At 71.3% G+C, this 54,003-nt stretch carries 59 protein-coding genes and 2 pseudogenes (2 of these 61 cut by a window edge); 22 read left to right on the top strand and 39 right to left on the bottom strand.

What is annotated here, in order from left to right:
* Nucleotides 1–252: the beginning of a glycosyltransferase family 2 protein gene (locus ABTX18_RS22130; RefSeq protein WP_352124419.1), read on the bottom strand. The gene continues 780 nt to the left of window position 1, outside the view; only the first 252 of its 1,032 coding nucleotides appear in the window; the start codon lies at nt 250–252; the stop codon falls past the left edge of the window.
* Between the two features lie 182 nt (nt 253–434).
* Between ABTX18_RS22130 and ABTX18_RS22125 the strand changes: the two genes are divergently transcribed.
* Entirely contained in the window at nt 435–1,898 is a 1,464-nt protein-coding gene (locus tag ABTX18_RS22125; protein ID WP_503061185.1) for an LCP family protein, read from the top strand.
* Nucleotides 1,899–1,974: 76 nt separating this feature from the next.
* On the opposite strand, the gene ABTX18_RS22120 is transcribed toward ABTX18_RS22125, so the two are convergent.
* Nucleotides 1,975–2,523 carry an acyl-CoA thioesterase gene (locus ABTX18_RS22120; protein WP_352124418.1) on the bottom strand — a complete coding sequence of 183 codons (549 nt, stop codon included), beginning with the start codon at nt 2,521–2,523 and terminating at the stop codon, nt 1,975–1,977.
* 119 nt (nt 2,524–2,642) lie between these two features.
* Here ABTX18_RS22120 and ABTX18_RS22115 point away from each other — a divergent pair, with 119 nt between their 5' ends.
* Nucleotides 2,643–3,929, top strand: a complete 1,287-nt coding sequence (locus ABTX18_RS22115; RefSeq protein WP_352124417.1) for an LCP family protein — start codon at nt 2,643–2,645, stop codon at nt 3,927–3,929.
* A gap of 152 nt (nt 3,930–4,081) precedes the next feature.
* Here ABTX18_RS22115 and ABTX18_RS22110 read toward each other — a convergent pair whose 3' ends face one another.
* From ABTX18_RS22110 to ABTX18_RS22090, 5 genes and pseudogenes are all read right to left on the bottom strand, one after another.
* A complete protein-coding gene (locus ABTX18_RS22110) occupies nt 4,082–4,558 on the bottom strand; it encodes a hypothetical protein (protein WP_352124416.1) in 477 nt (158 codons plus the stop codon).
* Nucleotides 4,559–4,602: 44 nt separating this feature from the next.
* Nucleotides 4,603–5,058 (bottom strand): hypothetical protein, encoded by a 456-nt coding sequence (locus ABTX18_RS22105; RefSeq protein WP_352124415.1) that lies wholly within the window; start codon nt 5,056–5,058, stop codon nt 4,603–4,605.
* A gap of 214 nt (nt 5,059–5,272) precedes the next feature.
* Nucleotides 5,273–5,728: a hypothetical protein gene (locus ABTX18_RS22100; protein WP_352124414.1), complete on the bottom strand. Its 456-nt coding sequence runs from the start codon at nt 5,726–5,728 to the stop codon at nt 5,273–5,275.
* A pseudogene (locus ABTX18_RS22095) lies at nt 5,676–5,919 on the bottom strand (hypothetical protein); the annotation flags it as partial. The gene ABTX18_RS22100 and the pseudogene ABTX18_RS22095, both read right to left, overlap by 53 nt.
* Nucleotides 5,920–5,949: 30 nt before the next feature.
* On the bottom strand, nt 5,950–6,387 hold the full coding sequence (locus ABTX18_RS22090; RefSeq protein ID WP_352124413.1) for a hypothetical protein: 438 nt from the start codon (nt 6,385–6,387) through the stop codon (nt 5,950–5,952).
* 146 nt (nt 6,388–6,533) lie between these two features.
* On the opposite strand from ABTX18_RS22090, the pseudogene ABTX18_RS22085 reads away from it, so the two are divergent.
* Nucleotides 6,534–7,193 (top strand): annotated as a pseudogene (locus tag ABTX18_RS22085) (DNA alkylation repair protein); the annotation flags it as partial.
* Nucleotides 7,194–7,282: 89 nt separating this feature from the next.
* Here the strand turns inward: ABTX18_RS22085 and ABTX18_RS22080 are convergent.
* On the bottom strand, nt 7,283–8,440 hold the full coding sequence (locus ABTX18_RS22080; RefSeq protein WP_352124468.1) for an acyl-CoA dehydrogenase family protein: 1,158 nt from the start codon (nt 8,438–8,440) through the stop codon (nt 7,283–7,285).
* A 174-nt stretch (nt 8,441–8,614) separates the two neighbouring features.
* Here ABTX18_RS22080 and ABTX18_RS22075 point away from each other — a divergent pair, with 174 nt between their 5' ends.
* Entirely contained in the window at nt 8,615–9,958 is a 1,344-nt protein-coding gene (locus tag ABTX18_RS22075; RefSeq protein WP_352124412.1) for a UDP-glucose dehydrogenase family protein, read from the top strand.
* 76 nt (nt 9,959–10,034) lie between these two features.
* Here ABTX18_RS22075 and ABTX18_RS22070 read toward each other — a convergent pair whose 3' ends face one another.
* Nucleotides 10,035–10,547, bottom strand: a complete 513-nt coding sequence (locus ABTX18_RS22070; RefSeq protein WP_352124411.1) for a CGNR zinc finger domain-containing protein — start codon at nt 10,545–10,547, stop codon at nt 10,035–10,037.
* A gap of 114 nt (nt 10,548–10,661) precedes the next feature.
* Between ABTX18_RS22070 and ABTX18_RS22065 the strand changes: the two genes are divergently transcribed.
* Nucleotides 10,662–11,021, top strand: coding sequence for a VOC family protein (locus tag ABTX18_RS22065; protein WP_352124410.1), 360 nt, complete (start codon nt 10,662–10,664; stop codon nt 11,019–11,021).
* Nucleotides 11,022–11,039: 18 nt separating this feature from the next.
* On the opposite strand, the gene ABTX18_RS22060 is transcribed toward ABTX18_RS22065, so the two are convergent.
* From ABTX18_RS22060 to ABTX18_RS22050, 3 genes are read right to left on the bottom strand one after another with little or no spacing between them, the layout of a single operon-like run.
* Nucleotides 11,040–12,236 (bottom strand): dipeptidase, encoded by a 1,197-nt coding sequence (locus ABTX18_RS22060; RefSeq protein ID WP_352124409.1) that lies wholly within the window; start codon nt 12,234–12,236, stop codon nt 11,040–11,042.
* A 5-nt stretch (nt 12,237–12,241) separates the two neighbouring features.
* The gene (gene purE, locus ABTX18_RS22055; RefSeq protein WP_352124408.1) at nt 12,242–12,778 is read right to left on the bottom strand and encodes a 5-(carboxyamino)imidazole ribonucleotide mutase; all 537 of its coding nucleotides are present in this window, start codon (nt 12,776–12,778) and stop codon (nt 12,242–12,244) included.
* Nucleotides 12,775–13,989 carry a 5-(carboxyamino)imidazole ribonucleotide synthase gene (locus ABTX18_RS22050; RefSeq protein WP_503061184.1) on the bottom strand — a complete coding sequence of 405 codons (1,215 nt, stop codon included), beginning with the start codon at nt 13,987–13,989 and terminating at the stop codon, nt 12,775–12,777. The genes purE and ABTX18_RS22050 overlap by 4 nt, the downstream gene beginning before the upstream one ends.
* 111 nt (nt 13,990–14,100) lie before the next feature.
* Between ABTX18_RS22050 and ABTX18_RS22045 the strand changes: the two genes are divergently transcribed.
* Entirely contained in the window at nt 14,101–14,697 is a 597-nt protein-coding gene (locus tag ABTX18_RS22045) for a GtrA family protein (RefSeq protein ID WP_352124406.1), read from the top strand.
* A gap of 4 nt (nt 14,698–14,701) precedes the next feature.
* On the opposite strand, the gene ABTX18_RS22040 is transcribed toward ABTX18_RS22045, so the two are convergent.
* Together ABTX18_RS22040 and ABTX18_RS22035 are read right to left on the bottom strand one after the other, a co-directional pair.
* Nucleotides 14,702–15,967: a sensor histidine kinase gene (locus ABTX18_RS22040; RefSeq protein ID WP_352124405.1), complete on the bottom strand. Its 1,266-nt coding sequence runs from the start codon at nt 15,965–15,967 to the stop codon at nt 14,702–14,704.
* Nucleotides 15,968–15,982: 15 nt separating this feature from the next.
* Complete coding sequence (locus ABTX18_RS22035; RefSeq protein ID WP_018524728.1) at nt 15,983–16,660, bottom strand: response regulator transcription factor; 678 nt, start codon at nt 16,658–16,660, stop codon at nt 15,983–15,985.
* A gap of 421 nt (nt 16,661–17,081) precedes the next feature.
* On the opposite strand from ABTX18_RS22035, the gene ABTX18_RS22030 reads away from it, so the two are divergent.
* On the top strand, nt 17,082–18,578 hold the full coding sequence (locus ABTX18_RS22030; protein WP_352124404.1) for a peptide MFS transporter: 1,497 nt from the start codon (nt 17,082–17,084) through the stop codon (nt 18,576–18,578).
* A gap of 118 nt (nt 18,579–18,696) precedes the next feature.
* Here ABTX18_RS22030 and ABTX18_RS22025 read toward each other — a convergent pair whose 3' ends face one another.
* The 6 genes from ABTX18_RS22025 to ABTX18_RS22000 form a co-directional block, all read right to left on the bottom strand.
* Complete coding sequence (locus ABTX18_RS22025; protein ID WP_352124467.1) at nt 18,697–20,055, bottom strand: hypothetical protein; 1,359 nt, start codon at nt 20,053–20,055, stop codon at nt 18,697–18,699.
* A gap of 38 nt (nt 20,056–20,093) precedes the next feature.
* A complete protein-coding gene (locus ABTX18_RS22020; RefSeq protein WP_503061183.1) occupies nt 20,094–21,209 on the bottom strand; it encodes a hypothetical protein in 1,116 nt (371 codons plus the stop codon).
* Entirely contained in the window at nt 21,206–22,282 is a 1,077-nt protein-coding gene (locus ABTX18_RS22015; RefSeq protein WP_352124403.1) for a COG1470 family protein, read from the bottom strand. Before ABTX18_RS22015 ends, ABTX18_RS22020 begins: the two co-directional genes overlap by 4 nt.
* Before the next feature lie 101 nt (nt 22,283–22,383).
* Nucleotides 22,384–23,049 (bottom strand): peptidase, encoded by a 666-nt coding sequence (locus ABTX18_RS22010; RefSeq protein ID WP_352124402.1) that lies wholly within the window; start codon nt 23,047–23,049, stop codon nt 22,384–22,386.
* A 206-nt stretch (nt 23,050–23,255) separates the two neighbouring features.
* On the bottom strand, nt 23,256–23,804 hold the full coding sequence (locus tag ABTX18_RS22005) for an ATP-binding protein (protein WP_352124401.1): 549 nt from the start codon (nt 23,802–23,804) through the stop codon (nt 23,256–23,258).
* A gap of 221 nt (nt 23,805–24,025) precedes the next feature.
* Nucleotides 24,026–24,394 carry an STAS domain-containing protein gene (locus ABTX18_RS22000; RefSeq protein WP_352124400.1) on the bottom strand — a complete coding sequence of 123 codons (369 nt, stop codon included), beginning with the start codon at nt 24,392–24,394 and terminating at the stop codon, nt 24,026–24,028.
* A gap of 280 nt (nt 24,395–24,674) precedes the next feature.
* On the opposite strand from ABTX18_RS22000, the gene ABTX18_RS21995 reads away from it, so the two are divergent.
* The gene (locus ABTX18_RS21995; RefSeq protein WP_352124465.1) at nt 24,675–25,658 is read left to right on the top strand and encodes an RNA polymerase sigma factor SigF; all 984 of its coding nucleotides are present in this window, start codon (nt 24,675–24,677) and stop codon (nt 25,656–25,658) included.
* A gap of 93 nt (nt 25,659–25,751) precedes the next feature.
* On the opposite strand, the gene hutI is transcribed toward ABTX18_RS21995, so the two are convergent.
* Genes hutI through hutU form a run of 4 tightly spaced genes read right to left on the bottom strand, consistent with a single transcriptional unit; the run spans nt 25,752 to nt 31,295 of the window.
* The gene (gene hutI, locus ABTX18_RS21990) at nt 25,752–26,939 is read right to left on the bottom strand and encodes an imidazolonepropionase (protein ID WP_352124399.1); all 1,188 of its coding nucleotides are present in this window, start codon (nt 26,937–26,939) and stop codon (nt 25,752–25,754) included.
* Between the two features lie 53 nt (nt 26,940–26,992).
* Nucleotides 26,993–28,372: a formimidoylglutamate deiminase gene (locus ABTX18_RS21985; RefSeq protein WP_352124398.1), complete on the bottom strand. Its 1,380-nt coding sequence runs from the start codon at nt 28,370–28,372 to the stop codon at nt 26,993–26,995.
* On the bottom strand, nt 28,369–29,583 hold the full coding sequence (locus tag ABTX18_RS21980; RefSeq protein ID WP_352124464.1) for an allantoate amidohydrolase: 1,215 nt from the start codon (nt 29,581–29,583) through the stop codon (nt 28,369–28,371). Before ABTX18_RS21980 ends, ABTX18_RS21985 begins: the two co-directional genes overlap by 4 nt.
* Before the next feature lie 17 nt (nt 29,584–29,600).
* Nucleotides 29,601–31,295 (bottom strand): urocanate hydratase, encoded by a 1,695-nt coding sequence (hutU, locus tag ABTX18_RS21975; RefSeq protein ID WP_352124397.1) that lies wholly within the window; start codon nt 31,293–31,295, stop codon nt 29,601–29,603.
* 233 nt (nt 31,296–31,528) lie between these two features.
* Between hutU and ABTX18_RS21970 the strand changes: the two genes are divergently transcribed.
* The 4 genes from ABTX18_RS21970 to ABTX18_RS21955 all read left to right on the top strand — a co-directional run bounded on the left by ABTX18_RS21970 (nt 31,529) and on the right by ABTX18_RS21955 (nt 33,685).
* Entirely contained in the window at nt 31,529–31,951 is a 423-nt protein-coding gene (locus tag ABTX18_RS21970) for a hypothetical protein (RefSeq protein WP_352124396.1), read from the top strand.
* Entirely contained in the window at nt 31,948–32,730 is a 783-nt protein-coding gene (locus ABTX18_RS21965; protein ID WP_352124395.1) for a transcriptional regulator, read from the top strand. The genes ABTX18_RS21970 and ABTX18_RS21965 overlap by 4 nt, the downstream gene beginning before the upstream one ends.
* Before the next feature lie 38 nt (nt 32,731–32,768).
* Nucleotides 32,769–33,236, top strand: a complete 468-nt coding sequence (locus tag ABTX18_RS21960) for a roadblock/LC7 domain-containing protein (RefSeq protein ID WP_352124394.1) — start codon at nt 32,769–32,771, stop codon at nt 33,234–33,236.
* 74 nt (nt 33,237–33,310) lie between these two features.
* Nucleotides 33,311–33,685: a hypothetical protein gene (locus ABTX18_RS21955; RefSeq protein WP_352124393.1), complete on the top strand. Its 375-nt coding sequence runs from the start codon at nt 33,311–33,313 to the stop codon at nt 33,683–33,685.
* Between the two features lie 189 nt (nt 33,686–33,874).
* Here the strand turns inward: ABTX18_RS21955 and ABTX18_RS21950 are convergent, their stop codons facing one another.
* Nucleotides 33,875–34,720, bottom strand: a complete 846-nt coding sequence (locus tag ABTX18_RS21950) for a MurR/RpiR family transcriptional regulator (RefSeq protein WP_352124392.1) — start codon at nt 34,718–34,720, stop codon at nt 33,875–33,877.
* Nucleotides 34,721–34,872: 152 nt separating this feature from the next.
* Here ABTX18_RS21950 and ABTX18_RS21945 point away from each other — a divergent pair, with 152 nt between their 5' ends.
* Nucleotides 34,873–35,301 carry a hypothetical protein gene (locus tag ABTX18_RS21945; protein WP_352124391.1) on the top strand — a complete coding sequence of 143 codons (429 nt, stop codon included), beginning with the start codon at nt 34,873–34,875 and terminating at the stop codon, nt 35,299–35,301.
* A 7-nt stretch (nt 35,302–35,308) separates the two neighbouring features.
* On the opposite strand, the gene ABTX18_RS21940 is transcribed toward ABTX18_RS21945, so the two are convergent.
* Complete coding sequence (locus ABTX18_RS21940; protein ID WP_352124390.1) at nt 35,309–36,070, bottom strand: SDR family oxidoreductase; 762 nt, start codon at nt 36,068–36,070, stop codon at nt 35,309–35,311.
* Between the two features lie 147 nt (nt 36,071–36,217).
* Here ABTX18_RS21940 and ABTX18_RS21935 point away from each other — a divergent pair, with 147 nt between their 5' ends.
* Nucleotides 36,218–37,189, top strand: coding sequence for a helix-turn-helix transcriptional regulator (locus ABTX18_RS21935; protein ID WP_503061182.1), 972 nt, complete (start codon nt 36,218–36,220; stop codon nt 37,187–37,189).
* A 125-nt stretch (nt 37,190–37,314) separates the two neighbouring features.
* On the opposite strand, the gene ABTX18_RS21930 is transcribed toward ABTX18_RS21935, so the two are convergent.
* On the bottom strand, nt 37,315–38,727 hold the full coding sequence (locus tag ABTX18_RS21930) for a cystathionine beta-synthase (protein WP_352124389.1): 1,413 nt from the start codon (nt 38,725–38,727) through the stop codon (nt 37,315–37,317).
* A gap of 178 nt (nt 38,728–38,905) precedes the next feature.
* Here ABTX18_RS21930 and ABTX18_RS21925 point away from each other — a divergent pair, with 178 nt between their 5' ends.
* The 3 genes from ABTX18_RS21925 (at nt 38,906) to ABTX18_RS21915 (ending at nt 42,551) form a co-directional block, all read left to right on the top strand.
* A complete protein-coding gene (locus ABTX18_RS21925; RefSeq protein ID WP_352124463.1) occupies nt 38,906–39,961 on the top strand; it encodes an SGNH/GDSL hydrolase family protein in 1,056 nt (351 codons plus the stop codon).
* 164 nt (nt 39,962–40,125) lie between these two features.
* A complete protein-coding gene (locus ABTX18_RS21920) occupies nt 40,126–41,346 on the top strand; it encodes an acetyl-CoA C-acetyltransferase (protein WP_352124388.1) in 1,221 nt (406 codons plus the stop codon).
* Nucleotides 41,347–41,684: 338 nt separating this feature from the next.
* Nucleotides 41,685–42,551: a hypothetical protein gene (locus ABTX18_RS21915; protein ID WP_352124387.1), complete on the top strand. Its 867-nt coding sequence runs from the start codon at nt 41,685–41,687 to the stop codon at nt 42,549–42,551.
* Nucleotides 42,552–42,644: 93 nt separating this feature from the next.
* On the opposite strand, the gene ABTX18_RS21910 is transcribed toward ABTX18_RS21915, so the two are convergent.
* The gene (locus ABTX18_RS21910) at nt 42,645–42,962 is read right to left on the bottom strand and encodes a hypothetical protein (protein WP_352124386.1); all 318 of its coding nucleotides are present in this window, start codon (nt 42,960–42,962) and stop codon (nt 42,645–42,647) included.
* A 101-nt stretch (nt 42,963–43,063) separates the two neighbouring features.
* On the opposite strand from ABTX18_RS21910, the gene ABTX18_RS21905 reads away from it, so the two are divergent.
* Nucleotides 43,064–43,291 carry a DUF4287 domain-containing protein gene (locus ABTX18_RS21905; protein WP_123527779.1) on the top strand — a complete coding sequence of 76 codons (228 nt, stop codon included), beginning with the start codon at nt 43,064–43,066 and terminating at the stop codon, nt 43,289–43,291.
* Nucleotides 43,292–43,375: 84 nt separating this feature from the next.
* Here ABTX18_RS21905 and ABTX18_RS21900 read toward each other — a convergent pair whose 3' ends face one another.
* Both ABTX18_RS21900 and ABTX18_RS21895 read right to left on the bottom strand, forming a co-directional pair.
* Nucleotides 43,376–44,263 carry a Bax inhibitor-1/YccA family protein gene (locus ABTX18_RS21900; RefSeq protein ID WP_352124385.1) on the bottom strand — a complete coding sequence of 296 codons (888 nt, stop codon included), beginning with the start codon at nt 44,261–44,263 and terminating at the stop codon, nt 43,376–43,378.
* A gap of 66 nt (nt 44,264–44,329) precedes the next feature.
* The gene (locus ABTX18_RS21895) at nt 44,330–45,235 is read right to left on the bottom strand and encodes a helix-turn-helix transcriptional regulator (protein ID WP_352124384.1); all 906 of its coding nucleotides are present in this window, start codon (nt 45,233–45,235) and stop codon (nt 44,330–44,332) included.
* Nucleotides 45,236–45,493: 258 nt separating this feature from the next.
* Between ABTX18_RS21895 and ABTX18_RS21890 the strand changes: the two genes are divergently transcribed.
* Together ABTX18_RS21890 and ABTX18_RS21885 are read left to right on the top strand one after the other, a co-directional pair.
* Nucleotides 45,494–46,510: a zinc-dependent alcohol dehydrogenase family protein gene (locus ABTX18_RS21890; protein ID WP_352124383.1), complete on the top strand. Its 1,017-nt coding sequence runs from the start codon at nt 45,494–45,496 to the stop codon at nt 46,508–46,510.
* A gap of 38 nt (nt 46,511–46,548) precedes the next feature.
* Entirely contained in the window at nt 46,549–46,959 is a 411-nt protein-coding gene (locus tag ABTX18_RS21885; protein WP_352124382.1) for a (R)-mandelonitrile lyase, read from the top strand.
* Nucleotides 46,960–46,983: 24 nt separating this feature from the next.
* On the opposite strand, the gene ABTX18_RS21880 is transcribed toward ABTX18_RS21885, so the two are convergent.
* Complete coding sequence (locus tag ABTX18_RS21880) at nt 46,984–47,418, bottom strand: VOC family protein (protein WP_352124381.1); 435 nt, start codon at nt 47,416–47,418, stop codon at nt 46,984–46,986.
* A 137-nt stretch (nt 47,419–47,555) separates the two neighbouring features.
* On the opposite strand from ABTX18_RS21880, the gene ABTX18_RS21875 reads away from it, so the two are divergent.
* Nucleotides 47,556–48,491, top strand: a complete 936-nt coding sequence (locus ABTX18_RS21875) for an aldo/keto reductase (protein WP_352124380.1) — start codon at nt 47,556–47,558, stop codon at nt 48,489–48,491.
* 42 nt (nt 48,492–48,533) lie between these two features.
* Nucleotides 48,534–48,881, top strand: a complete 348-nt coding sequence (locus ABTX18_RS21870) for a MerR family transcriptional regulator (protein WP_352124379.1) — start codon at nt 48,534–48,536, stop codon at nt 48,879–48,881.
* 37 nt (nt 48,882–48,918) lie between these two features.
* Here ABTX18_RS21870 and ABTX18_RS21865 read toward each other — a convergent pair whose 3' ends face one another.
* The 8 genes from ABTX18_RS21865 to ABTX18_RS21830 all read right to left on the bottom strand — a co-directional run.
* Nucleotides 48,919–49,572: a GNAT family N-acetyltransferase gene (locus ABTX18_RS21865; protein WP_352124378.1), complete on the bottom strand. Its 654-nt coding sequence runs from the start codon at nt 49,570–49,572 to the stop codon at nt 48,919–48,921.
* 44 nt (nt 49,573–49,616) lie between these two features.
* On the bottom strand, nt 49,617–50,243 hold the full coding sequence (locus ABTX18_RS21860; RefSeq protein WP_352124377.1) for a DinB family protein: 627 nt from the start codon (nt 50,241–50,243) through the stop codon (nt 49,617–49,619).
* An 87-nt stretch (nt 50,244–50,330) separates the two neighbouring features.
* The gene (locus tag ABTX18_RS21855) at nt 50,331–50,813 is read right to left on the bottom strand and encodes a GNAT family N-acetyltransferase (RefSeq protein WP_352124376.1); all 483 of its coding nucleotides are present in this window, start codon (nt 50,811–50,813) and stop codon (nt 50,331–50,333) included.
* A 3-nt stretch (nt 50,814–50,816) separates the two neighbouring features.
* Nucleotides 50,817–51,191, bottom strand: coding sequence for a DUF4259 domain-containing protein (locus tag ABTX18_RS21850; protein ID WP_352124375.1), 375 nt, complete (start codon nt 51,189–51,191; stop codon nt 50,817–50,819).
* Between the two features lie 89 nt (nt 51,192–51,280).
* Entirely contained in the window at nt 51,281–51,694 is a 414-nt protein-coding gene (locus ABTX18_RS21845) for a DUF3592 domain-containing protein (RefSeq protein WP_352124374.1), read from the bottom strand.
* Between the two features lie 14 nt (nt 51,695–51,708).
* Nucleotides 51,709–52,170, bottom strand: coding sequence for a hypothetical protein (locus tag ABTX18_RS21840; RefSeq protein ID WP_352124373.1), 462 nt, complete (start codon nt 52,168–52,170; stop codon nt 51,709–51,711).
* Between the two features lie 36 nt (nt 52,171–52,206).
* Entirely contained in the window at nt 52,207–52,797 is a 591-nt protein-coding gene (locus tag ABTX18_RS21835; RefSeq protein ID WP_352124372.1) for a hypothetical protein, read from the bottom strand.
* A gap of 26 nt (nt 52,798–52,823) precedes the next feature.
* On the bottom strand, nt 52,824–54,003 hold the 3' portion of the coding sequence (locus ABTX18_RS21830; RefSeq protein ID WP_352124371.1) for a hypothetical protein. The gene runs 404 nt beyond the window's last position; 1,180 of the gene's 1,584 nt are visible here — the last part of the coding sequence; its start codon lies beyond the right edge, outside the window — the gene reads right to left on this strand; the stop codon is at nt 52,824–52,826.

Below are 54,003 nucleotides of genomic sequence, written 5' to 3'. Positions count from 1 at the left end.
CTTGATCGCGGCGTTGAGCGCGGCGGGGGTGCGGCCGGTGGGGTTCGGCACGGTGTGGACCCGGGGGTCCTCGGCGACCAGCTCGGCGGCGATCTCGTCCGTACGGTCCGTGGACGGGCCGAGCGCGATCACCACCTCCATCTCACCGTCGTACTCCTGTTCCAGGATGTGCCGGACGGAGTTCCGGAGATGCCGCTCCTCGTTGAGTACCGGCATGATCACGGAGACGGCGGTGGGCTGCGCGGCAGACATGTGGTCCTCGGGGAGTCCTCGGGAGCGCCGGGGGTCTCGCACCCCACCAGGCGGCGTTATTCGGCCGCCACGTTACCGCGAACGGGGGACAGCGGCGCGCGCCGCCCACGTGCTTACCGGGATGCAGATCGTATGGGCCTACCGTGCGAACGGTCCCCCTCGCACCGCGGAGGTGTCCCCCCGTGCCCACACCGCATCGCTCCCCCCGTCCGCCGAGGCCCCGCGCCGCTCCCCCGCGGCGCGTACGACCCACGAAGAAGGACGAGAGACCGCGCTGGGGCATGCGGATGGCGACCACGCTCTCCGTGCTGGTGCTCGGCGCGGGCGGCATCGGCCATGCCGTCGTCACGGATCTGGAGTCCGGGATCGACCGGATCGACCCGTTCAAGGACATGAAGAACCGGCCCACGGGGGGCCGCGGCATGAATCTGCTGCTGGTCGGCACCGACGGCCGCGACAAGATCACCAAGGACGAGAAGAGCACGTACCGGCTGGGCGGCGCACCCTGTCACTGCACCGACACGATCATGCTGGTGCATCTGTCCGCGGACAAGAAGCGCGCCAGCGTCGTGAGCCTGCCGCGCGACAGCTATGCCGAGATCCCCGAGCACCGGGACGGGACGACGGGCAAGGAGCACGCGGCCCACCCGGTGAAGCTGAACGCCGCCTACGCCGAGGGCGGGCCGAATCTGACCGTCCGGACCGTCGAGCACATGACGGGCGTCAAGATCGACCACTATCTGGAGGTCGACTTCACCAGCTTCATGACGACGGTCGACACCCTTGGCGGGGTGAAGATCTGCACGGCCCGGCCGATGAAGGACTCGTACACCGGCCTCGACCTCGCGGCCGGCACCCACGAGCTGAACGGCGGGCAGGCGCTCCAGTACGTGCGCTCCCGGCACATCGACGGCGCCGCCGACCTGGGCCGCATGCAGCGCCAGCAGAAGTTCATGGCCTCGCTGATCAAGCAGGCGACGAGCAGCGGGGTGCTGCTGAACCCGGTGAAGTTCCGTGACGTCGCCTCGACGATGCTGAGGTCGGTGCGCGCCGACAGGGGCTTCGGTACGGACCGGATGCTGGAGCTCGGCCAGGCGATGCGGGGCTTCTCCGCCGCCTCGTCCGAATTCACGTCCGTGCCGATGGGCGACGTCGCGTACCAGGTCAAGGGCATCGGCTCGACCGTCAAATGGGATCCGCGGAAGTCGAAGCAGCTGTTCCAGGCGCTGCGCGACGACAAACCGCTCACCGCGGCCCGGCCCCAGGAGGCCCCGGCGAAGAAGGTCGACATCCCGCCGAAGCAGATCCGGATCCAGGTCTACAACGGAACCCCGAGGGACGGGCTCGGCACCATGGTCGACACCGCGCTGCACGCCACGGGCTTCGACACCACCCGCGCCCCGCTGACCGCACCGCAGCGCGACGTGAAGCGCACCCTGGTCACGTACGACCCGCGCTGGGACCGGTCCGCGAGGACCCTGGCGGCGGCGCTCCCTGGGGCGGAGCTGCGGGCCGTGACCGGGCAGGGCAGCACGATGAACGTGACCGCGGGGGCGGACTACCGGAAGGTCGAGCGGGTCCGGGCCGCGGAGCCGGATCCGGGCAGGTTCGGCGCGGTGAAGGGCGACGAGGTGGTCTGCCCGTAGCTGCGCGTGGCCGGCCGTGGCGGCTCGTAGCTGCGCGTGGCCAGCCGTGGCGGCTCGTGGCTGGCCGTGGCGGCTCTCAGTCCTCGATGCCCTCGGCCGCGCGCTTCTCGCGCAGTTCCTTGATCGCGCGGCGCCGGGCCAGCCGGTGGGTGCGCCGGATCTGCGCCTCCTGGTAGCGCCGGTTGTCGCGCTCCGTCTCCGGGATCACGGGCGGCACCCGGCGCGGCTTTCCGTCCCCGTCGACCGCCGCGAAGACCAGATACGCGCTGCCGACCTGGGAGGCGGGGGTCGATTCGTTCCAGCGCTCGGCCATGACCCGGACCCCGACCTCCATGGAGGAGCGGCCGGTCCAGTTCACCTGGGCACGGACGTGAACAAGGTCACCGACGCGGACCGGCTCCAGGAAGACCATCTCGTCCATCGAGGCCGTCACCGCGGGCCCACCGGAGTGCCGGCCGGCCACCGCGCCCGCCGCGTCGTCGACCAGTTTCATGATCACGCCACCGTGCACCGTACCCAGCAGATTCGTGTCGCTGCCGGTCATGATGTGGCTGAGGGTGGTCCGGGAGGCCGCGGTCGGCTTGCCCGGAATGTCGCCCTCCGGGCGCGGGGCCTGATCTGTCATGCCCTCCACCTTATGCGGGGGCCCGAAGCCCGTCGCAATGCATCAGCTTCGCAACAGCCCTGGTCCGATTTCCCTCACCCCCTGTAAGAGCGGTGGCCCGGACCTGCACACTGGATCGCATGAACGATTGGCCCGAGGGCTGGACCGACGACAACCGCAGCGGAAACCGCTACGGGCAGGGCAGCGGGAGCGACCGGCCCGAAGGCGCCCGCTCGATGCCGCATGTCCAGCGCCGCCCCGCCCCGCCCCAGCAGCGCCCCGCGCCGCCGAGGCCGCCGCAGGTGCCGCAGCAGCCCGGCGGCTACGGCGACCCCCCTCAGTGCGACAGCGGCTACAACACGGGAGAGGTCTACGGCGGCGGTCGCGGCGGTGGCGGTCACGGCGGCGGACCCGGCGACGGCGGATACGTCCAGGGCCGCCCGGCGGCAGCGCCCGACTGGCGCCGCCGGATCAAGATCGGCGCGCTGAGCCTCGTGGTCGTGGTGCTCGCCGTCTCCGTGGGCACGTACTTCTGGGCCGACTCCAAGCTGAAGCGCGAGGTCGACCTCTCCAAGGTCATCGAGCGTCCGGAGGCGGGCGACGGCACGAACTACCTGATCGTCGGCTCCGACAGCCGCGCGGGCATGACGTCCGAGGACAAGAAGAGGCTCCACACCGGTTCCGCCGAGGGCAAGCGGACCGACTCGATGATGATCCTGCACGACGGCTCGAACGGCCCGACGCTGGTCTCGCTGCCCCGTGACTCGAACGTCGAGATCCCCTCGTTCGTCGGTTCCGAGTCCGGCAAGAAGTACGAGGGCAAGGGCCGTACGACGAAGCTGAACGCCGCGTACGCCGAGGACGGCCCCGAGCTCCTCGTCCGTACCGTCGAGTTCAACACCGGGCTGCACATCGACCACTACGTCGAGATCGGCTTCGGCGGCTTCGCCAAGATCGTGGACGCGATCGGCGGCGTGGAGCTGGACATCCCCAAGGCGTTCAAGGACAAGTACTCCGGCGCCGACTTCCCGGCCGGCAAGCAGACCCTGAACGGCCAGGAGGCCCTGGCCTTCGTCCGCACCCGCCACGCGTTCACGTCCGACCTGGACCGTACGAAGAACCAGCAGAAGTTCCTCGCGGCGCTGGCGAGCCAGACGGCGACCTTCTCGACGATCATCAACCCGTTCAAGCTGTACCCGACGATGGGCGCGGGCCTGGACACCCTCATCGTCGACAAGGACATGTCCCTCTGGGACCTGGGCCAGATGTTCTTCGCGATGAAGGGTGTCACGGGCGGCGACGGCGCGTCGCTGAACATCCCGATCTCCGGCTCCTCGGGCGGCAACCTCCTCTGGGACAAGGCCAAGGTCAAGCAGTTGGTCGAGCAGCTCAACAACGACGAGAAGGTCACGGTCAGCGGGAACTGACCGCGGACCCCACCCGGAGCCCGGACGGTTCAGCCGTCCGGGCTCTGTGCGTCCGTACGGCTACGCCTTCCCATGAGCGAGCACCGCGAAGGTGCGGGCACCGCTTTCTGCCCGCCCGTCCCGGATCCGCCGCTCACTCGCGTCGAACGCGGTCACCGGGCACCTCCGGACGGGCCCTGCGGCTCCGCTTCGTCCAGGTCTTCGTGGAGCGCGCCCAGAATCCGCCCGGTCGGCTCGCCCTCCGGCGACAGTTCCGCCAGACACCAGCCGGGCAACTGCGCCACGGTCCCGGGCGGAAGATCGCCGTCCGCGGGATCGTCCAGCCCGTGGAGGAGGCCGAACGCGGTCTCCTTCGCCACCTCCCGGGCTATCTCGCCCAGTTCCGCGGGTGTCAGTCCGAGCCGCAGCGCGCGCTCGACGGCCCCGCTCGCCGCGCTGCTCTTCCGGTATGCCTCGACCCAGTCGGGAGCGGCTGAACTCCACGCGTCGATGTCCTGCCACGCCATGCGCAGGAACCTGAACCGGGCCAGCTGAGGGATGTTCTCCTCGGCCTCCGACTCGGCCCAGCCCAATGCGTCGTCGGCCCCCAGCGTCTCGAACAGGCCGGTGAGCGCGTCGATGTCCGTCATGGACAGGGAACGTACGCCACTGGCCACGCCTCCCGTCACTCGGTTCAGCCGAACACGGAGACGGCGATCAGCCCGACGACGACAGCCGCGGCCCACACCAGGACGGTCGCGCCCCGCCTGCGCCTGCCCTGCCGGGAATCCGGCCGCGGCCGGGTGGTCCGTGTCGGTGAGGCCGCACGCGCCTCGGCCTCCCTCGCGCCGGCCGTCTCGGCCAGCAGACCCCGGCAGCAGGCCGCGAGGCGGGCGAGGTCGCCGTCGAGGGGGACGGTGGTCTCGGCGCGGGCCGGTGCGGTGGTGCCGCCGTCCAGGATGCGGCCGGCCCGGAGCCTCACCCGGCCGGACCCGTGCGGGGCGAGACTGATCCACCGGCCGGCGTCCTCGCCCCGGATCACCACGGTGCCGCCGCGTTCGCGGTAGACGGTGTGCTGCCGCCAGAGCAGTTTCGCCAGCGGCCCGGGGAGGTCGGCCACGGTCGCCGCCTGCCGTCTGTCATCGCTCAACGACACGCTGCCACCCGCCAGTTCGTGGCGCCGGCGTTCGGCCGGGGTCTGTGCCCCGGTATGTACGTGGTCAACTCGCCCATCCTCTCGGGCACGCCGGTCGGCGTGATCACCGCAGGATTGTAGGGGGTACGTCAACTCCTCGCGCACGCGAGGAAGCTGACGGCCCGTGACTTCCTGCCGCTTCGCCACGCCTTCCAGCGGAGCGCCACGCTCAGCCGCGGAAGTTGCGGGCCAGCCAGGGGCTGAGCATCGTGCGCGGAACGAGTTCCTTGTACGTCTCGTCACCGGGCAGCGGAACGACGAGCCACTGGCCGGGCGGGAAGAACCTCCCCTTCACGTACGCGATGCCGCCGTACACGGAGCGGAGGAACGCGGGCACGGAGTCGCGGGGGACGTCCTCGAACTCCACTCCGTCGACGGTGATCTTCGCGTCGTCCTCGGGAAAGACCTGGACGGTGACGGCGGGCGCCCCGCCCAGCTCGATGAACGCCTCGTGCGGAAGCGAGCCGTCCGTGTCGAGCACGGCGAACGCCCCGGCGGAGGTGCGGCGGGAGGTCTGGTCGGCACCGATGTCGTCGGTGACGGTCATCTCCAGGTTGAGCGAGCTCGCCACCTCACGGACTGCGGCGACGGCGGCCTCGGTGCTCGGCAGATGAGGCTGTCCCATGTGTCTCTCCCCGTACTTGCTCGATGGCGGCCATCGACTCCCGAGGACTGAGAGCCCGGGCCCGGATCATGCCATACCGCAGCTCGGGTTCGGAGCTGCTGCTTCGGTTCGGAGACCGGCCGACCGCTGAAGGCTCTCTCTGAGCGCCCCACCGTCCGGATCTCCCCGTCGATTCCCGCACGCGCCTCGCGAACCGATCTCCGGCAGCAAGCCGACAGTCGTCAAGCGGCCTGGCGGGCTCCGGATGCGGAATCCCGTAGGGACGGGGCGCGTACCGCGCCTGCCCCGGCGACGCCCATACCCAGAACGCCCGCCGCCACCAGGAGGGCAGGCAGCGACGGCCGGATCAGGAGCAGCATCGCGATCGGACTGACCGTGCCGGCGGAGATCGCCGCGGTGAGTGAGACCGCCCAGCGCAGGACGCGCGGGACAGGGCGGGTGAGCACGATGAAGCCGCCCGCGACGGCGGCGACCACGATCGCCGCCACGAGGAGCGCCCCCCAGGACGCACCGGGGATCTCGGGCCCGAACCGGTCCTCACGTGTCGCGCCACTGCTGACGGCCCACATCCACAAGGCGGCGGCCAGAGCTGACGCACCGACCACCCCATAGGCGAGGTAGAACTTCTTCGTGTGGGGCACGGCGGTGGTTTTGCCCATGGGTGGTCAGTCCTAGGTTCGGGTGCGCAACGGGCCCACGCTACGGCTTCCCGTCCTCCCGCTCGACGCGATTCACCGGCACGAGCAGGCTGGAGAATGCCTCCGCCCGTAGGCTGAATCCCGTAGGCGAGGAACGGGAGGTTCCGGTGACCGGGACGACAGTGGCCCAGGTGAGGGCCGAGCTCGCCACGCTCGACGACCCCAAGGCGCGCGCGGTCAACGAGAAGCACGGCGACGATCACGGGGTGAACCTGGGCAAGCTGCGGGCGCTCGCGAAGCGGCTGAAGACGCAGCAGGAACTCGCGGGCGAGCTCTGGGAGACAGGGGACACCGCGGCAAGGCTGCTGGCGCTCCTGATCTGCCGCCCGAAGGCGTTCGGGCGCGAGAAGCTGGACGCCATGCTCCGCGAGGCCCGCGCGCCCAAGGTGCACGACTGGCTCGTGAACTACGTGGTGAAGAAGAGCCCGCACGCCGAGGAGCTGCGCGTCGCCTGGACCGCCGATCCGGACCCTGTGGTCGCCAGTGCCGGCTGGGCGCTGACCACCGAACGCGTGGCGAAGAAGCCCGAGGGACTCGACCTCGCGGCGCTGCTCGACGTCATCGAGGCGGAGATGAAGGACGCCCCGGACCGCCTGCAGTGGGCCATGAACCACTGCCTGGCCCAGATCGGCATCGAACACCCCGGGCACCGCGCCCGCGCGATCGCCATCGGTGAGCGCCTGGAAGTGCTCAAGGACTACCCGACGCCCCCGGGCTGCACGTCTCCGTACGCACCCGCCTGGATCACCGAGCTGGTGGGGCGGCAGGGCGGAAGAACCCACGGTAGGCAGCAGGGCCACAGGACTGCGCCCGCACCCGGAAGGTTCCGGGTGCGGGCGCAGGGGGCCGCTTGCCGTTACGGCAGGTTGCGGGCCATCACGATGCGCTGGACCTGGTTCGTGCCTTCGTAGATCTGGGTGATCTTCGCGTCGCGCATCATCCGCTCCACCGGGTAGTCCCGCGTGTAGCCGTAGCCGCCGAGCAGTTGGACGGCGTCCGTGGTGATCTCCATCGCGACGTCGGAGGCGAAGCACTTGGCCGCGGCGCCGAAGAACGTGAGGTCGGCGTCGAGGCGCTCGGACTTGGCGGCGGCCGAGTAGGTGAGCTGGCGGGCCGCCTCCAGCTTCATGGCCATGTCGGCGAGCATGAACTGGACGCCCTGGAAGTCGCCGATCGGCTTGCCGAACTGCTTGCGCTCCTGGACGTAGCCCTTGGCGTAGTCCAGCGCGCCCTGGGCGACGCCGAGCGCCTGGGCCGCGATCGTGATGCGGGTGTGGTCCAGGGTCTTCATCGCGGTGGCGAAGCCGGTGCCCTCCTCGCCGATCATGCGGTCGGCGGGGATGCGGACGTTGTCGAAGTAGACCTCGCGGGTCGGGGAGCCCTTGATGCCGAGCTTCTTCTCCGGGGCGCCGAAGGACACGCCCTCGTCCGACTTCTCGACGACGAAGGCCGAGATGCCCTTGGAGCGCTTCGTCGGGTCGGTGACCGCCATGACCGTGTAGTACTCGGAGACGCCCGCGTTGGTGATCCAGCGCTTCACGCCGTTGAGCACCCAGAAGTCACCGTCGCGCACGGCCCGGGTCTTCATGCCGGCGGCGTCGGAACCCGCGTCCGGCTCGGAGAGCGCGTACGAGAACATCGCGTCGCCCCTGGCGAGCGGGCCCAGGTACTTCTTCTTCAGGTCCTCGGAACCGGACAGGATCACCGGGAGCGAGCCGAGCTTGTTCACCGCGGGGATGAGGGAGGAGGAGACGCAGGCACGGGCCACCTCCTCGATCACGATGACCGTGGCCAGCGCGTCGGCGCCGGCGCCGCCGTACTCCTCGGGGACGTGGACCGCGTGCAGGTCGGCGGCGGTGAGGGCGTCCCGGGCCTCCTGCGGGAAGCGGGCCTCCTCGTCGACCGCGGCGGCGAACGGGGCGATCTTCGCCTCGGCGAGCGCGCGCACCGTCTCACGGAGCATGTCGTGCTCCTCGGCCGGACGGTACAGGTCGAAATCGGTCGAACCCGCCAAGACGCTCACTCCCCAAGATGCTAACTACCGTTAAGTAACCCAATTTTAGGCGTGTTCCCCGGCGCAGGCATACGGGCTGGGGCCGTGAGCTTCACGACAGCCGGAATGGGACGTTTCAAGGGCAGGACTATGCTCGTTCACCGCACGTCTGTCCGCACCTCACAGGAGCACTACATGGCCCTCAGGATCACTGTGATCGGCACCGGCTACCTCGGCGCCACCCACGCCGCGGCCATGGCGGAACTGGGCTTCGAGGTCCTGGGCCTCGACATCGTGCCCGAGAAGATCGAGCTGCTGTCCGCCGGCAAGGTGCCCATGTACGAGCCGGGGCTGGAAGAGATCCTGAAGAGGCATGTCGCGGGCATCGACGGGTCCACCGGGCGGCTGCGGTTCACCACCTCGTGGGAAGAGGTGGCGGAATTCGGCGATGTGCATTTCGTCTGCACCAATACGCCGCAGAAGCACGGCGAATACGCGTGCGACATGAGCTACGTGGAGAGCGCCTTCGATTCCCTCGCCCCGCTGCTGACGCGGCCCGCCCTGGTCGTCGGCAAGTCCACCGTGCCGGTCGGCTCCGCGGCCCGGCTCGCGGCGCGGCTCGTCGAGCTCGCCCCCGTGGGCGAGGGCGCCGAGCTGGCCTGGAACCCTGAGTTCCTGCGCGAGGGCTTCGCCGTCAACGACACCCTGCACCCGGACCGGATCGTCGTCGGCGTGGAGAGCGAGCGCGCCGAGAAGACGCTGCGCGAGGTGTACGCCGGGCCGGTCGCGGAGGGCTCCCCGTTCGTGGTGACGGACTTCCCGACCGCCGAACTGGTGAAGACCTCCGCCAACTCCTTCCTCGCCACCAAGATCTCGTTCATCAACGCCATGGCGGAGGTCTGCGAGGCCGCCGACGGCGACGTGGTGAAGCTCGCCGAGGCGATCGGCCACGACGAGCGCATCGGGAAGAAGTTCCTGCGGGCCGGAATCGGCTTCGGCGGCGGCTGCCTCCCCAAGGACATCCGTGCCTTCATGGCGCGCGCCGGTGAGCTGGGCGCCGACCAGGCGCTGACCTTCCTCCGCGAGGTCGACTCCATCAACATGCGCCGCCGCGGCCACATGGTGGAGCTGGCCCGGGAGGCCGTCGGCGGCGACTCCTTCCTCGGCAAGCGGGTCGCCGTGCTGGGTGCGACGTTCAAGCCGGACTCGGACGACGTACGCGACTCCCCGGCCCTGAACGTCGCCGGGCAGATCCATCTCCAGGGCGCCCAGGTCACGGTGTTCGACCCGAAGGGCATGGACAACGCCCGGCGGCTCTTCCCCACCCTCGGTTACGCCGACACCGCTCTGGACGCGGTGCGCGGCGCGGACGTGGTGCTGCACCTCACCGAGTGGCGCGAGTTCCGCGAGCTGGACCCGGAGGCGCTGGGCGAGGTCGCCGGCCGCCGCATCATCCTGGACGGGCGCAACGCCCTGGACCCGGTGGTGTGGCGCGAGGCCGGGTGGACGTACCGGGCGATGGGGCGGCCGAAGGCCTGAGTCCGAGCGGGCGCCGGGGCCGGCACGGCCCCGCGCTCAGCCGCGTCCTTCGCGCGGTACGTGCACGGCCCCGCGCTCAGCCCCGCTTCGCGCGGTACGTGCGCATCTTCGCGCGGGCCCCGCACACCGACATGGAGCACCACCGGCGGCGTCCGCCCGGGCTGCGGTCGTAGTACACCCAGCGGCAGTCCGCCGCCTCGCACGCCTTGAGCCGGGCCCAGGTGCCGTCGGCCGACGCGGCGGCGATCGCCGCGGCGACGCGGGCGGTCAGCCCGGGCGGCTCCTCCACGGGGCGCAGTGAGGCCGCGCCGTCCTCGTCCACCATGACGCGCAGCGGCGCACCGGCCAGCAGCCGGTCGAGCACGGACACCGGGCGGGCCTCGGGCGGGTGGTGGCCGGCATGGGCGAGGCAGGCGGCGCGCAGGGCCTCGCGCAGGACGCGGGCCGCCGGGAGGTCCGGCTCGGCGACGTCGAGTGCGGCGCGCGCGGCGGCCGTGTCGAGGGCGTCCGCACCGGTGTCGACGCTCAGGGTGTTGACCAGGGCTTCGATCAGCGCGAGTCCGCCGGGCGCGGAATCCCTCTCATTCATGGTTGCGACGTTACCTCCATTGCGGGAGTATGCAGTAACGGTGACCGGTTGGAGCGTCTTACCGGTAACCACCTGTCTCCACGTATGCCCGCATCTGCCCGAGGAGAGAACGTCATGGCCGTAGCCAAGCTGGGTGCCGTCGTCCTGGACTGCCCCGACCCCGTCGCCCTGGCCGGTTTCTACGCCGGGCTGCTCGGCGGCGAGGCCGAGCAGCACGAGGACTGGGTGGACCTCACCGGAGTCACCGGCGCTCCGCTCGCCTTCCAGGCCGCGCCCGGTTTCGTACCGCCGAGGTGGCCGCGTCCGGATGCCTCGCAGCAGTTCCATCTGGATCTGACCGTGCCGGATCTCGACGCGGCCGAGAAGGAGGTGCTGGCGCTGGGCGCGACCGTGCTCGACGCGGAGGACCGCGAGCGGACCTTCCGGGTGTACGCCGATCCGGCGGGGCACCCGTTCTGTCTCTGCGCCGGCTGACACGCACGCCCCGGGGGCTCAGGCCCCCGGGGCGTCCAGCTGCTCGATCGTGGCGTGGGACGGGGCGCGGCGGGTCCGCAGGTCCCGGGCCACGTCCTCGGCTGCGCGCAGCACGCGTACGGCGTTCTGCCAGGTGAGCTTGGCGAGGTCGGCGGTGGACCAGCCGCGGCCCAGGAGCTCCGCGATCAGGTTCGGGTAGCCGGAGACGTCCTCGAGGCCCTGCGGGAGGAACGCGGTGCCGTCGTAGTCGCCGCCGATGCCGATGTGGTCGACGCCCGCGACCTCGCGCATGTGGTCGAGGTGGTCGGCGATCGTGGCCACGGTCGCCATCGGGCGCGGGTTCGCCGCCTCGAACGCGGCGTGGATCTTCATCGCCCGCTCGGTGGTGTCCAGGTGGTGCAGCCCCTGGGCGCGCATGTTCTCGTCCGCGGCCTTCGTCCAGGCGACGGCCTCCGGCAGGACGAACTTCGGTACGAAGGTCGCCATGGCGATGCCCCCGTTGGCCGGGAGCTGTGCGAGGACGTCGTCGGGGATGTTGCGCGGGTGGTCGCAGATCGCCCGCGCCGAGGAGTGCGAGAACATCACCGGCGCGGCCGAGGTGGCGAGCGCGTCGCGCATCGTCGTCGCCGCGACGTGCGAGAGGTCGACCAGCATGCCGGTGCGGTTCATCTCCCGCACGACCTCGTGGCCGAACGGGGAGAGGCCGCCGACGCCCGGGACGTCCGTCGCCGAGTCCGCCCAGGCGATGTTGTCGTTGTGCGTGAGCGTCATGTAGCGGACGCCCAGGGTGTGCAGGGCGCGCAGGGTGCCCAGCGAGTTGTGGATGGAGTGGCCGCCCTCGGCCCCCATCAGGGAGGCGATCCGGCCCTCGGAGCGGGCCGCCTCCATGTCGTCGGCCGTCAGGGCCCGGCGCAGGTCGGCGGGGTGGCGCTCCAGCAGCTCGGCGACCGCGTCGATCTGTTCCAGGGTGGCGGCGACGGCGGTGCCGCCCGCCATGTCGGACCGTACGTACACGGACCAGAACTGGGCTCCGACTCCCCCGGCGCGCAGCCGGGGGATGTCGGTGTGCAGGTGGGCCGACTGGTCGGTGGCGATGTCGCGGGCGTCCAGGTCGTAGTTGACCTGCTCGCGCAGGGCCCACGGCAGGTCGTTGTGGCCGTCGACGACGGGGTACTCCGCGAGGAGTTCCCGTGCCTGGTCCAGTCGGTCCGTCACGGTTCCTACTTTCCGAAGCCGAAGGTGTCGGGGTTCCCGGCCCTGCTGCGCAGGCGCTTGCCCTTCTCGGTGGCCTGGTCGTTCAGGTCGGAGAGGAATTCCGTCATACGGGTCTGCAGCTCGGCGTCGTGCGCGGCGAGCATGCGGACGGCCAGCAGGCCCGCGTTGCGCGCACCGGCGATGGAGACGGTGGCGACGGGGATACCGGCGGGCATCTGCACGATCGACATGAGGCTGTCCATGCCGTCCAGGTACTTCAGCGGGACCGGCACCCCGATGACGGGCAGCGGGGTCACGGAGGCCAGCATCCCTGGCAGGTGGGCGGCGCCGCCCGCACCGGCGATGATCGCCCGGAGGCCGCGGCCCGCGGCGTTCTCGCCGTACGCGATCATTTCGCGCGGCATGCGGTGGGCGGAGACGACGTCGACCTCGTACGGGATCTCGAACTCGTCCAGCGCCTTGGCCGCCGCTTCCATGACGGGCCAGTCGGAGTCCGAGCCCATGACGATGCCGACGACGGGGGCGGAGCCTTGTGCGGTCATTCGGTGATCGTTCCTCGCAGGTAGTCGGCCGCGTGCCGGGCGCGCTCCCGCACGTCCGCCAGATCGTCGCCGTAGGTGTTGACGTGGCCGACCTTGCGGCCGGGCTTCACGTCCTTGCCGTACATGTGGATCTTGAGCTGCGGGTCGCGGGCCATGCAGTGCAGGTACGCCTGGTACATGTCCGGGAAGTCGCCGCCCAGCACGTTGGACATGACCGTCCAGGTGGCGCGCGGGCGGGGATCGCCGAGCGGGAGGTCCAGGACGGCCCGGACGTGGTTGGCGAACTGCGAGGTGATCGCGCCGTCCTGGGTCCAGTGCCCGGAGTTGTGCGGGCGCATCGCCAGTTCGTTGACGAGGATGTGCCCGTCGCGGGTCTCGAAGAGTTCGACGGCGAGGTGGCCGACGACGCCGAGCTCGGCGGCGATCCGCAGGGCGAGCTGCTGGGCCCGGCCGGCGAGGTGCTCGCTCAGGCCGGGGGCCGGGGCGATGACCGTGTCGCAGACGCCGTCGACCTGGATGGACTCGACGACCGGGTAGGCGACGGCCTGGCCGTGCGGCGAGCGGACGATGTTGGCCGCCAGCTCCCGTACGAAGTCGACCTTCTCCTCGGCGAGGACGGGGACGCCCGCCCGGAAGGGGTCGGCCGCGTCCGCCTCGGAGCGGACCACCCAGACGCCCTTGCCGTCGTAGCCGCCGCGCACGGTCTTGAGGATGACCGGGAAGCCTCCCACCTCCTCGGCGAAGGCCGCGGCGTCGGCCCGGTCCTTCACGATGCGGTGGCGGGGGCAGGGCGCGCCGATCTCGGTGAGCTTCGCGCGCATCACCCCCTTGTCCTGGGCGTGCACCAGCGCGTCGGGGCCGGGGCGCACGGGGATGCCGTCCGCCTCCAGGGCCCGCAGGTGCTCGGTGGGCACGTGCTCGTGATCGAAGGTGATCACGTCGCAGCCGCGCGCGAAGGCGCGCAGCGTCTCCAGGTCGCGATAGTCGCCGACGACGACTTCGCTCACCACCTGGGCCGCCGAGTCCTGAGCGGTGTCACTGAGGAGCTTGAACTTGATGCCGAGGGGGATGCCCGCCTCGTGGGTCATACGGGCGAGCTGACCGCCACCGACCATGCCGACTACCGGGAACGTCACTCCTCCAGGGTATCCGCACCCTTCGGGGTCGCCGGACGATGCCCCGGGCGGGCCCCGGGACGAGGGGCTCGCCACACCCGTCCCCGTACTCACAGGCAGCCGACGGGCCGCCTGGTTAGCATGGCTGGGTTGACGGAACCGAACCTGAACCTGAAGCAGAACCGACAGACGGGCTGAGCGATCACCATGAGCGAACGGGGCGCATTGCGGGTCCGGCTGGATCTGCTGGCCCGGGAGGTGGCCAAGTTCGGCGTGGTCGGCGCGGTCGGCCTGGTCGTCAATATCGCCGTTTCCAACCTGCTGTGGCGCTACACCGACATCCCTACGGTGCGGGCGGGTCTGCTGGCGACGTTCGTCGCGATCCTCTGCAACTACGTCGGCTTCCGCTACTGGACGTACCGGGACCGCGACAAGAGCGGCCGGACCCGGGAACTGACGCTGTTCCTGCTGTTCAGCGTGGTGGGTGCGGTCATCGAGACGGGTGTGCTGTACGCGGCGACGTACGGATTCGGCTGGGACACCCCGGTCCAGAGCAACGTCTTCAAGATCGTCGGAATCGGCATCGCGACGATGTTCCGCTTCTGGTCCTACCGCACGTGGGTCTTCCGGGCGCTGCCCGTCGAGGAGGCGCCCGTCGAGGCTGCCCCGGCCGACGAGGACGCGCTGCCCGGCAAAGGCGTCGCCGTGAACACGCAGGACCCCGCGCAGGGGCCTGCCGTCTCCGTCCCCGCCCCCGCGCCGGCCGCGGCCGTGCGGGTCGACGCGGACCCGGCTCGGCGGTAACGGCTCACCTCACCGGGCGTTCCGGTTCGTCCCTGTTCAGGGCCACCTGGCTGAGGAAGAGCGCGAAGACCGGGGGCTGCTGCTGGAGCAGTTCGAGCCGGCCCCCGTCCGCTTCCGCGAGGTCGCGGGCCACCGCGAGGCCGATGCCCGTGGAGTTGCGGCCGCTGATGGTCCGCTCGAAGATCCGTGCTCCCAGGTCGGCGGGGACGCCCGGTCCCTCGTCCGTCACCTCGATGACCGCCTGGTTGCCGGTGACGCGGGTGCGCAGCGCGACCGTACCGCCGCCGTGCATGAGGGCGTTCTCGATCAGGGCGGCGAGCACCTGGGCGACCGCCCCCGGCGTGCCGACGGCGCGCAGCCTGGTTTTGCCGGAGCAGACGACGGCCCTGCCCTCACTGCGATAGGCCGGGCGCCACTCCTCGATCTGCTGCTTGATGATCTCGTCGAGGTCGAAGACGACGGCGGAGCCGGTCCGCGGGTCCCGGGCGTTCGTCAGCAGCCGCTGGACGACGTCCGTGAGCCGCTCGACCTGGGTGAGGGCGATGTTCGCCTCCTCCTTCACGGTCTCGGGGTCGTCCGTGACGGAGATCTCCTCGATCCGCATGGAGAGCGCGGTGAGCGGCGTACGGAGCTGGTGGGAGGCGTCGGCGGCGAGCCGGCGCTCCGCGGTGAGCATCCGGGCGATGCGTTCCGCCGAGGAGTCGAGGACGTCGGCGACCCGGTCGAGCTCCGGCACCCCGTACCGCTTGTGGCGCGGGCGCGGGTCGCCGGACCCGAGGCGTTCCGCGGTCTCGGCGAGATCGGTGAGCGGCGAGGCCAGTTTGTTGGCCTGGCGTACGGCCAGGAGCACGGCGGAGACGATGGCCAGCAGCGCCACCGCGCCGATGATCATGAGGGTGCGGCCGACCTCGCGGGTGACGGAGGAGCGGGACTCCTCGACGGTGACCTTCTCGCCGTGTTCGCCCTCCTCGGTGGCGCTGATCACGCTGCCGCTGGGGCGGTCGCCGACCTCGATGGGGGCGCGGCCGGGCATCTTGATCAGGGCGTATCGCGTGTCGTCGATCTGCTCGGCCAGCACGGCGGGGTTGATCCGCTCGGCGCCCAGGAGCCGGCTCTCGATCACGCTGATCAGCCGCAGCGCCTCGGAGTCGACGCTCTCCTGGGCGCTGCTGCTGATGGTGCGGGTCTCGACGATGACGAGGGAGACGCCGAAGACGGCGATCACCACGAGCACCACGGCGAGGGTGGAGTTGATCAGGCGTCGGCGCATGACTGCTTCTGTACGTCAGCTCTTCTCGAAGCGGAAGCCGACGCCCCGGACGGTGGCGATGTAGCGGGGATTGGCGGCGTCGTCGCCGAGCTTCTTGCGGAGCCAGGAGATGTGCATGTCGAGGGTCTTGGTGGACGACCACCAGGTGGTGTCCCAGACCTCGCGCATCAGCTGGTCGCGTGTGACGACACGGCCCGCGTCGCGGACGAGGACCCGCAGCAGGTCGAACTCCTTGGCGGTGAGCTGGAGTTCCTCGTCGCCCATCCAGGCCCGGTGCGATTCGACGTCGATCCTGACGCCGTGGGTGGCGGGCTGCGGGGCGGGCTCGGTGGCGCCGCGGCGCAGCAGGGCCCGGACGCGGGCCAGGAGCTCGGCGAGCCGGAACGGCTTGGTGACGTAGTCGTCGGCGCCGGCGTCGAGGCCGACGACCGTGTCCACCTCGTCGGCGCGGGCGGTGAGCACCAGGACCGGCACGGTGTGGCCCTCGGCGCGGAGCCTGCGGGCGACTTCCAGGCCGTCCATCCCGGGCAGTCCCAGGTCGAGCACGACCAGATCGATACCGCCCTGGAGGCCGGCGTCGAGCGCGGTCGGGCCGTCTTCGCGGACCTCGACCTCGTAGCCCTCCCGACGCAGGGCGCGGGCCAGCGGCTCCGAGATGGATGCGTCGTCCTCGGCGAGCAGTACACGGGTCATGGGGTGATGGTAGTCCGCGCGGACGACAACGAGTGAGGTGATCCGGAAGCCCTGCGGGTCTGCGGCCGGTTCATGACCAGGCCTTCGAATATGGGAGTGTGGTTGCGCTTGAACCTGTGATCCATGTCTCAAGTCCTTCCATATGCCGCTCTGTCGTGTCGTATGGTGTTTCAACGCCTGTTGCACTACTCAAGGACCTTTGGGCAGCTCTGAGCGCCTGGGGTCCTTCTTCCTGTGCAGGACTGGTACCCGCCAGTCCGGATTTTTCAGTGAATGACCTGTGGGCCGGGCCCGGTACGCCGATGAAGGCGCTCCGGGCGTGGATCCCGACGCGGTGGCGTTCCCGTGCCGGTGCCGGCCTCCCCCCACCGGGCGCGTACGGCTCACGAGGCGACGCGTCCCGAGCAAGCAAGGATCGATCATGGCGTCCAGCCTGACGAAGGACCCCGCGAGCACCGCGGTCGCCGAGAAGACCTTCTTCGGCCACCCCCGCGGCCTGGCGACGCTCTTCATGACCGAGATGTGGGAGCGCTACAGCTTCTACGGCATGAAGGCACTGCTCCCGCTGTACCTGATCGCGCCCGGCGGCATGCACATGAATGCCACCACGGCGACGGCCATCTACTCCGTCTACATGGCGATGGTCTACCTGCTGGCCATGCCCGGCGGCTGGGTGGCCGACCGCTTCTGGGGGCCGCGCAAGACGGTCGCCATCGGCGGCGGTGTCGTCATCCTCGGCCACATCACGCTTGCCGTACCCAACTCGGCGTCCTTCTTCCTGGGTCTCGCCCTCGTCGCGCTCGGCTCCGGGCTGCTGAAGGCGAACATCTCCACGATGGTCGGCCACCTCTACAAGGGCCCGGACGATCCGCGCCGTGACGGTGGCTTCACGCTCTTCTACATCGGCATCAACCTCGGCGCCTTCCTCGCCCCGCTGACCATCGGCAGCATCGGCGAGAACGTCAACTGGCACTTCGGCTTCGCGCTCGCCGCGGTCGGCATGGCCCTGGGTCTCGCCCAGTTCCTGCTCGGCACCCGCCACCTGAGCCCGGAGAGCGACGTCGTCTCCACTCCGGCGACGGAGCAGGAGAAGCGCTCCGTCCTGCGCAAGGGCCTCATCTGGCTGATCGTCGCGGCGGTCCTCTACGGCCTGCTCGCCATCACCGGCAACTTCGCCGACTGGGCCACGGTGCCGCTCAGCATCGCCGGTCTGGTCATCCCGGTCGCGGTCCTGGTGCGCATGAAGCGCGACAAGGAACTGACGAACACGGAGCAGTCCAAGCTGTCGGGCTACATCTGGTTCTTCGTGGTCGCCGCCGTCTTCTGGATGATCTACGACCAGAACGGCTCGACCCTGTCGATCTTCGGTGAGGGCTCGACGACGAACAGCCTGCTCGGGTTCGACTTCCCGACGTCCTGGTACCAGTCGCTGAACCCGATCTTCATCATGGCGATCGCCCCCGTGGTCGCCTCGGGCTGGCTGTGGCTGAACAAGCGCGGCAAGGAGCCGAGCACCGCCGTCAAGTTCGCCTCCAGCCTCGTGCTGATCGGCATCTCCTTCGTCGTCTTCATGATCCCGCTGATCGACACCGCGGCCAACGGCGGCCGGGTCAGCCCGATGTGGCTGGTGGCGATCTACTTCATCCAGACGGTCGCCGAGCTCTGCCTCTCCCCGGTCGGTCTGTCGGTCACCACGAAGATGGCGCCGGCGAAGTACAGCTCCCAGATGATGGGTGTCTGGTTCCTCGCGGTGACCGCGGGCGACTCGTTGACGGGTCTGCTCACGTCCACGCCGGTCGGCGTCAACCTGGACACCACGGGGGCCGTCGCCTTCGAGGCGGTCCTGGCGGTCATCGCCGGTATCGGCATCTGGATGTACCGCAGGAAGGTCACGCAGCACATGAGCGACGCGAGCTGATCCTCCGGCTCCACGCGTAGGCGTCCCAGGGGCCGCCGCACCGTTTCTTTCCACGGTGCGGCGGCCCTTTTCGTGTGCGTACGGGTTTCTCGTACGCACACGGGAATCCCGGTTCAGCTCACCGGCCCGAGCGCAGCCGGCGCCACGGGGTGAACGTGAACACGGCCCCGCCCAGCAGGATCGCCGTGCCGGCGACCAGGCCGAGTGCGCGCAGGGCGCCGTTGTCCTTTGCCCCGGTGGCCGCGAGCCCGCCGCCGGACGCCGTGCCGCCCGCCGCCGCCGCGCCGCCGGAGGCCGCGCCGCCGGAGGCCGCGCCGCCGGAGGCCGCGCCGCCGCCGGAGGCGCCGCCCTCCTGTGCGGTGGTGTCGAGCACGAGGGACGCCTCGGGGGTGCCCTTGACCGTGCACGGGATGTTGATCTTCGAGCCGCCCAGCATGACGTCGATCGTGAGGGCGCCGGGGGTGAGGGTGGACCTGCCGGAGGCGCCCGGCTTGTACGTACCGGTCATGTCGGGCAGGCTGACCGGCTTGCCCGTCTCCAGGGGCTCGGGGTTCCCCGGCCCTCTGACGGTCACGGAGCCCTTGTCGGCACCGCCGATGACGATGTTCATGGACGGCTTGAGCGCACCGGCGGGCAGCGGAGCCGGGCTGTCCATCACGCCCTTGGCGGTCTTGACCGTGAGCGCGTAGCTCCCGCCCGTCTTCTTGGCGTTGATCGTCACCTTGGAGGCGATGCCCTCCTGCGGGCCGGGCGCCTTGCAGGCGAAGTTCACGACGACTTCCTTGCCCGGGAAGTCGGTGGCCCCGCCGCTGCCGCCGGTGGTCGTGCCGCCGCTCGTCGTGCCGCCGGTGGTCGTGCCGCCGGTGGTCGTGCCGCCTCCCGTGGTCGTCGTGCCCCCGCTGGTGGTGCCGCCCGCGGTCGTGCCGCCGGCTGTCGTTCCCCCTGCCGTCGTGCCGCCGGTGGTGGATCCGCCACCGTCCGTGACCTTGATCGTCGCGCCCGGCCGGACGGCCTCCTTCGGGGAGCACTTGGTGTCCGTGGAGAGGGGCTTGGAGACGTTGATGTTGTACCCGTCGGGCGTCAGCGTCAGCTCACCCGCCTTCTCCAGCTTCAGCGAGCCCTTCATGTCCGGCAGGATCATCGGGCTGTTCTTGGGAATCGGCGGGTTCTGGCGCGGCCCCTCCATCTTCAGGTCCCCGGTGGCGGCGCCGCCCAGCTTGACGGTGCCGGTCGGCTTGACGGTGTCCTTCTCGAGATCGAGGACATCGGGGTTGCTCGAGGCGGCTTTGACCGTCTTCCACACGACCTCGACGGTGTCCCCGACCTTGGCCTCGGCGGGCGCGGTCAGCCGCACCTCGGTGGTGCCCTGGACGGCCGGCAGTCCGGAGATGGCCGGGGGTATGCACTCCGTCTTGTACGAGATGTCGGCGGCCTGGGCCGGGCTCGCGGCCAGCAGCATGCCCGCCCCGCCGATCATCATCGCGACTCCCGCCGCGACCGTCCTGCGTTGCGTACTCACGAATGTCCCTTCGTCGTCGGTCCGTGCTCTGACGGTGCGGAATCAGGGGTGAACCACGGCAGCACGGCCGTGGTGGTGCCGGGGGACGGCGCGGGGCTCGCAGCCGGGGCGCGCCGCAGCTTCGGGAACCTCGCGGTCGCTCCGGCGCGCGGGGACGTACGCCGGCGGCCTCCGGCGTGGCCGGGCCGCGGCCGTGCCTTGTCGACGATCGCCATGCCGATACGGAAGACGGCCGCGGGTACGACGAGGCAGAGCAGGATCCAGAAGAGCGTCACGCCCCACGGGCGGCCGACCCCCCACGGCTGCTCGGCCAGCACCTTCGTGCCGTACTTCAGTGAGATCTGGTAGTCGCCGTGCGCGCCGGCCGTCAGCTCGACGGGCAGTTCGATACGGGCCTTGCGGCCGGGCTCGACGGTCCCGCGCCACTGCCGCTCCTCCCACTGGGCGGCGTAGACGCCGTGCGCGGTGCCGACCTGGAAGACCGGGTCCTTGACCGGTGCGGAGCCCAGATTGCCGACGGTGAACACCAGCCGGCGAGAAGGCGGGGCGCCGAACCACGTCAGCAGTCCGCTGTCACCCTCCAGCCGGGTGGCCGCGAGCACGGCGAGCTTCCCGTCGCCGGTCTCCTTGGGAAGCGGGGCGACGGGGTGGCCCGCCACCACGAACCCCGCGTCAACCAGAGCCTGTTCGCTGGTCACCGTGGCGACATGGACCACGCAGGGGCAGGGCGCGGGCGGCTCGGCGACGGGCATCTTCTTGGTGAAGGCACCCTTGTCGTCCGTGGTGACGGCGCGACCTTGCGCGTTGGCGCAGGAGTTGGTGCCGCCGATCACGCCGCGCGCGGGGGTGGACTGCCCGCAGATCAGCATCATGAGCAGGGTGTCGGGCCGCCATCCCCTGCCCTTGACGGTGACCTCGCCGCCCTTGCCCGCCTGCTTCTGCGAGAGCGTGACCACCGGTTCCGGTGCCGCCGCGGTGCGCCCTTCGGCCCCGGCCCCGGTCGCGGTGAACAGCAGGGCGGGCAGTAGCGCGGCCAGCAGTACGGCGAGCAGGGCGCCCGCCCGCCCGCGCCGCCCGCTCCGGAGTGCCGCCGGTCCGGTCCGTCCCGTCACGATTCCGCTCCCGCCTTCACCAAGTGCCTCTTGTCGCAGTACTGTTCGGGGTCCGGCGCCGGGACGGCGCCGTCGTCGTAGGGCGTGCCCCGCCGTGTCGCTCGCCGGCGCCGGAGGCCGTACGCACCGGCGGCGACCGCGACCAGGAGGAGCAGCGCGCCACCGGTCACCGGCGCCCAGGGCACGTAGGCCGCCGAGGCGGTCGCCTCGCCGTGCGCCCCGCCCGCCGCCGTGACGCGGAGCCGTACGGTGACGGAGCCGAGGGCGGGGGCGTCGCCCCATGGCTCGGTGAGCCGGACCCGCTGACCCGGCAGCAGTTCCAGGGGCAGGGCGCGGGTGGCGCGCCGCGGCAGGGCCCCGAACACCCCGTCCGCGCTGACGGACAAGCGGGGCACGAGGACCGCGTTGCCCCGGTTGACCAGCGTGTAGTGGACGGTCCCGCCGGTCAGCGTGACGTCCTCCACCGTGAGCGCGGCCAGTGTCGGTCCGCCGACCCGCAGTTGGACCTGTACGCCCACCGAGCGGCCGCCGCTCTCGGCGACGATCGCGCCCGGGTGGTCACCGGGCAGCGCGTCCTCGGGCACGGTGAAGGAGACCGGTACGTCGGCCCTGGTCCGGCCGGGCACCGTCACCTCGCCGCTCGCCGTCCGCAGCCAGGCCCCGGTCCCGGTGGAGCCGCGCGCACCGCGCACCGCGAAGCCGCCGTCGGCCGTGTTGTAGGCGTCGGCGCCGCGCAGCCGTACGGTGACCGGCTCCGGTCCCGGGTTGATGACCGAGAGCCGGTCCTCCAGGACGCTCCCGGGCAGGCCCTCCAGGTAGAAGTACGGCCTGCCCTCCTCCTGCCCGGTGCCGCTCGCCGCGGGCCGCGCCGTCCACGCCGGGCCGTCCGGGTGCTCGGTGGCACCGGCCGCCGGCGCCGTGGCGAGGGCGCACCACAGCGCGGCGAGCAGCGGCAGGGCCCGGGCGACGCGTCGCGTGGCGGACCGCGGTCGGACCGCGGGCACCGGGGCGTTCGGCGGTCGGACCGCGGGCACCGGGGCGGGGCGGACGGCGTGACCGGTCAGCGGCGGCATGGGCGGCTCCCTGGTGCATGACGGCGGCGTGCGGTTCGTGCGGGAGCGGGCCCGGTGCCTGCTGCTGCCCGCGGCGGCGACGGCGGCGGTTCGCGCGGGGGTCAGCCCGTGGCCCGCTGCCCGCGCCTGGTCAGCCACAGGACGCCGGCCGCTCCGGTCAGGAGCACCGTGCCGCCGAGGGTGCCGAGCGCCACGGCCGAGTCCAGCGGGCCCGTCCTGGGCAGCGACTCGTCGCTGTCCGGCGTGGTCGCCCCGCCGCCCGCGGCGGTGACGTCGAGGGAGAGCGAGGGGCCCGGGCTGTTCGCCGGGGTGCAGGTCGTCGTCGTACCGAGCGCCTTGATGGTGAGCACTCCGGCGGTGAAGTCGACCTTGCCGCTCTTCTTCGGGGTGTACGTCCCCGAGAGGTCGCTGATCTTGATGGGGCTGTTGGCGGGGATGGCAGCCGCGTTGGCCGGGCCGGATACCTGGACCTGTCCCGGGTCGGCGCCGCCCACCTTGATCACTGCGCTGGGGTTCATCGCCCCCTTGCCCAGCTCGACCGGGCTGGAGGAGACGCCCTTCTGGAAGGACATGGTGAGCTTGTAGCCGCTGCCGCTCTTCACGCTCTTGATGTCGATCGGCGAGACGGCGGCCTTGTCGCCGATCGGGGTCTTGCACTTGTAGTTGACGTCGACGACCGTCGCGTGGGCGGCGGGCGCGGCCAGCAGCACCACCGCGCCCGCCAGCCCGGACGCCAGCGCGAGAGCTGTTCGCTTCTGGTACGACACCTCGAGTTCCCCTCATGCCGGGAGTCGCCGTGCGCCGCTCCGCGCGGCCCGCATAACTGACGACACATCAGATTGGGCGCTCAAGGTACGCCCGGGGCCTTGTGGAGGGAAGACAAAGAGCGCGCCGATCCGGCGCGCTCTTCGAGGGACTTTCCCGGGACTCAGGAGCCCAGGGGGGCGAGCAGAGGAAACCCCGCGGGAGAGGGTCAGGCCGGGGCGGACAGCTCCGCCCAGACGGTCTTGCCGGGTTCGCCCGGCACGCGTACGACTCCCCAGTCCATGCAGAGCCGCTGCACGATGAACATGCCGTGGCCGCCGGGACGCCCCGCCCGGTGCGGGGTGCGGGGCGCGGGCTGTCCCGCTCCGCCGTCGGCGACCTCCACGCGCAGCGCCTTGGGCGTGCGGGCGATGCGGATCTCGTCGGGACCGTCCGCGTGCAGACACGCGTTGGTGACCAGCTCGGAGACGACCAGCAGGACGTCCTCGGCGGCGGCCCGGCGGTCGGCGGTCGAGGCGGGGAGCCAGCCCCAGTCGTGGAGCGCCTGGCGGGCGAAGTCACGGGCCGTCGGCACGATGCCGCTGACCTGCCGCAGCGACAGGGTGCGCCACTGCCTCTCCGCGGGCTCGACGGACGCGGCGGAGGGAACGCCGGAACGCGCGTCCGCGCGCGTGCCCGCGTCGGCGCGTGCACCCACGCCTGCGCCCTCCGGCTCGCGGCCGAGGTCGCCCGGCGGATGCTGCCGGGTGGTGCTCATCAGCGGTTCACCTCACCGATTCACCATGTCGCCATTGAACAGATACGAATACTGACGCGGACACCGTTACAGGTATCGCACGGAGACGAAGCGTGCAGGTCTTCCACGGTTCGCCGGGGTGTCTCCTGCCCGGCTTTGTGGTGACAACACCCACTTCGTCTACGCGGAAAGCGTGACGCGGGCGACAGAAGAGGTGCCCGGGGCGTCGAAACGCGCCACGATCAGGTCGCCAGGGCCTCTTCGAGGGAGTCATGGACGGTAAAGACCGCCTCGGCTCCGGTGATCTCGAAGACCCGCGCCACGACGGGCAGCATTCCGGCCAAATGGACCCCTCCCCCGGCGGCCTCCGCCTTGAGGCGTGCACCGAGCAGCACGTTGAGCCCGGTGGAATCACAGAACTCGAGTCGCGAGCAGTCGACCACCAGGCGCGTGCGCCCTTGCTCGACCGCGTGCTCCAAGGGTTCGCGCAGCAGGTCCGCCGTGTGGTGATCCAGCTCACCCACCGGCGTGACAACCTCACTACGGCCCTCGGTCCGGGTCTCGACCTGAAGCCGACCCCGGTTCGCGCTGCCGACCGTCCCGCGGTCCATGCCCGCCCCTCTTCGCCTCGTCACTGTCTGCATCGATGTACGTGCAGATGAGTCGCAACTGTCGCTGACGTCGTTAAAACAGTACGCGTTCCGTGCGCCACGTGGTAGCCGAAGACCTCAACAAACCGGACATATAGTGCCATTTAGAGCTTGTAACGAGCTGCAAGGACCGGGTAAGGGTAGGGGGACACCCGAAACACGGCCGGCTTGGAGGCGCCGCTTCACCGCAGGAACACGTATGGGCATCGGCAGCCATATGCCGAGAACGATGGAGGAGACCATGTCACCCCGGCTCGACGCATCGCGTACCCACGACGCGACGTCGGCATGTCCTCAGGGACTGACCGAATCAGACTCCCCTGCTGCGGCCGTCCTGGACGGCACGCGCAACAGCACCACCAGCAGTGGCAGTGACACCAGCAGTACCGAAGTCAACCGCAGCGCGGAAGACGTGACCGGTCTCGAAGGACTTCCCGAGATCCCGCCCTACGCCGAGGTGGGGGCGCTGGATGCCAGGGCCCTGTCGAAGACGCTCTTCGCCCGGCTGGAGACCCTCGAAGAGGGCACGCACGAGTATTCCTACGTACGCAACACGCTCGTCGAACTGAACCTGGCCCTGGTCAAGTTCGCCGCCTCCCGGTTCCGCTCCCGCAGCGAACCCATGGAGGACATCATCCAGGTCGGCACCATCGGCCTGATCAAGGCGATCGACCGGTTCGAACTCAGCCGCGGCGTCGAGTTCCCGACCTTCGCGATGCCGACCATCATCGGCGAGATCAAGCGCTTCTTCCGCGACACCAGCTGGTCCGTGCGCGTACCGCGCCGCCTGCAGGAGTTGCGGCTCGACCTGGCCAAGGCGGGCGACGAGCTCGCCCAGCAGCTGGACCGCGCGCCCACCGTGGGCGAGCTCGCCGACCGCCTCGGCATCACTCACGACGAGGTCGTCGAGGGCATGGCCGCGAGCAACGCGTACACCGCGAGCTCGCTGGACGCCAAGCCCGAGGAGGACGAGAACGAGGGCGCGCTGGCCGACCGGATCGGCTACGAGGACCACGGCCTCGAAGGCATCGAGTACGTCGAGTCCCTGAAGCCGCTGATCGCCGCGCTGCCGGGCCGCGACCGGACGATCCTCTCGCTCCGGTTCGTCGCCAACATGACGCAGTCGGAGATCGGCGACGAGCTCGGCATCTCGCAGATGCACGTGTCGCGGCTGCTCTCCCGCACCCTGGTCAAGCTCCGCAAGGGACTGACCCTGGAGGAGTGAACGAGCGCCCCGCGCCGCCGCCGCGCGTGCGGGACCGCCGGATCAAGGACCTGCCCCGCCTGGGGGCAGGTCCTTCCGCGTTTCCGAGGCTGGTCAGCTGCTGCGGGATGCCACGACGCGCTCACCGCGGCGCCAGACCTCGTGGACCAGCGGTACGCCCGGCCGGTAGGCGAGGTGGACGTGGCTGGGGGCGTCGAGGATCACCAGGTCGGCGCGGGCACCAGGGGTGATCCGGCCGACGTCCTGGCGGCGCAGTGCGGCCGCGCCGCCCGCCGTGGCGGACCAGAGGGCCTCGTCGGGGGTCATGCCCATGTCGCGGACGGCGAGGGCGATGCAGAACGGCACGGACGAGGTGAACGAGGAGCCGGGGTTGCAGTCCGTGGACAGCGCGACCGTGGCGCCCGCGTCGAGCAGGCGCCGGGCGTCGGGCCAGGGCGCCCGGGTGGAGAACTCCGCGCCGGGGAGCAGCGTGGCGACGGTCTGCGACTGGGCCAGGGCGTCGACGTCGGCGTCGGTGAGGTGGGTGCAGTGGTCGGCGGACGCGGCGTCGAGCTCGACGGCGAGCTGGACGCCAGGGCCGTGCCCGAGCTGGTTGGCGTGGATCCGGGGGTGGAGGCCCTTGGCGCGGCCCGCGGTCAGGATCGCCCGGGCCTGGTCGCCGTCGAACGCCCCCTTCTCGCAGAAGACGTCGATCCAACGGGCGTACGGGGCACAGGCGTCGAGCATCGGACCGGTGACCAGGCCGACGTATCCGGCCGGGTCGTCCGCATAGTCCGGGGAGACGATGTGGGCGCCGAGGAAGGTGACCTCGTCGGTGTGGCGGGCGGCGATGCGCAGGGCACGGGCCTCGTCCTCGACGGTGAGGCCGTAACCCGACTTGGTCTCGAACGTCGTCGTGCCCTGGCGCAGTGCCTCGGCCAGGTAGCGGGCGACGTTGGCGGAGAGCTCGTCGTCGGTGGCGGTGCGGGTGGCGGCGACGGTGGTCCTGATGCCCCCGGCGCTGTAGGCGCGGCCGGACATACGGGCGTTGAACTCCTGCGTCCGGTCGCCCGCGAAGACGAGGTGGGAGTGGGAGTCGACGAAGCCGGGGATCACGGCCCGGCCGGCCGCGTCGACGGCGTTGTCAGTGGCGGGTGCTTTGCTTGATTCACCGGTCCAGACGACCCGGTCGCCTTCGATGACGACGGCCGCGTCCTGGATCAGTCCGAGGGGGGAATTGTCACCGAGGGAGGGGTCGTTGGTGACCAGTGCGGAGATGTGGGTGATGGCGGTCGTCGTCATCGGGGGACTGCTCTCCTTATGCGTGGGCGGCCTTGGAGCCACCGCCCGGGTGCTCAGTGGTACAGGGCAGCGATGGCCTGCGCGAGCGCTCCGGGGACGTCGTCGACCGAGGCGTGATGTCCGTCGCGGACGAGGTGCCGGCCCGCGACCACGGTGTGGCGCACATCGGCCGCGGAGGCGGCGAATACCGCTGCTTCTGCTGCCAGGCGTGGCACCGGCCCCGCTGTTCTGACGGAGTCGAGGGCCACGGTCACGAGGTCTGCGGGAGCGCCCGGTTCGAGGATGCCCGCCTCCGGCCTGCCCAGTGCGGCGTGACCGTCGGCGGAGGCGGCGCGCAGCAGTGCGGCGGCCGTCCAGTGACCGCGGGTCCGGGTGCGCAGGCGCTCGTTGAGCTCCATCGCCCGGGCCTCTTCGAACAGGTCGATCACGGCGTGGCTGTCGCTGCCGAGGGAGAGCGGCGATCCGGCGCGCTGGAGGGCGGCCGCGGGGCCGATGCCGTCGGCCAGGTCGCGTTCGGTGGTCGGGCACATGCAGGTGCCGGTGGAGGTCGAGCCGATGAGTTCGATGTCCTCGGCGTTGAGGTGGGTGTTATGGATGCCGGTGGTGCCCGGGCCGAGGACCCCGTGGTCGGCGAGGAGCCGGGTGGGGGTGCGGCCGTGCGCGGCGAGGCAGGCGTCGTTCTCCGCGGTCTGCTCGGAGAGGTGGACGTGGAGCGGGGCGTGCCGCTCCTGCGCCCACTGGGCGACGGTGGTGAGCTGGTCGGCGGGGACCGCCCGCACGGAGTGGATCGCGGCACCGATCAGGGCGTGCTCGTCGCCCTTGAGCAGGGCGGCGCGTTCCGCCCAGGAGTCGGCGGTCGTGTCGGAGAAGCGCAGCTGGTGCTGGTCGGGCTTCTGGTACTGGGAGGGCCTGCGGCCGAATCCGGCGGCGAGGTAGGCGGTGTCCAGCAGGGTGATCCGGATGCCGGCCTCGCGGGCGGCCGCGATCAGGGCCTCGCCCATCGCATTGGGGTTGTCGTACGGGACACCGCCCGGCCCGTGGTGCAGATAGTGGAATTCGCCGACCGCGGTGATGCCGGCCAGCGCCATCTCGGCGTACACGGCCCGGGCCAGGTCGTAGTAGGTGTCGGGAGTGAGCCGGGACGCGACCTGGTACATGATCTCGCGCCAGGTCCAGAAGGTGCCGGAGCCGACCTGGACGGTGGAGCGCAGGGCGCGGTGGAAGGCGTGCGAATGGGTGTTGGCGAGACCGGGCAGGGTGAGCCCGCGCAGCGCGGTCGCGCCGGGCGGCGGCGAGTCGACGCCGGTCCGCACCCCTGCGATGCGTCCGCCGGCCACCTCCAGGACGACGTCCGGTTCGACATGGGTGCCGAGCCAGGCATGGGACAGCCAGTACGTCACGGTGACGGGCTTGCCCGTCGCTTCCGTCGTCATCGGCACGCGAGACCTTCCAGTACGTCGGCGAGTGCGATCACCCCGGCCACGCAGTCGTCCTCGGCGGCGTGCTCGGCCGGCGAGTGCGAGATCCCGGTGGGGTTCCGTACGAACAGCATGGCCGTAGGGACCGAAGCGGACAAAATACCCGCATCGTGTCCGGCTCCGGTGCCGAGTACGGGAACGTCGCGCCCGGTGTCCCGGATGGTGGAGCCCTTGAGGATCACGCCCAGCTCGTCGCGCAGGGCGTGCTGGAACTCCACCACGGGGGTGAAGGACTCCCGTACGACGTCCAGGTCGATCCCGGCCCGCCCGGCGTGCTCCCGGGCCGCCCGCTCGATGCCGGCGACGACGGTGTCCAGGGTGTCCTGGTCGGCGGCGCGGGAGTCGAGCCATCCGCGCACGAGGGAGGGGATGGCGTTGACACCGTTCGGCTCGACGGCGATCTTGCCGAAGGTGGCGAGGGCGCCGGCGAGTTCCGCCTCCCGGCGGGCCGCGAGCACGGTCTCGGCGTACGTGAGCATCGGGTCGCGGCGGTCGACGAGCCGGGTGGTGCCCGCGTGGTTGGCCTCGCCCCGGAAGTCGAACCGCCAGCGTCCGTGCGGCCAGATCGCGGAGGCGATGCCGACCGGGTCGCCGGTGAGGTCGAGGGCGCGGCCCTGCTCGACATGGAGCTCGACGAACGCACCGATACGGGCGAGCCGTGCGGGGTCCGGGCCGATGGCGTCGGGGTCGTACCCGGCCGCCTCCATGGCCTGCGGCAGCGTGATGCCGTCACCGTCGCGCAGCCGGTGCGCGGCCTCGACGGTCAGCTGTCCGGCGGCGAGCCGGGAGCCGACACAGGCGAGGCCGAAGCGGGCCCCCTCCTCGTCACCGAAGTTGGTGATGGCCAGCGGCCGGGTGAACTCCACTCCCCTGCGGCGGAGTTCATCGAGCGCGGCGAAGGAGGACACGACCCCGAGCGGCCCGTCGAAGGCGCCGCCGTCCGGGACGGAGTCGAGGTGCGAGCCGGTGACGACGGCGTCCCCGGCCAGGGGATCGCCGAGCCAGGCCCACTGGTTGCCGTTGCGGTCCACCTCGCAGTCGAGGCCGCGGGCCTCGGCCTGCATCCGGAACCAGAGGCGGCAGTCGGCGTCGGCCCCGGTCCAGGCGTAGCGCCGGTAGCCGCCGGACTCGGCGTTGCGGCCGATGTTCCGCAGCGAGGCCCACATCGCATGGAAGGTGGGGCTCACGCGGCGGTCCCGCCCGTGCCGGACGTGTCGCCCGTGCCTCCCTCGCGCATGGGGACCCTGACCCCGCGCTCCGCGGCGACGGACTCCGCGATGTCGTATCCGGCGTCCACGTGCCGGATGACACCCATGCCCGGGTCGTTGGTCAGCACCCGGCGGATCTTCTCGCCCGCCAGCTTCGTCCCGTCGGCGACCGTGACCTGTCCGGCGTGGAGGGAGCGGCCCATGCCCACACCGCCACCGTGGTGGATGGAGACCCAGGAGGCGCCGGACGCCACGTTGACCATCGCGTTCAGCAGCGGCCAGTCGGCGATCGCGTCGGAGCCGTCGAGCATGGCCTCGGTCTCCCGGTACGGGGAGGCCACGGAGCCGCAGTCGAGGTGGTCGCGCCCGATGGCCAGTGGCGCCGCGAGCTCGCCGCTCGCCACCATGTCGTTGAACCGCTCGCCGGCCCGGTCCCGTTCGCCGTAGCCGAGCCAGCAGATGCGGGCGGGCAGGCCCTGGAAGTGGACGCGCTCGCCGGCCATCTTGATCCAGCGGTGCAGGGACTCGTTCTCCGGGAAGAGCTCCAGCATCGCCTTGTCGGTCTTGTGGATGTCGGACGCCTCGCCGGACAGCGCGGCCCAGCGGAACGGGCCCCTGCCCTCGCAGAACAGCGGCCGGATGTAGGCGGGCACGAAGCCGGGGAAGTCGAAGGCCCGCTCATACCCGGCGAGTTGCGCCTCGCCGCGGATCGAGTTGCCGTAGTCGAAGACCTCCGCACCGGCGTCCATGAAGCCGACCATCGCCTCGACGTGACGGGCCATCGACTCCCGCGCGCGCTGGGTGAAGTCGGCGGGCTTCTCGGTGGCGTACGACGCCATGTCGTCGAAGTCGACGCCGAGCGGGAGGTAGGCCAGCGGGTCGTGCGCGCTGGTCTGGTCGGTGACGATGTCGATGGGGGCGCCCTCGGCGAGCATCCGGGGCAGCAGCTCCGCCGCGTTGCCGAGCAGGCCGATCGAGAGCGGCTTGCGGGCGTCCCTCGCCTCGGTGGCCAGCTGGAGGGCGTGCTCCAGGTTGTCCGCCTTCACGTCCAGGAAGCGGTGCTCGATGCGTCGCTCGATGGCGCGCGGGTCGCAGTCGATGCAGATCGCGACGCCGTCGTTCATCGTCACGGCGAGCGGCTGCGCGCCGCCCATGCCGCCGAGCCCGGCGGTCAGCGTGATCGTCCCGGCCAGCGTGCCGCCGAACTTCTTCGCGGCGACGGCGGCGAACGTCTCGTACGTGCCCTGCAGGATGCCTTGCGTACCGATGTAGATCCACGATCCGGCGGTCATCTGACCGTACATGGTGAGCCCGAGCGCCTCCAGGCGGCGGAACTCCTCCCAGTTCGCCCAGTCGCCGACCAGGTTGGAGTTGGCGATCAGGACCCTCGGGGCCCACTCGTGCGTCTGCATCACACCGACGGGCCGCCCCGACTGGACGAGCATCGTCTCGTCCTGCTTGAGCGTCTGCAGCGTGCGGACCATCGCGTCGAACGAACGCCAGTCGCGGGCCGCCTTGCCCGTGCCGCCGTAGACGACGAGCTTGTCGGGGTGCTCGGCGACCTCGGGGTCCAGGTTGTTCTGCAGCATGCGCAGAGCGGCTTCCTGCTGCCATCCCAGGGTGCTCAGTTCCGTACCGCGCGGTGCCCGTACGGGGCGGGGTCCTGACATGGCGGTGCCTCCTCGCGACTGTGAATTTTCTATTCACATCTTGAGCGGCTGAATAGCTCCAGTCAACAGGGTGGGAAGGACGACACCCGCCGGGCGGTCGTCCCAGCCCCGGGCGGGGCATTGTCCCGAACCCTCGGCATGTACCGATGGAAAATGCCAGAACCCCCACCTGGAGCGAGCACGTTGCGTAACCTCGGGGTCACAGCCGCACGCAGCGTCGGAGGGGAGTTCGCGTGCCCGGAATCGACGAGTGCCTGCTCGACGTCATGAGACTGCCCGGCGCCCGGGGCGCCGCCGTGGTCGACTGGACGAGCGGTCTCGCTCTCGGCACCATCGGTGACTCGCCGCACGGCGACCACGAGTCCACCGCCGCGGAGACGGCGGAGGTGGCGCGGATGGCGGCCGAACAGCCCGCCTTCGCGACCGGCTTACCGCAGGCGTCGACCGGCGTGGACGATGCGGCGGTCACGGGGACGCCGCCACCCGTCGAGGACGTCATCGTCACCACCCGCGCCGACTATCACATCCTCCGGTTCGTCGAGACGGACTTCGACAGCAGTGTCTTCCTCCACCTGTGGCTGGACCGCGCGGAGGGCAATCTGGCGCTGGCCCGGATACGGCTGGGCGAGATGGCCGAGCGGCTGGTCCTGGCATGAGCGCCACCACCGCCTCCGCCCCGGCCGCCGTCCTCTCGCCCATGCTCCAGCGCCTCGCCGCCGAACGGGCCACCGGCGCCCTGATGCGCGACCGCGGCACCCTCTACCTGGCGGACGGCGAGGTCGTGCACGCCGAGAGCCCCGCCACCCCCGGCATCGACGTCCTGCTCACCCGGGGCGGCGCCCTGCACCGCGAGGGCTGGTGGGAAGCGGTCGCCCAGGCCGGTGCCGGACAGCGGGTGGGCCGCTACCTCGTGGACAGCGGCCGGGTGCCGGGCGGCGCCCTGGAGCTGTGCCACCTGGGTGCGCTGTACGACGCGGCGTTCTTCGCCCTCGCTCCGACCCGGACCCCGGCCCGCTTCCGTTACGGGGTCGCCCACTGGATCGGCCCGGTCCGCCCCGTCCCCGTGGAGGCCGTGCAGCGCGAGACGCTCCGCCGCCGGGAGCTGCTGGACCGGATCTGGCCGGAGGCCGTCACCGACAGCGCCCCGCTCGTACGGACCGGCCACCCGTCCGACGCCCCCGTGCCGCCCCGCCAGCGCCGCGTACTGGAGCGCGTGGACGGAGTGCGTACGGCGACGGACATCGCGCAGGAACTGGGCAGATCGGCGTTCCACACCCTGGTCGACCTGCGCCGGCTGGCAGCCGCCGGACTGGTCGCGGCGGTACGGGAGACGGCGGGCCCGTCCGCCGCCGGCCGGATCACGCTCCCCGAGGTCACGGCCGACCCCGACGTCGCCCTGCTGCGCCGGCTCCGAGACGCATTGGAGGCTTTGTGATACGCGCGCTCAGACAGCGTGCCGGGAGGAGACAGCTGATGGTGCCCGACGCCGAAGTGCAGGATGTCCTGGCCGAACTCCAGCGGTTACGGGCCCGGGTTCCGCTCCTCTCCGGCGCCCTGGCGGCCAGCACCGACGGCCTCGTCCTGGCCCATGACACGCCGGGAGTCGAGGCGGAGGGCGTCGCCGCGCTGACCGCCGCCGCGCTCGGCGTCTCGATCCGGATGACGGACGCGACCGGCCGCGGCGGCTTCCGCGAACTCCTCGTACGTGGCGGGACGGGCTACATCGCGACGTACGCCGCCGGTTCCTCGGCCGTACTGACCCTGCTCGCCGAGGACCGGATCAACGTGGGCCGGCTCCATCTGGAGGGCCGCAGGTCCAGCTCCCGGATCGGCGAACTCGTCGACGCGGCCCTGGAACGCGCGCCCCGGCCCGCCCCCGGCCCCCGGGCCCCCACGCAGCCCCCGCACCAGCCGGGCGCCCTGCCGCACCGCACCACGTGACTCCGGACAAGCCCGGCACGACCCAGAAACGGAACCGGTCGCCCCGACCGGTCAGGGAAAGGAAACGAGCACTCATGGCGAACACCGAAGCGTCACTGAAGGAAGCGATGTCGTCCATCGAGGGCACCCTCGGTGTCGCCCTCGTCGACTACACGAGCGGCATGGCACTGGGCACCCTCGGCGGCGGCAAGGACTTCAACCTGGAGGTCGCGGCCGCGGGCAACACCGACGTCGTACGCGCCAAGCTCCGCACGATGGAGCACCTCGGCATCCAGGACGAGATCGAGGACATCCTGATCACCCTGAGCGCCCAGTACCACCTGATCCGGCTGCTCAAGGCCCGGGGGAACAACGGCCTGTTCCTCTACCTGGTGCTGGACTCCGGGCGGGCGAACCTGGCGATGGCCCGCCACCAGCTGAAGAAGATCGAGGCCGAACTGGAGGTCTGACGGGGCGCGGGGTTCCGTCCTCAAGCGCCGGACAGGCTTGTGTGCGGGTCCCCCGCCGGTGCGCCACGCCGGGGGGACCCCGCACCCCCACCCACGGCGTAGCGCGCCCCCGCAACACGGAGCACCCGCACCCACCGAGCCCGTCCGGCGCTTGAGGACGGAACCCTCCGCCCCGGACCGGGGCAACCGTTACTCGACGAAGAGCCCCCGGGCCACCGCACCCGCGTCGAACGACTCCAGGCGCGCCTGCGCGTCGGGCAGCGCGTCGCACATGGCCTCCAGCAGCACCCGCCCCAGCAGCATCGGCGCGCAGGCGGTGTCGAAGGCGAGCCCCGTGCCGACGGCGGCGGGGATCAGCACGTCGCTGTGCGCGGCCACCGGGGCGAAGGCGGAGTCGGCGACCGACACCACGGCAAGGCCCTGGTCCCGGGCGTAGGCGAGGGCGTCGACGACCTCGCGGGGGTGACGCGGCAGCGCGAAGCAGATCAGCGCGCTCGCACCGGCCCGCCGCGCCGCGTCGATGCGGTCGTGCAACATGCTGCCGCCCTCGTCGAGCACCCGGACGTCCGGGTGCACCTTGGCGGCGAAGTAGCCGAAGCCCCGCGCCTGCGAGGACGCGGCGCGCAGCCCGAGGACGAGCAGGGGCCGCGAGGCGGCGAGGAGCCGGCCGGCCCGTTCGACGGGCCCCGGGTCGGCGAGCAGTTCGGCGAGGTGGCGCAGATTCTCGATCTCACCGAGCACCGCCTGCTGGTACTCGTTGCAGGCGTCCTCCCCGCCCTCCGCGACGGAGCCCGCCGGGGCGACCTCGCGCAGGTGCTTGCGCAGCGCGGGATAGCCGTCGAACCCAAGGGCGACGGCGAACCGGGTGACGGAGGGCTGGCTGACGCCGGCCAGTTCGGCCAGTTCGACGCTCGAGAGGAACGGGGCGTCGCCGGCCCTGCGCACCATGGAGTGCGCGATGCGCCGCTGTGTGGGCGTGAGCCTGCGCCCCTCGAACAGCTGCTGCAGACGCGCGCCCGGGCTGCTCCCGCTCATCCTGTCCCCTCGGTAGATGCGTCGCGCCGGGATCCGGCACCGACGAATCCATTCAGCCAGCAAGCCGTCTGCATGTCCATATGCAGACGGTGCGGAGAAACAGGGGGGTTAGCCCCACTGACCCGGCCGCCCCCGCTTCGTACCGTGGAACCATGGACGCAGCCGACACCGAGCTCAAGAAGGAGCTCAACGCCACCCTGCAGGCCCGCAGCGAGCTGGGGGCCGACTACGAGTCCGCGCTCGTCGAGTCGTTTCTGGAGAAGGTCGAGCAGCGGCTGGACGGCACGCTCGACCGCCGGGTCCGGCGGCATCTCGCGGAGCAGCAGATCACCGTCGCCCGGGGAGCGCGCGCTCCGGAGCCGCCCCTGGGGCACTTCGGGGAACGCTTCGGCTTCGGGATCATCTCGCTGGTCCTGGCGATCCCGCTGTCCGCCATCGGCGTCGCGAACGCGGGCATCGAGGGGCTGGTCGTGGCCTGGCTCGGGATCGTCGGGGTCAACGTCTTCCAGGCGGGTCACGGCGGACGGCGGTTCAGGCGGCGGGAGACCGAGCGGCGGCAGGCCTCCGAATGGGAGGACTGAACGGCGGTCACGCCTGACGGGTCGGCAGCACGACCACCTGGCGCAGGTTGATGTGGCGCGCGCGGCTGGTGGTGTACGCGATGAGGTCGGCGATCTCGTCGCTCGAAAGGCCGCCGAGCGCGTCGAACATGCCGTCGAGCTGGCCGCTGAGTTCGGCGTTGTCGACGTGTCCGGCCAGTTCTGAGTCGGTGAGGCCGGGCTCGATGTTCGTGACGCGGACGTCGCGCGGGCCGAGTTCGGTGCGCAGCGAGGCCGACAGGTAGGTGAGCGCGGCCTTCGTCGCGCCGTACACGGCGTAGTTGGGGAACGTGACGTGCGCGCCGATCGACGAGATGTTGACCAGGTCCGCGGTACGGCCCTGGGCGGCGGCCGCCACCAGGTCGGCGGTGAATGCCCGGATGACGCGCAGGGCGCCCGCCACATTGGTGTCGAGCATCCGCTGCCACTCGTCGGCGCGGCCCGCGTCCACGGGGTTCGGCAGCATCACACCGGCCGCGTTGACCACCAGGTCCACCGGGCCGAACTCCGCGTGCACCCGCTCGGCGGCGGCGTCCACGGACGCCTGGCCGGTGACGTCGGTGACCACGGCGAGTGCCTGACCGCCATCGGCGGTGATCTTGGCGGCGAGCTCCTCCAGCCGCTCCGCGCGGCGGGCCAGCAGGGCCACCCGCACGCCCTGGTCGGCGAGCAGCCGGGCGGTCGCGTGCCCCATGCCGCTGGCGGCTCCGGTGATGACGGCGGTGCGGCCTGCGAGCGTCGCGTACGGCATGTCGGTACTCCTTGAGGTGATGCCCAGGGGTGCTTCCCCGGCCTGGGCTCCACTCTGCGGCGGCGCGTGGCGGCTACCCAGGGATGCGTCTTTCCTGGGTCCGGCAGTACCAGGCTGGGAAACGGCCGGTCTTCTACGATCGGCGGCATGGACGGCGACCTCGGAGACTTCCTCCGCTCACGACGTGCCCGCATTCAGCCCGAGGACGTGGGGCTGAACTCGTACGGCCGCAGGCGTGTTCCCGGGCTTCGGCGCGAGGAGGTCGCGCAGCTCGCCGGGGTGAGCGTCGACTACTACATCCGTCTGGAACAGGGGCGCGGCCCCAGCGTCTCGGACGCCGTGCTCGACGCGATAGCCCGGGTACTCCGGCTGGACGGGACGGAGCACGCCTATCTGCGTACGGTGGCCCGCCCGGCGCCGCGCAAGGCCGCGCCGGCCGCCGCGCAGCGGGTGCGGCCGGGGCTGCGGGTGCTCCTGGACTCGTTCGACCGGGCGCCCGCCTTCCTGCTGGGCCGGCGGATGGACGTGCTGGCGTGGAACGCGCTGGGGGACGCGGTCGTCGGCTTCTCCCGGATGGCCGCCACCGAGCGCAACATGCCGCGGCAGACGTTCCTGGAGCCGGCGGCGCGGGAGCTGTACCCGGACTGGCCGGCCGTGGCGGCGGAGACGGTCGCGCATCTGCGGCTGGACGCCGGGCTTCACCCCGATGACAAGGAGCTCGCCACCCTGGTCGGCGAACTGGCCATGAAGAGCGAGGACTTCCGCCGTCTGTGGGCGGACCACCAGGTGAAGGCGAAGACGTACGGCGTGAAGCGGATCGACCACCCGGTCGTGGGCGCGCTGACGCTGCCGTACGAGACGCTCGGCGTGCCCGGCGATCCCAGTCAGTCGCTGGTGGTCTACGCCCCGGAGCCCGGTTCGGAGACGGCGGAGCGCATCGCGCTCCTCGCGAGCTGGGCGGCAGCGCCTCAGCCGCAGGAGGGGGTGTGTCGCGGGGACCGCCGCACCCCCGGTTTCCCAGGGGGCGGGACGACGGCGGTCCCCGCGAAGGACACGGGTCCGGGTCAGGGCCGGTCTCCGCATCCGGGCGACGGTGGAGGTCCGGGAGCCGCTCCGTAGTCCGTGTCGCCGTTTTGGTGCCGGCGGGTTTCCCTGCCGACACCCACTAATCTGCCGGACGCGTGTTAAGCCGGTGCTGCGCCCACGTGACACGCTCGTACCGTTTACGCGAATCCCGCGGCCGCTTACGGCTGGGCGGGCGTCGCCGAAGCGTCCTTGGCGAGGAACGCCAGCAGGTCCTGGCGGCTGACCACGCCCTTCGGCTTGCCCTCCACCAGCACGATCGCCGCGTCCGCCGCGCCGGTGCCGCCGAGCACCGCCATCAGGTCCTCGACCGGTTCGCCGGAGCCGACCTGCGGCAGCGGCGGCGACATGTGCTTCTCGAGCGGGTCCGTGAGGGAGGCCCGCTGGGCGAAGAGGGCGTTCAGCAGTTCCCGTTCGACGACGGAGCCGATGACCTCGGCGGCCATCACGTCCGGGTGGCCGGCGCCGGGCTTCACGATCGGCATCTGGGAGACGCCGTACTCGCGCAGCACGTCGATCGCCTCGCCGACGGTCTCCTCCGGGTGCATGTGGACGAGCGTCGGGATCGGGCCCGCCTTGTAGTCGAGGACGTCGGCGACCCGGGCGGACGGGCCGGTGTCCTCAAGGAAGCCGTAGTCGGCCATCCACTCGTCGTTGAAGATCTTGCTCAGGTAGCCGCGGCCGCTGTCCGGCAGCAGGACGACGACCACGTCCTCGGGCCCGAGCCGCTTGGCGACCTCCAGGGCTCCGACGACCGCCATGCCGCAGGAACCGCCGACGAGCAGCCCCTCCTCCTTGGCGAGGCGGCGGGTCATCTGGAAGGAGTCCTTGTCGGACACGGCGACGATCTCGTCGGTGACGGTCCGGTCGTACGCCGACGGCCAGAAGTCCTCGCCGACGCCCTCGACGAGATACGGCCGGCCGGAGCCGCCTGAGTAGACCGAGCCCTCCGGGTCCGCGCCGATGACCTTGACGGCGCCGCCGCTCGCCTCCTTCAGGTAGCGGCCGGTGCCGGTGATCGTGCCGCCGGTGCCGACCCCCGCCACGAAGTGGGTGATCTTCCCGTCCGTCTGCTCCCACAGCTCGGGACCGGTGGTCTCGTAGTGGGAGCGCGGGTTGTTCGGGTTGGAGTACTGGTCGGGTTTCCAGGCTCCCGGCGTCTCACGGACCAGCCGGTCCGAGACGTTGTAGTACGAGTCCGGGTGCTCGGGGTCGACCGCCGTGGGGCAGACGACGACCTCGGCACCGTAGGCGCGCAGCACGTTGATCTTGTCCGTGGACACCTTGTCCGGGCAGACGAAGACGCACTTGTAGCCCTTCTGCTGCGCGACGATCGCCAGGCCGACGCCCGTGTTGCCGCTGGTCGGCTCGACGATCGTGCCGCCGGGCTTCAGCTCGCCGCTCTGCTCGGCGGCCTCGATCATGCGCAGGGCGATCCGGTCCTTGACCGATCCGCCGGGGTTGAAGTACTCGACCTTGGCCAGGACCGTCGCCTGGATGCCGGCCGTCACACTGCGCAGCCTCACCAGCGGGGTATTGCCTACGAGACTGATCATCGAATCGTGGAATTGCACCGTGTACTCCGGGGTCTCCGAGATGGTGCCGCAAGAGTATGCGTACGGGCACGAGATTGGGCGAAGCGATTGAACGACGGCCACTTGGGGGCAGTTAGCTCTGTGTACGGCGGTACGACGGTCGGGTGAGGCCGTCAAGGCTTACGAGGAGGTGGACCGGACTGTGTCGAGGGCGAGGGTGGCACGGCGGATCGCGGCGGGCGCGGCCTACGGCGGTGGCAGCATCGGGCTGCTGGGCGCCGCGGCGGCAGGCGTCCTGCTGGCGGAGGTCCAGCTGGCGAAGCGGCAGGTGGGGGGCGGCACCGCACCGGTCCCGCCGAGTGCGGACGGACGGTACGGGGTCGCCTTCACCGGCCCCGCCGAGCCGCTGCGGCTCGGGCTCCTCGGGGACTCCACCGCGGCCGGGCAGGGGGTGCGCCGGGCCGGGCAGACGCCGGGGGCGCTGCTCGCGTCGGGGCTCGCGGCGGTGTCGGAGCGGCCGGTGGACCTGCGGAACGTCGCGCAGCCGGGCGCCCAGTCGGACGATCTGGAGCGGCAGGTCTCGCTGCTGCTCGCGGACCCCGCCCGGGTGCCGGACGTCTGCGTGATCATGATCGGTGCGAACGACGTCACCCACCGGATGCCCGCCACCCAGTCGGTGCGCTGCCTGACGACGGCGGTGCGCAGGCTGCGTACGGCGGGGGCCGAGGTGGTCGTGGGCACCTGCCCGGACCTGGGCACGATCGAGCCCGTCTACCAGCCGCTGCGGTGGATGGCCCGGCGGGTGAGCCGGCAGCTGGCGGCGGCGCAGACGATCGGCTCGGTGGAGCAGGGCGGGCGCACGGTGTCGCTGGGCGACCTGCTGGGCCCGGAGTTCGAGGCGAACCCGCGGGAGCTGTTCGGTCCGGACAACTACCACCCGTCGGCGGAGGGCTACGCGACGGCCGCGATGGCGATGCTGCCGACGCTCTGCGCGGTGCTGGGCCTGTGGCCGGAGACCGACCGGCTGGACGGCGCCCGGCGCGAGGACATGCTGCCGGTGGCCAAGGCGGCCTCCCAGGCGGCCAAGGAGGCCGGTACGGAGGTCACGGGAGCCCGGGCGCCCTGGGCGCTGCTCAAGCACCGCAGGCGGCGGCGTCTGCCCGCGGCCACGGAGCCGCACCCGCACCCGGAGATGCACCGGGAGGTGGGGGGCTCGACGCGGGTGGAGCGGCGCCCGGACACCGACACGGACACTTCGCCGAGGCACGCCTGACGGCGTTCCGCGCGGGCTCCGCACCCCTCTCCGCCCACGAACTGAGCGGTTGCTTAGAAAAGAGGCCCGCATCACACGCCCTGTCGGGTGACCTCAGCAGTACGTCCGGGTAACTTCCAGAGCAGTCCTGCCAGACAGCCTTCCAGCCCTCATGGAGCCGCGTGATGCCCGAAGCCGTGATCGTCTCTGCTGCCCGTTCGCCCATCGGCCGGGCCTTCAAGGGTTCGCTGAAGGGCCTGCGCGCGGACGACCTGACCGCCACGATCATCCAGACCGCCCTCGCCAAGGTCCCCGAGCTGGACCCGAAGGACATCGACGACCTGATGCTCGGCTGCGGCCTCCCCGGCGGCGAGCAGGGCAACAACCTCGGCCGCATCATCGCCGTGCAGATGGGGATGGACCACCTTCCCGGCTGTACGGTCACGCGCTACTGCTCGTCCTCCCTGCAGACCAGCCGCATGGCGCTGCACGCCATCAAGGCCGGCGAGGGCGACGTCTTCATCTCCGCCGGCGTGGAGATGGTGTCCCGGTTCGTGAAGGGCAACTCCGACAGCCTGCCGGACACCCGCAACCCGCTCTTCGCCGACGCCGAGGCCCGCACCGCGGCCCGCGCCGAGGAGTCCGGTGCGAGCTGGCACGACCCGCGCGAGGACGGCCTGGTCCCGGACGCGTACATCGCGATGGGGCAGACGGCGGAGAACCTGGCCCGGATCAAGGGCGTCACCCGTCAGGACATGGACGAGTTCGGCGTACGGTCGCAGAACCTCGCCGAGGAAGCCCTGAAGAACGGCTTCTGGGAGCGGGAGATCACCCCGGTGACGACCCCCGACGGCACGGTGGTCTCGAAGGACGACGGCCCGCGCGCGGGCGTCTCGCTGGAGGGCGTGCAGGGGCTGAAGCCGGTCTTCCGCCCCGACGGCCTGGTCACCGCGGCCAACTGCTGCCCGCTCAACGACGGCGCCGCGGCGCTCGTGATCATGTCCGACACCAAGGCGCGCGAGCTGGGCCTGACCCCGCTGGCCCGGATCGTCTCCACCGGCGTCTCCGGCCTCTCCCCCGAGATCATGGGCTACGGACCGGTCGAGGCGAGCAAGCAGGCGCTGAAGCGCGCGGGGCTGACGATCGACGACATCGACCTGGCCGAGATCAACGAGGCGTTCGCCGCCCAGGTGATCCCGTCCTACCGCGACCTGGGCCTGCCGCTGGACAAGGTCAACGTCAACGGCGGCGCGATCGCCGTCGGCCACCCCTTCGGCATGACCGGCGCCCGCATCACCGGCACGCTGATCAACAGCCTGCAGTTCCACGACAAGCAGTTCGGCCTGGAGACCATGTGCGTGGGCGGCGGCCAGGGCATGGCGATGGTGATCGAGCGGCTGAGCTGAACCCCGGCGCGGGGGCGGTGCACCGCCCCCGCGGCCCCGCCTTCTCGGTGACTCTCCGGATGCGCGGCCTCACCGGCCATCGGCGTCCGCCGGGCCCACACTGCCTTCCGGGTGTTCGGCCCGACGCGATGGCCGGTTCCGAGCCCCGACCGTGACCGAATCTCCCCCAGGATGTGACCTACGTCCTGGGGGAGAGCCATTCCCGCAGGTCACACCCGCACCAGGGTTAAACCCCGGGCCCAAAGACCTGTCCAATTCGTGACGTAATGCACTGACAGATGGTGCCGGTACAGGACAAGCTGATGTAGGAAGTCGGGGGATCGATTGAAACCGGGAGTATGTCAGTGAGCGCCATGCCTCTTGCCCTGTTGCTGACCACCGCCGCTGCCACGGCCGTGGGCGCTGCCGCTCTGCACGCCGCTCACGGGCTGCGTCAGCAGGTCGCCGCCCTCCGGAGGGAGCTGGCCGACAACCGCGCCCACCTTGCTTCCGTACCCGCTCAGGGCCGTAACGACGCCACCCCTGTCGCCGAAATACGCGCGGCGGTCGCCGAGGCGCTGGCCGAGGAGCGGGAGCGCGAGCTCGCCGAGGCCCGGGCGTTCTGGGCCACGCAGGAGGCGCGCGACGCCGCAGCCCCTTCCCTGCTGGGCGGCCTGGCCGGACTGGGCGAGGACGCCCCGTTCTTCATGCCTCGCCAGAGCGACTTCGCCGGGCTGGACGCGATGGACCTCGACGCCACCGAGGCGTTCGAGGAACTGACGGAGCTGGCCGAGCTGACGGAACTGGCCGACATGGCCGAGTTCCCGGAGACGGCCGAGTTCGCCGAGGACTCCCCCGAGCTGGCGGCGGCGCGCCGCCGCCACCCCTCGCACCCCGACTTCGTGCCCGTGCAGACGCCCGTCGTCACCGACCACGAGCGCACGGTGAACCGCCTGGAGGAGCTGGCCGACAGCCGGACGGAACTCTCCGACGTGCGCCCCGGCCCGCTCGGCACCCTCGACGTGTACGTCTTCGCCGACGGCACCACGCTCTGTATGACCCCCGGCCACCGCGAGACGGCCGAGCAGCTGGCCGCGGCGCTGCGGGCCGGTGAGCACCCCGTGCTCCTGGGCGGTTCCGGTGTCTCCGGCGCGTACGCGCTGACGTTCTCGTGCGGCAGGGACAACGTCTACATACTGGCCGACCGGGTCATCGCGAGCTTCTAGCCCGCGGACCGGTCTCCGGCCCCTTCCCGGGGCACAGCGGCCCTCGCCGGCCGCTGCCGCCGTCCCTCGCGCCGCCCCCTCGGGCCGGCGCGGTTATGCGAACGCCCGCGCCGCCGCTTCCTCGACGAACTGCACGGCCTCGTCCAGCTCCACGGACGGGGCCATTTCCAGTGCCACGGCCAGATCCCGCCCCGCGACGGCGAGTTGATCGCCGATGGCGAAGATCCCTGCGTCCGGCATGATCCGCGGCTCCCGGCCCGGCGCCTCGACGCGCTGGGCCCGCACCGCCAGTTCCCTGGCCACGGCCAGTCCCTCGGCCGCGGCTCCGCGCTGCAGCCTGCTCTGCGGGGCGGCGCGCAGCCGGTCGGCGAATCGGTCCACGGCGGTGATCAGGGGCGTCGTATCGAGCACTCCGCGACCCTACGCGCCCCTCCGGGATGGTTGCCAACGGGCCGTCGCTCGGGCACGGTGTCGGGAGGACCAGCAACGCGCACAACGCGTCGGAGGCGCCGATGTCACAAGTCCTGTCCGAAGAGACCCATCGCAATCTGCTCGCCAGAATCCCGCACTGCACCGGTCGTGAGATCTCCGACTGGCTCCGCACCGTCGAGGACGGCCCGGCTCTCCGCTTCGAGGAGAAGGTCAGCTGGCTGCGGAGCGAACACGACCTCGCCTACGGTCACGCGAAGGCACTCATCCACGAGTACGACCTGAGGAGAGCGGCCCGCAAGCTGCTGTAGGTATCCCTCCCTGGGCAACGGGAACGGCCCGCAGGCTCCTCGTCGGAGCCTGCGGGCCGTTTGACGTATCCGCCGCCTCGGGGACTAGTCGTCGCCGCTGAGGATGGAGAGCAGGCGCAGCATCTCCAGGTAGATCCACACCAGGGTCATGGTGAGGCCGAAGGCCGCCAGCCAGGACTCCTCGCGCGGAGCGCCGTACGCGATGCCGTCCTCGACCTGCTTGAAGTCCAGGGCCAGGAAGCACGCGCCGAGGACGATGCCGATGACGCCGAAGAGGATGCCGAGGCCGCCGCTGCGGAAGCCCAGGCCGTCACCGCCGCCGAACACGGCGAACAGCAGGTTGACCACCATCAGGAGCATGAAGCCCATGGCGGCGGCCATCACGAAGCCGTAGAACCGGCGGGTGACGCGGATCCAGCGCATCTTGTACGCGAGCAGCACACCGGCGAAGACACACATGGTGCCCAGCACCGCCTGCATCACGACGCCCGGTCCGATGTACGTGCTGACCGCGCTGGAGATCACCCCGAGGAAGACGCCCTCGAAGGCGGCGTACGAGATGATCAGCGCGGGGACGGGCTTGCGCTTGAAGGACTGGACGAGCGACAGCACGAAGGCGATCAGCGCGGCGCCGATCGCGATGCCGTACGACTTGCCCAGGTTGGCCTCGTCGACCGGCAGCAGGGCCCAGGCGGCCGCGGCGCCGAGCACGACCGTGCCCAGCGTCAGCGCCGTGCGCGTGACGACGTCGTCGATCGTCATCGCGCCGGAGCGCGCCGGCGCCTGCGGGGCGCCGTACTGGGTGTCCTGCTGGGCGTAGGGGTTGGTGGCGTACGGGTTCGGGGCGGTGCCCTGCGCGTACGGGTTGGCACCCGCTGCGGGGGCCCCGGCCTGCGGTGCCGCGGTGAAGCCCGCGTGCCCGTTGTCGCGGCTGAAGCCCCGTCGCGAGAAGACCGGGTTGCTGCTCCTCATCTCACTCCTCCATGGCCACCCAGCGTGGCCTTGGAACAAGAGTAATGGCTAGGCAAAACAATGTGCCTAGTGCCAGGGGAGGATCTTTCCGCGGCTGCCGGCCGGCGGAGCCGGCACCTCCTGGGTCGCGGCCCAGGAGGCGAGCAGGCGCAGGCCCTCTTCCGAGGGGGAGGCGGGTTCGGCGGTGTAGACGGTGAGGGTGAGTCCGGGTTCGGCGGCCATCTCGAGGCCTTCGTAGGCGAGGGTCAGCTCCCCGACGGCCCCGTGGTGGTAGCGCTTGGTGCCGGTGCCGTGGTGGCGGACGTTGTGGGCGCCCCAGCGCGTGCGGAAGTCGTCACTGCGGGTGGACAGCTCGCCGACGAGGTCGTGGAGGTCCTTGTCGTGGGGGTTGCGGCCGGCTTCCGTACGCAGGATGGCGACGGTGATGTCCGCGGCCTGGTCCCAGTCGGGGTAGAAGGTGCGGGAGGCGGGGTCCAGGAACAGGAAGCGGGCGAGGTTCGCCTGGTTGTCGGGCGCGGCGTAGACGTCGCTGTAGAAGGCGCGGGCGAGCTGGTTGGTCGCCAGGATGTCCATGCGGCCGTTGCGCACGAAAGCGGGCCCGGCCGTGATCGCGTCCAGCGTCCACTGCAGGCTGCGGTGCGCCGTCCACTGCCGGGTGGCGCGGCGGCGCGGGCGGCTGAGGACGTCGGAGCCGTCGGCGGCCTGGGCCAGGTGCAGGAGGTGGGCGCGCTCGGCGTCGTCGAGCCGCAGGGCCCGGGCGACGGCTTCAAGGACGGCGGGGGACACCCCGGCGAGGTGGCCGCGCTCCAGCTTGGCGTAGTACTCCACGCTCACGTCCGCCAGGGCCGCGACCTCACTGCGGCGCAGGCCCGGGACGCGCCGCCGGGGGCCGGAGGGCATGCCGGCCTGTTCTGGAGTGATCCTGGCTCGCCGCGAGGTGAGGAACTCACGGACCTCTTGACTGTTGTCCACGCCATCGACGGTACGTCCCGGGCGCGGCCGCAGGGGTGTACCGCCTGTACACCTCTCCGTGGTGACTCGCTGGGCGCGCGAGGAGCGGGTTACCTGGATGACGTAGAGCTTTCTGTCCGGCCGTGAACGCGGACGGGCAGTGAGCCCGCCACCGGCCTCCCGGGCGCGGCTTCCCGCCGCGTCCGCCAGGCCGGCGACCGCACCCGGCGTCCGGCTCCCCCGGTGCCCCGGCCTCGATACGTTACGTAAGGAACCCTCATGCGCGGCGCAGTGATCCACGCCCCCGGCGACGTCCGCTTCGAAACCCTGGACGACCCGAAGATCCTCCACCCGACCGACGCGGTCATCCGCACGGCCGTCACCTGTGTGTGCGGCTCCGACCTGTGGGCCTGGCGCGGCCTCGAGCCCATCGGTGACCCGCACCCGATGGGGCACGAGTACGTCGGCTTCGTCGAGGAGGTCGGCAGCGAGGTCACCTCGGTGAAGCCCGGGCAGTTCGTCGTGGGCTCGTTCGCGACCTCGGACAACACCTGCGCGAACTGCCGCAACGGCTTCCAGTCGAACTGTGTGCATCGCGAGTTCATGAGCACCTGCCAGGCCGATTACGTACGCATCCCCAACGCCCAGGGCACCCTGGTCGCCACCGACGAGCTGCCCGGCGAGGAGATGTGGCCCGGTCTGCTGGCCGTGTCCGACGTCATGGGCACCGGCTGGTGGGCGGCCGACGCCGCCGAGGTCCGGCCCGGCTCGACCGTCGTGGTCGTCGGTGACGGCGCGGTCGGCCTCTCCGCCGTGATCGCGGCCAAGGAGATGGGCGCGGAGCGCATCATCGCGATGTCACGGCACGAGTCCCGGCAGAAGCTCGCCCTGGAGTTCGGCGCCACCGACATCGTCACCGAGCGCGGCGACGAGGGCATCGCCCGGATCAAGGACCTGACCGACGGCATCGGCGCCGACTCCGTGCTGGAGTGCGTCGGGACCGCACAGGCCATGGCGCAGGCCCTGCACTCCACCCGCCCCGGCGGCAACGTCGGCTTCGTCGGCGTCCCGCACGAGGTCGCCGTCGACGGGCAGGAGCTCTTCTTCTCCCACGTCGGCCTGCGCGGCGGCCCCGCCCCCGTACGCCGCTACCTCCCCGACCTGATCGACCGGGTCCTGTCGGGCCGGATCAACCCGGGCAAGGTCTTCGACCTCACCCTGCCGCTGGACCAGGTCGCCGAGGGCTACAAGGCCATGGACGAACGCCGCGCCATCAAGGCCCTTCTCAAGCCCTGACCCAAGCCCTGACCCACCGCCCCTACGAAGGAGGCCCCATGCAGATCACCCGAAGCTCCCTCGACACCCTCAAGGGCCCCGCCGACTGGTTCACCGGCGATGTCTACATCGACCCGGTCGCCGCCGCCCCGGCCCCGTCCCGGGTCACCGCCTCGCTGGTGCACTTCATGCCCGGGGCGCGCACCCACTGGCACCGTCACCCGCTGGGCCAGACCGTCTTCGTCACCGAAGGGGTCGGCCTGTGCCAGCGCCGGGGCGGCCCCGTCGAGGTCATCCGGCCCGGCGACCGCGTCTTGTTCGAGGCCGACGAGGAGCACTGGCACAGCGCGGCGCCGAACCGGCTGATGGTCCACGTGGCCATCAACGAGGGCGACGCCGACCACGACGTCGTGCACTGGCTGACCCCCGTCACCGACGAGGAGTACGGCGCGGCGCCGCCCACCGCCTGACCCGGCCGCCGGGTGCGCGGTGGCTCAGTCGAGGCAGAACTCGTTGCCCTCGACGTCCTGCATGTTGAGGCACGACTCGTTCTCCTCGTCGGCGAGCAGAAGCCGGCCGCGTACGGCACCGAGCGGGAGCAGCCGTGCGCATGCGGCCTCGAGTGCGGCCAGGCGGGCCTCACCCACGAGTCCGGTACCGACCCGCACATCGAGGTGCACCCGGTTCTTGACGACCTTGCCCTCGGGAACCCGCTGGAAGAACAGCCGCGGACCGGCGCCCGACGGATCGGCGCACGCCGCGTACTCCGGCCCCGGCTGCCCGGGGACCTGCGCACGGTCGAACGCGTCCCAGCTGTCGAAGCCCTCGGGGAGCGACGCGACGTACCCCAGCACCTCGGACCAGAAGCGGGCGACGCGCACGGGTTCTGCGCAGTCGAAGGTGATTTGGACCTGCTTGATCGACATCATCGGTCAATCGTAGGGGCGGAGTGGTCGCCGGCGGCACAAGTTTTCGAGCGGCCCTCGCCCCTGACGGCGCGTCGATCGAGCCCCGCCCGACGGCGGCCCTTGACCTGGAGCGCGCTCCAGATCCGACGATGGGCGGCATGGAAACCAAAGACCCCCGGATCGTCCTCGGCACCATGGACTTCGGCACCCGCGTCGGCCCGGACCGCGCCTTCGCGATCCTCGATTCGTTCGTCGCAGGCGGCGGTGTCTGGCTCGACACCGCGAACTGCTACTCCTTCTGGGCCGACCCCGCCGGCGTCGGCGGCGCGAGCGAGCGCGTCTTCGGCGCCTGGCTGCGGGCCCGCCCCGGCGCACGTGACACGGTGCGGATCGCGACGAAGGTCCGCCACAATCCGCTCGTCCCGCACGCGGCGGAGAGCGCCGAGGGGCTCTCCGCGCGCGCCGTTCACGCCGGTGTGGAGGAGAGTCTGGGGCGGCTCGGCGTCGATCACGTCGATCTGCTGTGGGCCCACGCGGAGGACCGCGGCGTGCCGCTGGAGGAGACTGTCGAAGCCTTCGGCGACCTGGTCGCGAAGGGAGTGGCCCTGCGGATCGGGGCGGCGAACCATCCCGCCTGGCGCGTCGAGCGCGCCCGGTCGCTGGCACGGGAGCGGGGCGTGGAGCCGTGGACGTGCCTGCAACTGCGCCACTCGCTCGTCCAGCCGCGTCCCCTGACCCCCGTCGCGGAGGGCGGCCACCGTCTGCTCACCGCCGACGACCTCGACCTCGCACGGTCGGAGGGGCTCGCCGTGTGGTCGTACAGCTCCCTGATGTGGGGGTCCTACGTGCGCCCCGACAAGCCGCTGCCGTCCACCTATGATCACCCCGGAACCACCCGGGTCCTCGCGGTCCTGGACGGCATCGCCGACGAACTCGGGGCCACGCGCAATCAGATCGTCCTCGCGTGGCTGGTGCGGCAGGGCATCGACCCCATCGTCGGCGCGAGCCGGGTGGAGCAGATCGAGGAGGCGCTCGCCGCACACCGTGTACGGCTCGGCGCCGAGCACCTGGCCCGGCTCGCCGAAGCCCGGTAGCGGAGGTAGCGGCGGTTGTCCGAGGTCAACAAGGAGGCTCCCATGACGACTCTCACCCCGGCGGCGGCCGCCGACCGCACCGGCGTCTCCATCGACACTCTGCGGTACTACGAGCGCGAAGGGCTCATCGGCCCGATCCGGCGGTCCGGCGGCGGGCGCCGGGAGTACACCGAGAACGACGTCTTCTGGATCGGTCTCGTCACGTGCTTCCGCGAGGCCGGCCTCGGCATCGCGGACCTGCGGGAGTTCGTCACCATCCTGCGCGCCGAACACGCCCCGCAGGAGCGGGTCGCCTTCCTCCGTGAGCGCCGGACCGCCCTGGAGCAACGGGTGGCGGCGCTTCACCGGGCCATGGAGGTCCTCGACGACAAGATCGCCTACTACGGCTGAGCGCGGGCGGCCCGCACCCGCGACCCCGCACTCCGCGTCATGGGGCAGCGTCCGCCGGCTCGTACCAGAGGCTCGTCATCGGGGCGCGCATGGTCCAGCCCAGCGAGGAGTAGAGCGCCCGCCCCTCGGGCGTACCGACCAGGAGGCCGGTCCTCGCACCGGCCTCGTACGCGGTGCTCTGCAGCGTACGCATCACCAGGCTGCCGAGGCCCTTGCGTTGGTGGCCGGTGGCGGTCTCGACCTGGTCGACCACGGCGTGGGTGCCGGCCCGGGCGACCTGCCCGCGCGCGGCGAAGTGCCCGGCGCTCGTGCGGACCAGCACACGGCTGACGCCGCCCCGCGTCCAGCTGGTGAGCGTGTAACCGGACGGTACCTCGGGGCGTTCCGGGCGCAGTTGGCCGGTCATCAGGTAGCCGGGGACGTCGCTCCGCCAGCCAGGCCCGGCCCACGGCAGGACCGCCTGCTCCTCGGCGAACAGCTTGAGCCACGTCCCGGGCGCGCTCGTTCCGGCGACGATCTTGCGCACGTCGCCCTCGGACGGCTCCGGCAGCACATGCCGGGCGACGTGCCGGGGCTGCCCGACGTCGATGGTCCACCCCCACGGCTCGTCGATCGGGTCCGAGCTGCCTCGGGAGACGACCCAGCCGTCGATCCAGCTCCGCACGAGCTCACTGATCCCGGTGTCCGGCATCACCACCCACCCCCTTCGTAATAGGTAATAGCGCGTAGTGAACCTTACGGGATAGGGCTGGGATCCGCCCCGGCAGCCCCCCGGGCCGCCCGCTCCACCCGCTCCCGGTACCTCGCCCACCAGGCCGCATCGCCGGGCGCCATGTTGCGGCCCGTCTGCCGCTGCCCCGTGGCCCCGTCGATCAGCTCGCGGACGACGTCGGCGTGCCCCGCGTGGCGCTGGGTCTCGGCGACCATGTGGACGAGGACCCGGTGGAGCGTGAGTTCCGTGCCCTCTCCCCCGGGCAGGCGGCCGGTCGCGTCGAGGTCCAGCGCGTCGATCGTCGCGTCGGAGTGGGCCCGGACCCGGCGGTAGGCCGCGATCGTCTCCTCGCGCGTCTCGTCGGCCGTGGCCCACAGGTCCGCGTTCGGCTCGGCGTCACCGGCGATCCACAGCCCCGGCGCGTCCACGGGCCGCCCGAAGACCTCACCGAAATAGAAGGCCTCGGCTCCGGTGACGTGTTTGACGAGACCCAGCAGATTGGTGCCGGTGGCGGTCATGGGCCGACGGACGTCGTACTCCGACAGCCCCTCCAGCTTCCACAGGAAAACATCACGGGCATCCTGCAGATACACGTGCAGGTCCCTCTTGCGGTCCGCCTCTTGGCGCGCTTTTCCGTCTGGCCCGGTCATGAAGCCACTCTGCCCAGACACCCGATCCATGCCCAAGGGCTTTTCCGCCGGGCCCGCCCGGCGGACGGTCGCCGCCGGTCTGCCGGCTCAGTCCCCGGCGCGGCGCTCCATGAGGAGTTGACCGTCCTCGTACGACACCTGCCGGAAGCCGGCCTTCTCCCATCCGCGCACCGCGCGGGCATTGCCGGCCGCCGGGTCGACGGTCACGCGCCGCCAGCCGAGATCCCTGAACAGGTGCGTGACGAGCGTGCACGCGGCGTCCGGGCCCAGGCCCCGGCCTCGGGACTCCGGTATGAGCACCATGTCGATGCCGCCTTCGCCCGCTACGGCAGCATGCCAGTACTGCGCGTATCCCACCGGCTCGCCCCGCGCCAGCACGATGTACGACTCCACGCGTGGCCGGCGCCTCCCCACGTACTTGTCGGCCACCACCTCACGCGGTTGCGGCTCTCCGCCCCAGTGTTCGACGAACTCCGGAGTGGCGAACCATGTGGCCAGCAGGTCCAGGTCCCGCTCGGCCGTCGGGACGAGGCGGGTCAGCAACCCGTCGAGCGAGAGGTCGTCAGCCATGCGTCACTCCGCAGCGCCCGCCGACGCCTCCGCCAGGCGCTCGAACGTCTCGTTGAGCACCGCCCTGCGCTCGTCCTTGTACGCGGGCTTCGGCCCCAGGCCGTCGATCGTCGCCTCCCACACCGCCAGGAACTTCTCCTGCCAGGTCCGGATCAGCTCGGGCGGCGGGAGGGTCACGCCCACCCAGCCCTGTCGGTCCAGTACGAGCAGCAGTTCCAGGTTGCAGGGGACGGTGACGCCCCAGTACTCGTCCGGTTCCAGCCCCACCGGATCGCCGGCCATCGCCTCCGTCACCTCGGCTGTCAACCGGCCGACCAGGTCCCCGAGATGGTCCGCCGCCGTGTCGCTGTCGAAATTGCCCGCGCCCCACGTGCCCACTGTTCCGCCTCCGCGCGTGCGTCGTCGTCGATACCGTCCCTGATCACTCATCACAGCAGAGGGCACTGACAATCGCGGCGGAGAGGCCGTCAGTTGAACAGGTTCTCCGGGAAGTCCGTGAGGAACATCAGCAGCACCAGTGCCATGAGCAGCAGCGAGACGGCTCCCTCCGTCAGCGCGGCGCGCGGGCTGCTCGCCAGGGTGGCCGTGCGGTGCGGGTCGGCGGGGTCGTAGCGGACGGTCACCCGCGCGCCCTCGTGGAAGCGCTTGGTGCCGGCGTTCCGGAACTCGACCCACTGCCCGTTCCGCGCCGTGAACGCGAAGACGTGCCAGGCCCGCCGGTCGCCCGACGAGCCCGTCGCCGAGTCGCGCTCGTCCACCCGGATACAGCGCGCCGGGGCCGTGACGCCGGAGCGGGCGCCGCGCAGCTGCTGCACGGTACGGCCCAGGGATCTGAGCGCTGCCAGCGCGACCACACCGGTGATGACGAGCGATGTGTCCATGGGAACCGAACCTTCTAACCGTTGCGCAGTCTGTCGACGAGGAAGCCCACCGCACAGCCAACCACCAGGACCACCAGCTGCACCAGGAACGTGAGCACGGAGAGATCGCTTCCCTGGGAGAAGAAGATCACCAGCTGGAGCACGACGGCGGGGGCGAACGCCGCGATGAAGTGCCGTACCCGTGACTCCCGTGACGCGCCCTGGTGCACGGCCGCCGCGGCCCACACGCCCAGCGCGATGCAGGCCGCGGACGGCAGGTGCAGCAGCAGGATCGTGCGGACCGGTGAGGCCATGGTGGAGACGTCGTCGCCCGTGATGACGTCCCAGACGAGGACGGCGAGGGCCACCTGCGTCACCAGGGTCACCACGATGCCCGCGGCCCAGGGCAGCATGAAGTTCATCAGCCGCGGCCGGTCGTGGGCGGGCGCGGAAACGGAAGCGGGAGCATACCCGCGGCGTGCGTTATATCGGGACATGCGGCTGCCTCTTCGTCGTCGCCCGGCGTCCGGGCACTACTTCACCTGGATGCTGTCGACGATCTTCGTCCGGTCCGCGTCGCTGAGCTTGCCCTCCTGGGCGTCGATGCGGACGGAGTAGATCTTTCCCCCGGAGTCGACGCCCGTGATGACCACGCCGTCGACCTTCGCGCCCTTCGGGGGCGACTGCGGCACGCCCGTACCGGTGTAGGTGAAGTCGATGCGCTTGGCGTCCTTCGCCCCCTCGATGTCCGCGTCCTTCGTGCCCTTCACCTCGGTGGTCGCCATGAGCAGGGCCCGGCCGACCGAGGCGGCGTCGTCACCGGTGGAGGCGCTCGCGAAGCCGCTCTGGATCGACACCTTCACGGTCGGCCGGTCCCCCTCGCTCTGCAGGGCCGCGGCGTCGTTGAGCTTGCCGCGCTCCGCCTTGCTCTGCTCGGTGAGGCCGGGCGGGTAGGCGAGCGACACCGTGGGCCCGGCGAGCTTCTTCCAGCCGCTGGGCGCGGCGGGCGCGGCCGTGTCCGACCCCTTGTCCCCGCCGCACGCGGCGAGCGTCAGGCCGGCGGTGAGGACGGCGGTCGTGACGGCGACAGCCCGCACCGTCCGCCGGACGGAAAGCTTGGTCATGATCGTCTCCTCCTGGTACGCGGGAATCATTTGGCACAGTAGCTGTACGGGAAGAACGAGCGCTGGCCACCGGAGGGAGCCCCGAGGAACTCGGCCTTCGTCAGGCTCTTCTCCGACTCGGAGGTGGTGTACGCGCCGTTGATTCCGGCGATCTCCAGGTTGATGTCCAGGCCGATCTCCTCGGACGAGGACGATCCGTCGTACTCCTGCTTGCTGACCTGGCCGTGGTTGAACGCGTAGTGGCCGAACGGGTCGCCCGGACCGGGGTCCTTGGTGGGCACCGGCGTTCCGGTGAACAGGTAGGTGAAGGCGCTGTTCATGCCCTGGCCGGAGAACAGCTGGGCCTTGATGGCGTCGGACTCGGCCTGGGACATGTTCTTGTCGTCCAGGGGGACGGTGGTGGTGACGACCTGGGTGGTGGTCCCGCCGCCCTTCTTGTTGCCGTTGACGTCGCCCTTGAGGCCGGCGTTGGCCTCCGCCTTGCCCTCCAGGGTCCGCGTCATCGTGATGCTCTTCACCTTGCCGGTCTTGCTGTCGACCGTGACGGTGATGGCGCCCGCCGCCGAGCCGGCGGCCTCCGCGCCCGCCTTCGCGGGACCGGCCTCGCCCTTCGCGTACGCACCTCCGGTGGCCTTGGCCTGGTAGGTGTACGCGTCGGTGTTGTTGATGTGGTTCTGCGTCAGCGTGACTTCCTGGGCCTCGGAGATCTTGACGCCGGCCTCGATGGTGGCGCCGGGCTTCGGGGCCGGGGTGGTCGTGCCGTCCGGGTTGGTCGTGTCGGGGGCGTTCATCCCGGCGCCGAACTGGAAACCGGCCTGGGCGGCGACTTCGAGGCTGATCTTCTGGGTGGTGATGTGCTTGTTGCCGAGCTTGTCCTCGATGTTCTGCTTGAGGCGGCTCTCCTTGGCCTTCGGCCCCTTGCCGAACCAGCTGGCGATCTCGGTGGAACCCCCGACGATCGGGCTGAGGTTGGAGAGCTTGTTCAGCCGGCTGAGCTTCTTGTACTCCTCGAGGTCCTTGCGGAACTGGTCCGCTTCCTCCTGGCTGTCGAAGACCCAGGTGTCGCCCGTGGTGACGGTGAGACCGGCGCCGATCTCGACCTTGTCCTTGCCCACGTCGCCGATCTTGATGCGGGCCTTGGGCTTCTCGGTGCCCTTGATCGAACCGGCGTCCGTGAAGGTCAGCGACACCTGCTCGTCGTTGTCG

Origin of the sequence: Streptomyces sp. NPDC096323, from assembly GCF_040302845.1 — a bacterium.
Lineage (GTDB): Bacteria > Actinomycetota > Actinomycetes > Streptomycetales > Streptomycetaceae > Streptomyces.
The sequence above is the reverse complement of the archived record's forward strand: the minus strand, read 5'-3'. Positions and strand labels throughout refer to the sequence as shown.

Bases quoted from the DNA above. Each gene is read 5' to 3' on its own strand.
- ABTX18_RS22120 (WP_352124418.1), bottom strand. From the start codon at position 2,523: ATGACAGATCAGGCCCCGCGCCCGGAGGGCGACATTCCGGGCAAGCCG.
- ABTX18_RS22115 (WP_352124417.1), top strand. From the start codon at position 2,643: ATGAACGATTGGCCCGAGGGCTGGACCGACGACAACCGCAGCGGAAAC.
- ABTX18_RS22110 (WP_352124416.1), bottom strand. From the start codon at position 4,558: ATGACGGACATCGACGCGCTCACCGGCCTGTTCGAGACGCTGGGGGCC.
- ABTX18_RS22100 (WP_352124414.1), bottom strand. From the start codon at position 5,728: ATGGGACAGCCTCATCTGCCGAGCACCGAGGCCGCCGTCGCCGCAGTC.
- ABTX18_RS22090 (WP_352124413.1), bottom strand. From the start codon at position 6,387: ATGGGCAAAACCACCGCCGTGCCCCACACGAAGAAGTTCTACCTCGCC.
- ABTX18_RS22075 (WP_352124412.1), top strand. From the start codon at position 8,615: ATGGCCCTCAGGATCACTGTGATCGGCACCGGCTACCTCGGCGCCACC.
- ABTX18_RS22070 (WP_352124411.1), bottom strand. From the start codon at position 10,547: ATGAATGAGAGGGATTCCGCGCCCGGCGGACTCGCGCTGATCGAAGCC.
- ABTX18_RS22065 (WP_352124410.1), top strand. From the start codon at position 10,662: ATGGCCGTAGCCAAGCTGGGTGCCGTCGTCCTGGACTGCCCCGACCCC.
- purE (WP_352124408.1), bottom strand. From the start codon at position 12,778: ATGACCGCACAAGGCTCCGCCCCCGTCGTCGGCATCGTCATGGGCTCG.
- ABTX18_RS22045 (WP_352124406.1), top strand. From the start codon at position 14,101: ATGAGCGAACGGGGCGCATTGCGGGTCCGGCTGGATCTGCTGGCCCGG.
- ABTX18_RS22040 (WP_352124405.1), bottom strand. From the start codon at position 15,967: ATGCGCCGACGCCTGATCAACTCCACCCTCGCCGTGGTGCTCGTGGTG.
- ABTX18_RS22035 (WP_018524728.1), bottom strand. From the start codon at position 16,660: ATGACCCGTGTACTGCTCGCCGAGGACGACGCATCCATCTCGGAGCCG.
- ABTX18_RS22030 (WP_352124404.1), top strand. From the start codon at position 17,082: ATGGCGTCCAGCCTGACGAAGGACCCCGCGAGCACCGCGGTCGCCGAG.
- ABTX18_RS22025 (WP_352124467.1), bottom strand. From the start codon at position 20,055: ATGATCGGCGGGGCGGGCATGCTGCTGGCCGCGAGCCCGGCCCAGGCC.
- ABTX18_RS22015 (WP_352124403.1), bottom strand. From the start codon at position 22,282: ATGCCGCCGCTGACCGGTCACGCCGTCCGCCCCGCCCCGGTGCCCGCG.
- ABTX18_RS22005 (WP_352124401.1), bottom strand. From the start codon at position 23,804: ATGAGCACCACCCGGCAGCATCCGCCGGGCGACCTCGGCCGCGAGCCG.
- ABTX18_RS22000 (WP_352124400.1), bottom strand. From the start codon at position 24,394: ATGGACCGCGGGACGGTCGGCAGCGCGAACCGGGGTCGGCTTCAGGTC.
- ABTX18_RS21995 (WP_352124465.1), top strand. From the start codon at position 24,675: ATGTCACCCCGGCTCGACGCATCGCGTACCCACGACGCGACGTCGGCA.
- hutI (WP_352124399.1), bottom strand. From the start codon at position 26,939: ATGACGACGACCGCCATCACCCACATCTCCGCACTGGTCACCAACGAC.
- ABTX18_RS21985 (WP_352124398.1), bottom strand. From the start codon at position 28,372: ATGACGACGGAAGCGACGGGCAAGCCCGTCACCGTGACGTACTGGCTG.
- ABTX18_RS21980 (WP_352124464.1), bottom strand. From the start codon at position 29,583: ATGTGGGCCTCGCTGCGGAACATCGGCCGCAACGCCGAGTCCGGCGGC.
- hutU (WP_352124397.1), bottom strand. From the start codon at position 31,295: ATGTCAGGACCCCGCCCCGTACGGGCACCGCGCGGTACGGAACTGAGC.
- ABTX18_RS21965 (WP_352124395.1), top strand. From the start codon at position 31,948: ATGAGCGCCACCACCGCCTCCGCCCCGGCCGCCGTCCTCTCGCCCATG.
- ABTX18_RS21960 (WP_352124394.1), top strand. From the start codon at position 32,769: ATGGTGCCCGACGCCGAAGTGCAGGATGTCCTGGCCGAACTCCAGCGG.
- ABTX18_RS21955 (WP_352124393.1), top strand. From the start codon at position 33,311: ATGGCGAACACCGAAGCGTCACTGAAGGAAGCGATGTCGTCCATCGAG.
- ABTX18_RS21950 (WP_352124392.1), bottom strand. From the start codon at position 34,720: ATGAGCGGGAGCAGCCCGGGCGCGCGTCTGCAGCAGCTGTTCGAGGGG.
- ABTX18_RS21945 (WP_352124391.1), top strand. From the start codon at position 34,873: ATGGACGCAGCCGACACCGAGCTCAAGAAGGAGCTCAACGCCACCCTG.
- ABTX18_RS21940 (WP_352124390.1), bottom strand. From the start codon at position 36,070: ATGCCGTACGCGACGCTCGCAGGCCGCACCGCCGTCATCACCGGAGCC.
- ABTX18_RS21935 (WP_503061182.1), top strand. From the start codon at position 36,218: ATGGACGGCGACCTCGGAGACTTCCTCCGCTCACGACGTGCCCGCATT.
- ABTX18_RS21920 (WP_352124388.1), top strand. From the start codon at position 40,126: ATGCCCGAAGCCGTGATCGTCTCTGCTGCCCGTTCGCCCATCGGCCGG.
- ABTX18_RS21915 (WP_352124387.1), top strand. From the start codon at position 41,685: ATGTCAGTGAGCGCCATGCCTCTTGCCCTGTTGCTGACCACCGCCGCT.
- ABTX18_RS21905 (WP_123527779.1), top strand. From the start codon at position 43,064: ATGTCACAAGTCCTGTCCGAAGAGACCCATCGCAATCTGCTCGCCAGA.
- ABTX18_RS21900 (WP_352124385.1), bottom strand. From the start codon at position 44,263: ATGAGGAGCAGCAACCCGGTCTTCTCGCGACGGGGCTTCAGCCGCGAC.
- ABTX18_RS21890 (WP_352124383.1), top strand. From the start codon at position 45,494: ATGCGCGGCGCAGTGATCCACGCCCCCGGCGACGTCCGCTTCGAAACC.
- ABTX18_RS21885 (WP_352124382.1), top strand. From the start codon at position 46,549: ATGCAGATCACCCGAAGCTCCCTCGACACCCTCAAGGGCCCCGCCGAC.
- ABTX18_RS21880 (WP_352124381.1), bottom strand. From the start codon at position 47,418: ATGATGTCGATCAAGCAGGTCCAAATCACCTTCGACTGCGCAGAACCC.
- ABTX18_RS21875 (WP_352124380.1), top strand. From the start codon at position 47,556: ATGGAAACCAAAGACCCCCGGATCGTCCTCGGCACCATGGACTTCGGC.
- ABTX18_RS21870 (WP_352124379.1), top strand. From the start codon at position 48,534: ATGACGACTCTCACCCCGGCGGCGGCCGCCGACCGCACCGGCGTCTCC.
- ABTX18_RS21865 (WP_352124378.1), bottom strand. From the start codon at position 49,572: ATGCCGGACACCGGGATCAGTGAGCTCGTGCGGAGCTGGATCGACGGC.
- ABTX18_RS21860 (WP_352124377.1), bottom strand. From the start codon at position 50,243: ATGACCGGGCCAGACGGAAAAGCGCGCCAAGAGGCGGACCGCAAGAGG.
- ABTX18_RS21855 (WP_352124376.1), bottom strand. From the start codon at position 50,813: ATGGCTGACGACCTCTCGCTCGACGGGTTGCTGACCCGCCTCGTCCCG.
- ABTX18_RS21845 (WP_352124374.1), bottom strand. From the start codon at position 51,694: ATGGACACATCGCTCGTCATCACCGGTGTGGTCGCGCTGGCAGCGCTC.
- ABTX18_RS21840 (WP_352124373.1), bottom strand. From the start codon at position 52,170: ATGTCCCGATATAACGCACGCCGCGGGTATGCTCCCGCTTCCGTTTCC.
- ABTX18_RS21835 (WP_352124372.1), bottom strand. From the start codon at position 52,797: ATGACCAAGCTTTCCGTCCGGCGGACGGTGCGGGCTGTCGCCGTCACG.